At 71.3% G+C, this 43,708-nt stretch carries 35 protein-coding genes and 2 pseudogenes; 23 read left to right on the forward strand and 14 right to left on the reverse strand.

Going from position 1 to position 43,708, the window contains the following annotated elements; translation table 11 throughout:
* Positions 1–391: 391 nt before the first annotated feature.
* Positions 392–1,663: a L,D-transpeptidase gene (locus K7862_RS31785; protein ID WP_222968375.1), complete on the forward strand. Its 1,272-nt coding sequence runs from the start codon at positions 392–394 to the stop codon at positions 1,661–1,663.
* Between the two features lie 190 nt (positions 1,664–1,853).
* Here K7862_RS31785 and K7862_RS31790 read toward each other — a convergent pair whose 3' ends face one another.
* From K7862_RS31790 to K7862_RS31800, 3 genes are all read right to left on the reverse strand, one after another.
* Complete coding sequence (locus K7862_RS31790) at positions 1,854–2,597, reverse strand: glucose 1-dehydrogenase (RefSeq protein WP_222968377.1); 744 nt, start codon at positions 2,595–2,597, stop codon at positions 1,854–1,856.
* Between the two features lie 181 nt (positions 2,598–2,778).
* Positions 2,779–3,051 carry a GlsB/YeaQ/YmgE family stress response membrane protein gene (locus K7862_RS31795; RefSeq protein ID WP_222968379.1) on the reverse strand — a complete coding sequence of 91 codons (273 nt, stop codon included), beginning with the start codon at positions 3,049–3,051 and terminating at the stop codon, positions 2,779–2,781.
* Between the two features lie 177 nt (positions 3,052–3,228).
* Positions 3,229–6,717: a phosphodiester glycosidase family protein gene (locus tag K7862_RS31800; RefSeq protein ID WP_222968380.1), complete on the reverse strand. Its 3,489-nt coding sequence runs from the start codon at positions 6,715–6,717 to the stop codon at positions 3,229–3,231.
* A gap of 290 nt (positions 6,718–7,007) precedes the next feature.
* Here K7862_RS31800 and K7862_RS31805 point away from each other — a divergent pair, with 290 nt between their 5' ends.
* From K7862_RS31805 to K7862_RS31815, 3 genes are all read left to right on the forward strand, one after another.
* Positions 7,008–7,973 (forward strand): hypothetical protein, encoded by a 966-nt coding sequence (locus K7862_RS31805; RefSeq protein WP_222968381.1) that lies wholly within the window; start codon positions 7,008–7,010, stop codon positions 7,971–7,973.
* Between the two features lie 85 nt (positions 7,974–8,058).
* The gene (locus K7862_RS31810) at positions 8,059–8,787 is read left to right on the forward strand and encodes an MBL fold metallo-hydrolase (RefSeq protein ID WP_222968382.1); all 729 of its coding nucleotides are present in this window, start codon (positions 8,059–8,061) and stop codon (positions 8,785–8,787) included.
* Between the two features lie 355 nt (positions 8,788–9,142).
* Positions 9,143–9,625 carry an iron chaperone gene (locus K7862_RS31815; RefSeq protein ID WP_222968383.1) on the forward strand — a complete coding sequence of 161 codons (483 nt, stop codon included), beginning with the start codon at positions 9,143–9,145 and terminating at the stop codon, positions 9,623–9,625.
* A gap of 13 nt (positions 9,626–9,638) precedes the next feature.
* Here K7862_RS31815 and K7862_RS31820 read toward each other — a convergent pair whose 3' ends face one another.
* Positions 9,639–10,394: a DUF4097 family beta strand repeat-containing protein gene (locus tag K7862_RS31820; protein WP_222968384.1), complete on the reverse strand. Its 756-nt coding sequence runs from the start codon at positions 10,392–10,394 to the stop codon at positions 9,639–9,641.
* Positions 10,395–10,930: 536 nt separating this feature from the next.
* On the opposite strand from K7862_RS31820, the gene K7862_RS31825 reads away from it, so the two are divergent.
* The 3 genes and pseudogenes from K7862_RS31825 to K7862_RS31835 all read left to right on the forward strand — a co-directional run bounded on the left by K7862_RS31825 (position 10,931) and on the right by K7862_RS31835 (position 13,363).
* A complete protein-coding gene (locus K7862_RS31825) occupies positions 10,931–11,194 on the forward strand; it encodes a GlsB/YeaQ/YmgE family stress response membrane protein (protein WP_222968385.1) in 264 nt (87 codons plus the stop codon).
* A 217-nt stretch (positions 11,195–11,411) separates the two neighbouring features.
* Positions 11,412–12,233: pseudogene (locus K7862_RS31830) on the forward strand (MOSC domain-containing protein); the annotation flags it as partial.
* Positions 12,234–12,406: 173 nt separating this feature from the next.
* Positions 12,407–13,363 carry an MOSC domain-containing protein gene (locus K7862_RS31835; RefSeq protein ID WP_308012301.1) on the forward strand — a complete coding sequence of 319 codons (957 nt, stop codon included), beginning with the start codon at positions 12,407–12,409 and terminating at the stop codon, positions 13,361–13,363.
* A 65-nt stretch (positions 13,364–13,428) separates the two neighbouring features.
* On the opposite strand, the gene K7862_RS31840 is transcribed toward K7862_RS31835, so the two are convergent.
* The 3 genes from K7862_RS31840 to K7862_RS31850 all read right to left on the reverse strand — a co-directional run bounded on the left by K7862_RS31840 (position 13,429) and on the right by K7862_RS31850 (position 18,237).
* Entirely contained in the window at positions 13,429–14,622 is a 1,194-nt protein-coding gene (locus tag K7862_RS31840; protein ID WP_222968387.1) for a PP2C family protein-serine/threonine phosphatase, read from the reverse strand.
* A gap of 328 nt (positions 14,623–14,950) precedes the next feature.
* Entirely contained in the window at positions 14,951–16,342 is a 1,392-nt protein-coding gene (locus K7862_RS31845) for a hypothetical protein (RefSeq protein ID WP_262414137.1), read from the reverse strand.
* A gap of 224 nt (positions 16,343–16,566) precedes the next feature.
* A complete protein-coding gene (locus K7862_RS31850) occupies positions 16,567–18,237 on the reverse strand; it encodes an esterase-like activity of phytase family protein (protein ID WP_222968389.1) in 1,671 nt (556 codons plus the stop codon).
* Between the two features lie 366 nt (positions 18,238–18,603).
* Here K7862_RS31850 and K7862_RS31855 point away from each other — a divergent pair, with 366 nt between their 5' ends.
* Entirely contained in the window at positions 18,604–20,976 is a 2,373-nt protein-coding gene (locus K7862_RS31855) for a pectate lyase-like domain-containing protein (protein ID WP_262414138.1), read from the forward strand.
* Between the two features lie 125 nt (positions 20,977–21,101).
* On the opposite strand, the gene K7862_RS31860 is transcribed toward K7862_RS31855, so the two are convergent.
* Positions 21,102–21,422: a GYD domain-containing protein gene (locus K7862_RS31860; RefSeq protein ID WP_222968391.1), complete on the reverse strand. Its 321-nt coding sequence runs from the start codon at positions 21,420–21,422 to the stop codon at positions 21,102–21,104.
* 348 nt (positions 21,423–21,770) lie between these two features.
* Here K7862_RS31860 and K7862_RS31865 point away from each other — a divergent pair, with 348 nt between their 5' ends.
* The 4 genes from K7862_RS31865 (at position 21,771) to bla (ending at position 25,772) form a co-directional block, all read left to right on the forward strand.
* Positions 21,771–22,979, forward strand: a complete 1,209-nt coding sequence (locus tag K7862_RS31865; protein WP_308012302.1) for a hypothetical protein — start codon at positions 21,771–21,773, stop codon at positions 22,977–22,979.
* 108 nt (positions 22,980–23,087) lie between these two features.
* On the forward strand, positions 23,088–23,537 hold the full coding sequence (locus tag K7862_RS31870; RefSeq protein ID WP_372461708.1) for a DUF7144 family membrane protein: 450 nt from the start codon (positions 23,088–23,090) through the stop codon (positions 23,535–23,537).
* A 110-nt stretch (positions 23,538–23,647) separates the two neighbouring features.
* Positions 23,648–24,622, forward strand: a complete 975-nt coding sequence (locus tag K7862_RS31875) for a YhjD/YihY/BrkB family envelope integrity protein (RefSeq protein ID WP_222968393.1) — start codon at positions 23,648–23,650, stop codon at positions 24,620–24,622.
* A 226-nt stretch (positions 24,623–24,848) separates the two neighbouring features.
* Positions 24,849–25,772, forward strand: a complete 924-nt coding sequence (gene bla, locus K7862_RS31880) for a class A beta-lactamase (protein ID WP_308012303.1) — start codon at positions 24,849–24,851, stop codon at positions 25,770–25,772.
* Between the two features lie 75 nt (positions 25,773–25,847).
* On the opposite strand, the gene K7862_RS31885 is transcribed toward bla, so the two are convergent.
* The 3 genes from K7862_RS31885 to K7862_RS31895 all read right to left on the reverse strand — a co-directional run bounded on the left by K7862_RS31885 (position 25,848) and on the right by K7862_RS31895 (position 28,648).
* On the reverse strand, positions 25,848–26,573 hold the full coding sequence (locus tag K7862_RS31885; protein ID WP_222968395.1) for a hypothetical protein: 726 nt from the start codon (positions 26,571–26,573) through the stop codon (positions 25,848–25,850).
* A gap of 117 nt (positions 26,574–26,690) precedes the next feature.
* Positions 26,691–27,584, reverse strand: coding sequence for a hypothetical protein (locus K7862_RS31890; RefSeq protein ID WP_222968396.1), 894 nt, complete (start codon positions 27,582–27,584; stop codon positions 26,691–26,693).
* Between the two features lie 458 nt (positions 27,585–28,042).
* Entirely contained in the window at positions 28,043–28,648 is a 606-nt protein-coding gene (locus K7862_RS31895; RefSeq protein ID WP_222968397.1) for a DUF998 domain-containing protein, read from the reverse strand.
* Positions 28,649–28,820: 172 nt separating this feature from the next.
* Between K7862_RS31895 and K7862_RS31900 the strand changes: the two genes are divergently transcribed.
* Together K7862_RS31900 and K7862_RS31905 are read left to right on the forward strand one after the other, a co-directional pair.
* On the forward strand, positions 28,821–29,297 hold the full coding sequence (locus tag K7862_RS31900; protein WP_222968398.1) for a SigE family RNA polymerase sigma factor: 477 nt from the start codon (positions 28,821–28,823) through the stop codon (positions 29,295–29,297).
* A 5-nt stretch (positions 29,298–29,302) separates the two neighbouring features.
* Positions 29,303–30,112, forward strand: a complete 810-nt coding sequence (locus K7862_RS31905; RefSeq protein WP_222968399.1) for a hypothetical protein — start codon at positions 29,303–29,305, stop codon at positions 30,110–30,112.
* A gap of 96 nt (positions 30,113–30,208) precedes the next feature.
* On the opposite strand, the gene K7862_RS31910 is transcribed toward K7862_RS31905, so the two are convergent.
* Positions 30,209–31,498 carry a YhgE/Pip domain-containing protein gene (locus K7862_RS31910; protein WP_222968400.1) on the reverse strand — a complete coding sequence of 430 codons (1,290 nt, stop codon included), beginning with the start codon at positions 31,496–31,498 and terminating at the stop codon, positions 30,209–30,211.
* Positions 31,499–32,026: 528 nt separating this feature from the next.
* Here K7862_RS31910 and K7862_RS31915 point away from each other — a divergent pair.
* Complete coding sequence (locus tag K7862_RS31915) at positions 32,027–32,905, forward strand: helix-turn-helix domain-containing protein (protein ID WP_222968401.1); 879 nt, start codon at positions 32,027–32,029, stop codon at positions 32,903–32,905.
* 90 nt (positions 32,906–32,995) lie between these two features.
* Here K7862_RS31915 and K7862_RS31920 read toward each other — a convergent pair whose 3' ends face one another.
* Positions 32,996–34,615, reverse strand: a complete 1,620-nt coding sequence (locus tag K7862_RS31920) for an FG-GAP repeat domain-containing protein (protein WP_222968403.1) — start codon at positions 34,613–34,615, stop codon at positions 32,996–32,998.
* 177 nt (positions 34,616–34,792) lie between these two features.
* Entirely contained in the window at positions 34,793–35,137 is a 345-nt protein-coding gene (locus K7862_RS31925) for an SEL1-like repeat protein (protein WP_222968405.1), read from the reverse strand.
* A gap of 153 nt (positions 35,138–35,290) precedes the next feature.
* Here K7862_RS31925 and K7862_RS31930 point away from each other — a divergent pair, with 153 nt between their 5' ends.
* From K7862_RS31930 to K7862_RS31960, 8 genes and pseudogenes are all read left to right on the forward strand, one after another.
* Positions 35,291–35,647, forward strand: a complete 357-nt coding sequence (locus K7862_RS31930) for a PadR family transcriptional regulator (protein WP_222968407.1) — start codon at positions 35,291–35,293, stop codon at positions 35,645–35,647.
* On the forward strand, positions 35,644–36,126 hold the full coding sequence (locus K7862_RS31935; protein WP_222968408.1) for an HAAS signaling domain-containing protein: 483 nt from the start codon (positions 35,644–35,646) through the stop codon (positions 36,124–36,126). The genes K7862_RS31930 and K7862_RS31935 overlap by 4 nt, the downstream gene beginning before the upstream one ends.
* Positions 36,127–36,318: 192 nt before the next feature.
* A complete protein-coding gene (locus K7862_RS37970) occupies positions 36,319–37,359 on the forward strand; it encodes a DUF6928 family protein (RefSeq protein ID WP_262414139.1) in 1,041 nt (346 codons plus the stop codon).
* A gap of 65 nt (positions 37,360–37,424) precedes the next feature.
* On the forward strand, positions 37,425–37,667 hold the full coding sequence (locus K7862_RS31945; RefSeq protein ID WP_222968409.1) for a hypothetical protein: 243 nt from the start codon (positions 37,425–37,427) through the stop codon (positions 37,665–37,667).
* A 246-nt stretch (positions 37,668–37,913) separates the two neighbouring features.
* Positions 37,914–38,349, forward strand: a pseudogene (locus K7862_RS37975) (site-specific integrase); the annotation flags it as partial.
* Between the two features lie 693 nt (positions 38,350–39,042).
* The gene (locus K7862_RS31950) at positions 39,043–41,109 is read left to right on the forward strand and encodes a GNAT family N-acetyltransferase (protein WP_222968410.1); all 2,067 of its coding nucleotides are present in this window, start codon (positions 39,043–39,045) and stop codon (positions 41,107–41,109) included.
* A complete protein-coding gene (locus K7862_RS31955; protein WP_308012304.1) occupies positions 41,106–41,585 on the forward strand; it encodes an ASCH domain-containing protein in 480 nt (159 codons plus the stop codon). The genes K7862_RS31950 and K7862_RS31955 overlap by 4 nt, the downstream gene beginning before the upstream one ends.
* 335 nt (positions 41,586–41,920) lie before the next feature.
* The gene (locus K7862_RS31960; protein ID WP_222968411.1) at positions 41,921–43,324 is read left to right on the forward strand and encodes a hypothetical protein; all 1,404 of its coding nucleotides are present in this window, start codon (positions 41,921–41,923) and stop codon (positions 43,322–43,324) included.
* Positions 43,325–43,708 lie beyond the last annotated feature (384 nt).

The raw sequence follows: 43,708 nt of genomic DNA on the forward strand, positions 1-43,708 counted from the left end.
GCACCCCCGACCCCGCCCACCATGACCTGCCAGCCCACCTGACCCACACCCCCCAACACCCGCAACACCCGCGATATCCGTCCCAGTAAACCCACCTGAACCACCCGCACGGTCGGCGGCGTCCCTCGGTCCCGAGGGACGCCGCCGGCGCGTCGTAGCATGATTTCCGTGACAGCGGGCGGCGCTCGCGACCCGTCTGGTGGTCCGCGGCAGCACCGATCCGCCGTCCCTGTGAGTTCTGCAACAGGGGCCCGCGTGCGACCCGATCTCATGTGTGATGTATCAAGCTCGAAACAGGTGCAACCGGCGGCGTGGGTGAGCAGTCTCATTGCACGACATCCGGGATGGGGAGACTCGATTGATCACCGTACGGTCGGCGGATTCCGTCGCAATGAAGACTCTGGACGGCGCACTGGACACCGCCCCTGAGGGGGCCGCCTCGCGTCGCGGCCGGCGCACCGCCAAGGGGCTGCTCGCGCTAGCCCTCGGTGCGGTCCTGCTGGGGGCCACCGCCTGCGGAGGGAGCGCCGGGGCGTCCGACAAGAACCACGCCGACGGCAAGGGCGGCAGCGTCCCGGGCGGCGCGTCCGCGTCGCCCACCTCGAAGGCGTCGCTGAACATCGCACCGAAGAACGGCGCCACCGGCGTCGACACCACGGGCGCCCTCAAGGTGTCCGCGGCCCAGGGCAAGCTGACCAAGGTCACCGTGACCGGTCCCGACGGGGCCGTCGACGGCGCCATATCGGCCGACGGCACGAGCTGGACGCCCGCGGGCGTGCTGCACACCGGCACGCACTACGCGGTCTCGGCCACCGCCGTCGACGCCGACGGGCGCAGCACCGCCCAGCAGTCGACGTTCACCACCCTGACGCCCAAGTCGGTGAACTTCGGCAACTTCAACATCAACGCGGGCTCGACCTACGGCGTGGGCATGGAGGTGTCGATCCACTTCAACAAGCCGGTCGTGAACCAGGCCGAGACCCACAGGGGGATCACCGTCACCGCCAGCAACGGCGTGGACGTGGCCGGGCACTGGTTCGGCAACCAGCGGATCGACTTCCGGCCCGAGGAGTACTGGGCGCCGGGCACCAAGGTGACCCTGCACCTGCGGCTGAACGGCGTGCAGATGTCGCCGGGCGTCTACGGGCAGCAGTCGAAGGACGTGTCCTTCACCATCGGCCGCTCACAGACCTCGATCGTCGACAACCACACCAAGATCCTCAAGATCTACCGCGACGGGAAGCTGTACAAGTCGTACCCGGCGAGCCTGGGCGACCCGCAGCACACCACGTACAACGGCAAGATGGTGATCGAGGAGAAGTCCCTGGTCGTCGACATGGACTCGCAGACGGTCGGCCTCGGCAACGCGTACCACATCAAGGACGTCCCGCACGGCATGCGGCTGTCGGACTCCGGCACCTTCGCGCACGGCAACTACTGGCGGCCGCTGTCGGTGTTCGGCCACGAGAACACCAGCCACGGCTGCGTGGGTCTGCACGACGTCAAGGGCGGCGGCGACCCGAACACCCCGGCGGCCTGGTTCTACGAGCACTCGCTCATCGGTGACGTGGTCCAGGTCGTCAACTCCCCGGACAAGGTCATCGACCCGAGCAACGGCCTCAACGGCTGGAACATGAGCTGGGCGGCCTGGAAGGCCAACTGACCCCGCCCGGTGTGGGGGAAGGGCCCGCTGACCACGGCCCACCGAACGACCGACCGGACCTGTCCGACCGTACGGACCAGGTGAACCCGCGGCGGCCCCGGAGCTTCGTGCTCCGGGGCCGTCGGCGTTCCGGCGTTCCGGCGCTTCGGTCGTCGGGACGGGCGGCCGGGACGGGCGCCGGGGCGGACGTTCAGCCGAGACCGCCGGTGGCGCGGAGGTTCTGGCCGGTGAGCCACCGGCTGTCCGGCCCGGCGAGGAACGCGACGACGTCCGCGATGTCGGCGGGCAGCCCGAGCCGGCCGAGCGGCGTGATGGCGATCACCGGCCCGAAGTCCGCGCCGGGGTTGGCCTCGTGGAGCAGGTCGGTCTCGGTGGCGCCGGGCGAGACGGTGTTCACGGTGATCCCGCGGGCCCCCAGCTCCCGCGCGGCGACCCGGGTGAGCTGTTCGAGCGCGCCCTTGCTGGCCGCGTACGGCGTGATGCCGGGCGCGGGCCGCACGGTGTTGAGCGTGGAGATGTTGACGATGCGGCCGCCCTCCCGCATGGTCCGGGCGGCGTGCCGCATGGTCAGGAACGCGGACCGGGCGTTGACCGTCATCACCCGGTCGAAGAGTGCCTCGTCCGTCTCGGCGAGCGGCGAAGGGGTGAAAGCCGTCGCCGCGTTGTTGACGAGGATGTCCAGGCCGCCCAGCCGGTTCTCCGCCTCGGCCATCATCCGCTCGGCGCCGCCCGGTTCGGCGAGGTCGATCCGCAGGTTCTCGGCTTTGCCGCCCGCCTCCTCGACGCCGCGCGTCACCTCCGCGGCCGCGTCGGCGTCGCGCGCGTAGGTGAACACCACGCGGGCGCCGTCCCGGGCCAGCCGTTCGACGATGGCCCGGCCGATCCCCCGCGACCCGCCCGTCACGATCGCGGTCCTTCCCGCCAGCACGCCCATGCCGTCCTCCCCTCGCCCACCGGCTGTTTCAGCCCCTCACGGGAACCTGTGCCCAGGTTCGCGGGGAACGTGCGGTGCGTCGGGACGTGAAGGGGAGGTGGCCCGGGAGCCGGGACCGGATCGGGGCGGGGCGGGAGTGCGGCGAGGGGAACGGGACGGGCGGACGCCCGGGCGCCAGGGGTCAGCGGCGGGAGCGGGAGTCGCCGAAGAAAATGCGGTAGCCGATCAGCAGGACGAGCGCGCCGCCGATGGCCGCGATCCAAGTCTTCGGGTCGTAGAAGTGGTGGGCGACGGGCCGGTGCAGGAAGTGCGAGGAGATCCAGCCGCCGAGGAAAGCGCCGGCGATGCCGATCAGGGTCGTGCCGACCAGACCGCCGGGGTCCCGCCCCGGCAGCAGGATCTTGGCTATCGCCCCGGCCAGCAGCCCGAGGATGATCCAGCCGATGATGCCCATGAGACCGTTCCGCCTTCCGCGCCTGTGTGACCCTCCTGGTCACCAGGACGCATCTACCCCGCCCGGCAGTTCCTGATCCTCTTCCGGGCCCGGGTTGGGAGCGCGCCGCTGGGCGGTGGCCGGGACGGCGGAGGCGGCGGCCCGACCGGGACCGCCGCCTCCGCCCGGGCCGGCCGGTCAGCCGAGCGTGACGTCCGCCGACGCGGTCAGCCCGCCGGAGGCCACGGTCAGCGTCACCGTCCCCCGGCGCAGGGCCGTCAGCGTGCCCGACGTCACGTCGAACACCGCCAGGGTGTGCGAGGACCGCCGGGCCGCGCTCACCTCCGCCGCCGTGGCCGCGACGACCAGTCCCGCGCTGCCGGTCCAGGTGACGCTGGCAGGGAAGCGCAGCGGGAACCTGAGGCCGAACTCGCTGGTGATGCCGGTCGCGGCCGGCTGCGCCGACGCGCCGACCGCGTGCTGCCCGGGCGCCGACAGGTCGATCCCGTCGATCAGCGGCCGGCTCTCGGCCTGCAGCCAGTCACGGGTCTCCGGGCTGGGCTGCCCGGCACGGATCCGGGCCGGCCGCGGGTCGACCGCGACGTGCATCCAGCCGAAGAACCCGCCCTGGTCGGGGGAGCTGTAGGGGGTCTTGCCGACGGCCGGGGTGGTCACCTCCAGCACGCCGTCGGACCGGGTCACCGACGCGGTGTGGGCGTGGCCGGTGAACAGCGCGACCGGCTTGCCCGACGTCTCACGGAAGTCCGCCAGCCAGCGGTGCAGCAGCCCGGCCTCCAACTGGTCGGCGAGCTGCGACGCGCCGGCGCCCGACGGGTCCTGCAGCGGGTGGTGGAACGACACCAGCACGCCGGTCACCGAGCGGTCGCTCGCCGCCTTCGCCAACTCGGCCTGCAGCAGCGGCACCTGGTCCCAGTCGGAGGTCCGCATGTCACCGGTGTGCGAGTCCAGCAGGATGAAGCGGGTGCCCTTGTGGTCGAAGACCTGGCGGTTCGGCCGCCCGGTGACCGACAGGAACGCGTCCAGCCCGCCGGTCGCCGACAGGCCCGCCTCGTGGTTGCCGGGCGTCCAGTACACGGGCAGGCCGTCCGGCACGTGGTCGCGCAGCAGGCCGAGCGCGAGCTCGAAGTCCGCCGGGTTGTTGTTGTCGACGAAGTCGCCGTTGATCAGCAGGAACTCCGGTTCGGTCGCCACCGCCTGGGCCAGCGCGGTCGCGGCCTGCCGCCCGGAGAACGAGTCGAGCCCGGCCGCGGCGCTGACGTGCAGGTCGGAGAGGACCGCGAACGTCCACCGGCGGTCCGGCAGGCCGCCCTGCTCGACCACGTAGGGGTCCGGCATCGGCGGCAGCGAGGTGTCGGGCTGCTGGCCGACCTGCGCGGCGAGCCCGTCGAAGAGCAGCTGCCCGGCGTTCTTGTTGGTCTGCGAGGTCTCCGCGATGTAGACGCGCAGCAGCGTGACGGGCTCCGAGTAGCCGGCCGGGATGTCGCCGACGACCCGGCGCCAGCCCGTCCAGTCCACGGTGAGGGCGAAGGTGAAGGGCAGGTTGGTGGTGCCCTGCGAGTACATCATCGCGCGCAGCCAGTGGTTGTTGCCGTCGCCGTTGACCCACAGCGCGAGCCGCTTGGTGCCGGTCGGCAGGGTGATCGGGCCTGCCCCCGCCACCGCGTACGCGGCCGAGGTGCTGGGCTGCCCGGTGAAGTCGTAGGTGAGCCGCAGCGCGTGGTTGTCCGCCGTGGCGCCGGGCCGGTCCGGCGCCGCGACGAACGCCACCGACGCGCTGCCGCGCGCGGCCAGGGCGGTCCAGTTCTCGGTGGGCTCGAACTCGGCGAGGGACACGTCGATCAGGCCGACCGTGACCGGCAGCCGCGCCGTGACGCCCTGCGCGGTCGCGGTCAGGGTGGCTGCCTTGCCTCCCGCGTCCGCCGCCCCCGTGATCGTGAGGCTGCCGTCGGCGGCGGGCGCCACGGAGAGCACCGCCTTGTCGTAGTCCAGCGTCGCGTCACGCGGGGCCACAGGGGCGTCGAATCCGTCGGCGTCGAAACCGGTGAGCCGGACGCTCGCCGTCGCGCCGGGCTCGATGGTGACCGCGCGCTCGGTGAACGCCAGCCGGTGCAGGTCGCCGAGGACCCGCAGCGGGTGCTCGCCCGCCACCTCGCCGCTGTGCGCGCGCACCGCCCCCGCGCCGGGGCGCTCGGCGTGGAAGACACCGTTGTCCGTCCGGCCGAGGGACCCGGGCTCCGCCGTCCAGCGGACCGCGTGGTGGCCGTCGACCGCGACCGGCGCCCACGTCTCGTCGTAACCGGCGACCGCGAGGTCCACGGTCAGTCCTGGCACCACCCGGTCCGCCTGCGGCCGCACGTCCAGGCCGCGCAGATGGCCGGAGCCGGGACGGGCGAACAGGCCGACGCCGTCCGGGACCGGGCGCTCGCTGCCGTCCGAGGGGGTGTTGACGACGTCCGCGGCGGTGTCGCCGGGGTGCCGGGCGACGATCTCGGTGGAGCCGCCGCCGTCGAGCATGAACGCCTCGGTCGCGCCCAGGCGCACCAGCAGCTTCGCGGTGTCGTCGAAGCTCAGCCCGGCGGAGAAGTTGGCGGAGCCGTCGATCGCGACGAGCAGCAGGCGGTGCCCGCCGTCCCGCCAGGCGATGGCGGTGCGCGGCTTGGGCGCGTCGTTGCCGGTGCTCGGCGGGAAGTCGACCGCGGTGCCGTCCTTGACCAGCACCGCGCCGCTGCCCAGGGCCGTCTTCAGCGCGACGGGGGCGTCGGAGTGCGGCGCGAACGCCACGCCGACCGCGTCGCCCGGCTTGGCGGCGGCGAGTTGGGCAGCCGCGGCGCCGCGGCCGAGGACGATCAGGCCGCCGGCGGGCACCGGCGTGTTCGTGAGGGCGCCGCCCACCGAGGCCACGGTGCCGCCGGACACGACGAGTTCGGTGTACGGGCCGGCGTCCTGGATCAGGGTGCGGTTGCCCCCGCCCCACTCGGGCGTGTACACCGCGATGCCGTCGGCCGGCACCGAGGGCGAGTTGAGGGCGGCCATCGGCCGCTGGGTGCCGGCGACCGTGACAGTGCCGGTGAGCACCAGGTCGGCCAGCCGCGCCACCCGGTCGGCGCCGATCGCGGCCACGGTCGTCGGTGTCGTGGTGCCCTTGCGGAGCTGCCCGTTCTTGATCTCCGGGCCCTCGGCGGCGTACGTCTCGGTGATGTCGAAGTAGTCGCCGTTGACGGCCGCGACAGCGCCCTGCGCGGCCGCGGCCTGCGCCAGCGGCCGGGCGTCGCTGACCGTGCCGGCGACCAGGTCCACATCGACGGAGGCGTTCCCGAGGTCGGCGTTGAGGACGTGGACGCGGGTCCAGCCGGTGCGGCCGAAGGTGTCGAACGACGTGAGGACGATGCCGGGGGCCACGGGGACGTCGACGCGGCCGGCCTCGACGGACTCCCCGGGGACGGTCAGCTGGTAGTCCGGGACGGGGAAGCCGGGGAAACCGGATCTCCCGGCGGCGGTGCCGGCCTGGGCGGGGTCCTGCGGTCCTTGCGGTTCCTGCCCGGGGGCAGCCGCGACCGCGATGCCTCCGTTGGCCGCGAGGCCGGCGGCGACGGCTCCGACGAGGAGGCCGCGGCGGGATATGCCCGGCTGGGTGGGGGTGTCTGGGTGAGTGCTGCTGCTTTCCATGGGCGGCAACGTATTGCTCGGGGCCTTCTTGTCGGGGGGAGTTGGGGAACGTCCGGGTGAACGCGGCACCCTGCCCCTCTCGGGACCGCGCCTTCCCCCGGCCCCCTACCGCCCGCCCGGCCTGGGCCACCCCGGAAGCGGTGCGGGTGAAGGGCCAGGTGCGGCCCTTTACGGACAGGGCGTACGGATTACGGCCAACCACCCACCACCCCCTTCACATCCGCCTCACCCATGCCTTGTCATGAGCATGAATTACCCCGCACCCCACTCCCAGAGAGGACCGCATCAGCGTGATACGTCCCCGATCCACCGCGGCCGTCTTCGCCGCCACCGCCGCCCTGGTCCTGGGCACCTCGTTGGGCGCCGCCGCCGCGACTCCCCGGCAGGCGGCGGCCGTCGGCGTCTGCAGCTCCACGGCCGTGTCCGGCCAGACCGTCAAGGGCGCCCTGCCGCAGGCCGAGGTCCAGCGGCAACTGTCCTCGCTCACCGCACAGCACCGCGCGCAGTACGGGATCGCGGCCAAGGGTCCGCTCGGCAAGGGCTCGGGCGCGGAGACCGGCGCCGGACAGACCAGCCCCTCCGCCGTCCGCCCGCTGGTGAGCATCCACCCCGCGCAGGGCACCGCCTTCAAGGCCCTGTCCGGGGCCGACGGCTCGTGCGCGACGCAGTCGGTGTCCACGCAGCTCACCGTGCGCGACAGCTACACCACCATCTACACCCCGACGATGTACCCGCCGGGCGGCTCCTGCGTCGAACTGGTCACCGTGTACACGAACTCCACGCGATCGGTGTCCGCGTGGGACTGGTGCAAGAGCGTCAACTTCGCGGCCTCGGTCACGATCAACAGCTCGTTCCTGAGCACGTACACCAACGGCTCGGGCGCCTACACGGGACGGGTGATCAGGACGTCCACGGCGTCCAACACCTGGGCCGCGGCGCTGTACAACTACACCACGGGACGCTGGGACACCCTGTTCACGCAGTCCGGCACCAACCAGTCCGGCCGCACGGACGGTTGGGACATCGAGGAGCTCTACTCGACCGTCCAGTCGTCCGGCAGGGCGTACTCCTGCGACGACATGGCCGGCGTCACCTTCGAGTCCAGCGGGATCTCCGTGCGCAACAACGGGACGTGGTCGACCGCGACCTCGGCCAACGCGGACACCCACTACGACCAGCCGAACAGCGCGTTCTACTGCCCGACGCGCAGCTACCAGATGATCAGCACCTACGACCACTGGAAGGACGTCGGCTGATCCGTCTCCCGGTTCATCCGGTCCCGCGGCCCGCCCCCCACTCGCCGGCCGCGGGGCCGCCGCGGAGGCGTGGAAGTATGCGCGTATGCGGCAGTTGGGAGTGCTGGGGTCCTGCGGTGGATGGGTCGAGGCCGGGCGGGCGGCCGCCGGGTTCGTGCTGGAGGCCGACGGGTTCCGGGTCGTGCTGGACCTGGGGTACGCGACGGTGCCGCGCCTGCTGGAGCGGTGCGCGGCCCGCGAGGTCGACGCGGTCGTCATCACCCACGCCCACCCGGACCACTGCGCGGACCTCAGCGTGCTGTCCCGGGCGCTGCTGTTCGGTGAACGCCCCGATGTCCGGGTCCCGTTGTACTGCCCTCCCGGCGTGCTCGACCGGGTCCAGGCGATGGAGCCCACCGAGGACCTGCGCGAGGTCTTCGACCCGCACCCGCTGCCGGGCACGTACGAGGTCGGCCCCTTCCGGCTGGACGCGCTGCCACTGCCGCACCATGTGCCGCACGCCGGCGTCCGGTTGACCGCACCGGACCTGACCGTCGCCTACAGCGGCGACGCCGGCCCCGACCCGGCTCTTGGCGAACTCGCCCATGATGCGGACCTGTTGATCGCCGGAACCACGCTGCTCGGCGCGGAGGACGACCCGTTGCTGCTCAGTGCCGCCCAGGCCGGCGTCTGGGCGGCCCGCGCGGGCGCGCGGCGGCTGCTGCTCGGCCACTTCTGGCCCGGCGCCGACCGGGCGCGCCACCCCGCGGAGGCGGCCGCCGCGTACCCGGGGGAGATCCTGGTCGCGGACGAGGGCATGACCGTGCGGCTGTGACGCGCGTGCCACGTACGTCAACGCCCCGGAACGCGGGCGCCCTTGCCGGACCGGACCGGGCCACGGCCCCGACCCCGCAAGGACGGTTCGGCCGCCCGCGGGCGACGGCGGGGAGGCCTGCGCCCCCGTGGAGGCGAGGCCGAGCCCGAGGACGACGGTCGCGGCGAGCGTCGACGCGCGGGCGAGGATCTTGGTGCGCACGTCGCTCACAACTCCTTCCCGGCAGGGGGAAGCGCCTGGTGAACGGGCAGGGCGGCGGACGGGCGGCGGACGGTCAGTTTCGGAGAAGCGGCGGCCGAGGCGCCGTTCCTAGCATGGGCAGCACCCACCCCGCCGGTACGAGAGGAACCCCGCCATGAAGGGCACCCAGGCCACGAGCACCGCACGCGCCGAGGAGACGGTCGACGCCGGTTACGAGGGCTTCACCGAGGAGGAGCGCGGCGCCATGAAGGACCGCGCCAAGGAACTGAAGGCCGCCACGCGCCGCGGCCCCCGCGCCAAGGCGGACGCCGAGGGCGAGGTGCTGGCGAAGATCGCCGAGATGCCGGAGGCGGACCGCGCCCTGGCCGAACGGGTGCACGCCCTGGTCAAGGCCCACGCCCCGGAGCTCGCGCCCAAGACCTGGTACGGCATGCCCGCCTACGCCAGGGACGGCAAGGTCGTCTGCTTCTTCCAGAGCGCCCACAAATTCAAGTCCCGCTACGCCATGCTCGGCTTCAGCGACCAGGCCCGCCTCGACGAGGGCACGATGTGGCCGACGTACTTCGCCCTGCTGCCCGAACTGTCCGACGCCGACGACGCCCGGATCGCCGCGCTCATCCGGCAGGCGGCCGGCTGAGGCGGTTCGGCCCTCAGGCGTTCTGGACGGACAGCGAGCCGGACGTGACGGTGAGGGCCACCCGGTGCCCCGCCGTCGGATCGCGCGGCACCTGCACCTGCACGCTCGCGGACGCCGCCGCCGTCGTCACCGCGTAACCGCCGTCGATCTGCGGCAGCCGCACGGCCACGGAGGCCGACGACGCGTGCAGGTCGAGATCGGCGGGCGCCGCGCCGAAGCCGAGGTCCGCGCTGCCCGACACCACCCGCACCTCGGCGTGCGGGGAGCGCAGGTCCCGGGTGGTGAGCTGGAGGGACGAGGCGTCGAGGCTGAGGTCCCCACCGAGCCCGTCGAGCACGGTCTCCCCGGACGTCTGCCGCATCCGCAGGCCGGTGTGCCCGGGCACGGTCAGCACGAGGTCGCCCGCGCACGCTTCCTGGTGGCCGTCGTCGTCCTCGCAGCGCACGGTGAGCGTGTGGCCGTCGCCCGACGCCGGGTCGTCGCCCGTGGTGCCGTGGAGTACGGCGGAGTGGCCGTCGGAGCGGTGGAAACTGCCGGTGACCGTGTGCGCGTGCGGATCGGCCGTCACCTGGATGCGGCCCGACACACCGTCGAGCACGACCGTGTCGGCGTCGGCGGCCCGGAAGGGGGACGTGCCGTCGACCCGCAGGCCGGGCATGCCGCCCACGGCGCCGTCGTCACCGCCGTGGGCGTGGTGGCCGGTGGCGTTGCCCGTGACCACCACGGCCAGCACCACACCGAGCGCGACGATCAGGACACCGGCCAGCACCGCAGGCCGCGCCGTCGCCTTTCCCGGCCCGCGGCCCCGGGCATCTCCCCGCGCAGCTCCCCTGGCCGTCGCCCCGCCGGCCGCCGCCGCACCGGCCGGACCCGAGTCCGGACCCCAGCCGGGACGGCCGGCTGAGCCCCTGCGCGTGGCGTCACCCGGACCCGCGTCCGGACCCGCGTCCGGACCCGCGCCCGGGTCCTGACCGCCGGACGGTTCCGCGCCGCGGTCCTGACCGCCGGACAGTCCCGCGCCTGACCCCGCATCCGCTCCCGCACCCGGCCCGGCTTCACCGTTCGCCCTCGGCGGCACGCCTTCTTCTGCGTCCATGCCGGGCGTTTTCCCCTGCCGCCCACCGGCACTCCTGGCCGCGACGGCCCGCGCGGTCCGGCAACCGCGGTCCGGCAGCCGCGTTCCGGCAACGGATTCGCGGCAGGGGAAATCCGCCGGACATGCGGTGCGTGACTCGGGGCAACCGACCCGATGAGCGCCCGAGTTGCCGGGCCGCCGCAGAGACCCGACGAAGGAAGAGGGCCAAGATGACTATTCTCTGGGCGATCATCGCAGGTCTGATCATCGGCCTGCTCGCCAAGCTGGTGCTGCCGGGACGGCAGCCGATCCCCCTGTGGGCCACGATCCTGATCGGCATCGTCGGAGGCCTGGTGGGCAACGCCCTCGCCGGAGCCTTCGGCGTCGCGCACACCAGCGGTGTCGACTGGACCCGCCACGCGCTCCAGGTGGGCGCCGCGGCGCTGCTCATCGCGATCGTCACGCCGTTCTGGGCGGGCCGGCGCAGAGTCTGACCCCCCATACCGGCCGACGCGGGCCTGGCGGAATCCCTTTGACGGGCCGCCAGGCCCGCGTAGTACGTTCCCCGGCGGACGCCGTGCGCCGTCCTGCCTACGGAAGGGGAACCGACGTGTCCCAGCAGACCTGGACGGCGGGGGGCGGGCACGCCGACGCCGTGCCCGCCGTGACGGACCGCGCCCCGGGCCCCGCCGCCGCGGTCCGGGTCTGACCATGGCCCGCGTGGTCGAGCTGGTCACCTACCCGGTCAAAGGATGCGCCGGGATGCCGGTGCGCGATACCGCCGTGACGTCGGCCGGGCTCGCGCACGACCGCGGCTTCATGGTCGTCGACGAGGACGGCCGCTACCGGACGCAGCGCCGGAACCCGCTCCTGGCCACGATCCGGCCCGTCGTGGGCGACGACGGCCGGCTGCTCACCCTCGACGCGCCCGGTGCCGGGACGCTGGCGGTGCCCGTCGACACCGAGGGCGTCCGCCGCCCGGTGGTCCTGTTCGGCGCCGCCTACCGGGGCATCGACCAGGGCGACACGGTCGCCGCCTGGCTGTCCGGCGTGCTGCGCGCACCCAGCCGTCTCGTCCGCGTGCCGCCCGAGCACGATCGGGTCACCGACGGCAGGACGCCCGGCACCTCCGGCTACGCCGACAGTTGCGCCCTGCACCTGCTGTCCCGCGCGAGCCTGGAACTGCTCGACCGGAAGCTGGCCGAGCGCGGCGCCGCACCGCTCCCGGTGGGCCGCTTCCGTCCGAACGTCCTGGTCGACGGCTGGGACGAGCCGCACACCGAGGACCGCGCGCACCTCCTCACCTTCGGCACGGCCGAACTCGCCTACGCCAAGCTCGCCATCCGCTGCGCCGTCACCATGGTCCGCCAGGAGACCGGCGAGCGGGCCGGCCCGGAACCGCTGCGGACCCTCGCGAGCTACCGGCGGGCGGCCGAGGGCGGTGTCGCGTTCGGGACCAAGCTGGCGGTGCAGCGGCCTGGGCGGGTCGCGGTCGGCGACGAGGTGACGGTCACGGTGTGGGGGCGCTCGGAGCTGGGGGTGCGTCCCGGCCGCGGCCCGGGAGGGGCGCCGGGTTCCAGTCGTGACACCCGCACCGACGTCACCGACACGGCCACCGACACGGCCACCGACACGGGCGCCGCCACCGGTCCCGGGCCGGCCCCGGGCGCACGGACGGCCGACGGCCCGGGAAGGACGCTGACGCCGTGACCCGCACGATGCCGACGGTGACGGAGATCCATCGCTATCCGGTGAAGTCCATGCTCGGGGAGGACCTGGCGTCGGTGCGGGTCACCGCGAACGGGCTGGCCGGCGACCGGACGCACGCCGTGCTCGACGCCACGGGTGCGGTGGGCAGCGCCAAGCACCCCCGCAAGTGGGGGGCGCTGCTGCGCTGCCGGAGCCGGCTGACCGCCGCGGGCATCCCCGAGGTCGAACTGCCCGACGGCAGCCGCTTCCCGGCGGGGGATCCGGGGCTCGACGACCGCCTGACCGGACTGCTGGGCCGCGAGGTGGCGGTCGCGGGGGTGGGTGACGAGGCCGGTGACGAGGCCGGTGCTGGGATCCGTGCTGGGTTCCGTGCCGGGGTCGTGCGCGGGGAGCCCGGGCGGCTTGAGCGCGTCGTGCCCGAGTACGAGGGCGGTGTGCCGGACAAGGTGCGGGCGACGGCCTCTCGCGATGCGGGCGGCGACCTGGTCACCCTGAGCTCGGTCGCCCCCGGCACCTTCTTCGACTTCGGGCGGGTCCACCTCGTGACCGGCTCCGCGCTGGCCCATCTGCGTACGGTCCATCCCGCCGGGGACTTCGACGCCCGCCGCTTCCGGCCGAACCTGGTGGTCGGCGGCGGCGAGGGGACCGGCACCGGCGAGGGGCCCGCGTTCCCCGAGGACGACTGGGCGGGCGCGGTGCTGCGCGTGGGCGAGGCGCTGTTCCGCGTCACGCTCCCGACGCCCCGGTGCGTCGTGCCCACGCTGGCCCACGGCGCGCTCCCGCCGGACCCGGGCATCATGCGGGCGGTCGCCCGCACCCACCGGGTCCCGGTCCTCGACCTGGGCCGGCTGGCGTGCTTCGGGGTCTACCTGGACGTTCTCGAACCGGGCACGGTGCGGGTCGGCGACCCGGTCGGCGTCGAGGGCGGGGCGGGCCGGGCGGGCCGGGCGTAGGGGCTTCCCGGGCGCCCGGGCGGGGTCGTGCGGCAACGCGGCGCCGGCGTGGCGGCCGGCCTCGTTCAGCCTCGCTCGTTCGGCAGTGCGGTGGCCGGCGCGGGGCGCGGGGCCGGGGGGGCCGCCCGGTGGGGCGCGGGGATGCTCGGGTCCGGGGATTCGTCGCGGCGCAGGGCCACCACGGCCATGTCGTCGTCGAGGCCCGCCACGGCGTGCCGCCGCAGGTCCGCGGTCACGGTGTCGACGAGCCGGGCCGGGCCGAGGTCGCCCCAGCCGGCGGCCCGTTCCAGCAGCGGGTAGAAGACGCCCCGCCCGTCGCGGGCCTCGGTGACCCCGTCGGTGTACAGCAGCAGCCGGTCGCCGGGCGCGAAGGCGAAGGTGGACGCGGCGTAGCCGCCCTCGGCGAGCATGCCGAGGCCCAGCGGCGGTGCGGGGTCCGGGGTGTCCAGCGAGGTGACGGCGCCGTCGTGGAAGCGCAGCGGCGGCAGGTGTCCGCAGCTCACCACGTGGACGTACGGCTCGTCGTCCGGGATCTCGACGATCGCCGCAGTGACGAACCGCTCGCGCACGTCGGCGCCCGGGCCGTCACCACCGGGTTCGTTCAGGCCCCAGCAGACGCTGCCCTCCAGCGAGGCGACCAGTTCGGGCAGCGGCATCGGGCGGTGGGCCGTGGCGCGGAAGGCGCCGAGGACGATCTCGGTGTCGCCGATCGAGCCCAGGCCCTTGCCGCGGACGTCGCCGATGAGCAGGCGGGTGGCGCCCTTGGTGCGCGCCACCGCGTAGAGGTCGCCGCCCACGGGGGTGTCGACGTCGGCCGCGCGGTAGGCGGAGGCGATGGAGACCGGGCCGGCCCGGGGCGGCAGCGGCCTGAGCACCGCCTCCGAGACGTGGCGCAGACCGGCCAGCTCGTGGCCGCGTCTCTCCAGCAGGCGGCTGACCAGCAGAAGCAGCACCGACAGCAGGGTGAGGGAGCCGAGTTCCACCAGCACGCTCTCGGAGCTGAGGGACATGCGTTCCACGGCCGCGACGACCAGGGCGAGGATGGCGATCCCCGCGATCGTCGCGGTGCGGCGCGGGCCGAAGAACACGGCGGTCAGGGCGACGGGGAGGACCAGGGCGTGGGCGATGTGGACGCTCGGGGGGAGGAAGACGTCCGCGATCGGGACGAGGGCGATGAAGACGGCGGCGGCCGCCATCCACCCCCTGCTGAGACTGCCCGTCGGGTTCCACGACGGCTTCTGTCCGCGCCGGGCGTGCATGGGCCCTCCTCGCGGCGCCTGGTGCAGGCCGACCGCGCCCCTCGTCCGGCGCCGCGGATGCGAGGGGCGCTCCTGTTCCGCCGCACTTCCGGGGCCTGTCCTGCGTGGTGCCGGCTCCGGCAGCGGCTGGCCGAAGACAACCGGGCATTCCGCCCGGATATTCCCATACACTCCGCAACCGCTTGTAAAGCCGCGATAAGCGTCCACGGGCTGGGACACGCGCAGTCCGCGGGCCTCGACGTCCTCGGGCTCCCGGCGCCCGGCGTCCGCACGGGGACGGCCGGCGCCGCGACTGCGGGCACCGGCCGTCCTGGGCTTCGCCGGAGCCTCAGTTCACGGTGAAGTAGTAGTCGTAGGCCGTCAGCTGGATGCCGTCCTTGGTCGTGGCGTAGACGTCGAGGTCGTGGAAGCCGTCGTTCGCGGGCGTCCACGTGATGTGCGCGGTACGGCCCGCCTCCGCCTTGACGGTGACCGGGGTGCCCCAGTCGAAGGAGTAGGTGTAGCTCACGACGTTCTTCACCTTCGGGGTGAACGTGAAGGCCCCCGGGACGCCCACACCGCCGCCGGACGCGTTCTCGGCGTAGACGTCGGAACCGACCGTGGGCGTGGTGTCGAAGACGACGTTCCACCACTGCTCGGCGCTGACCCAGCCGTTCGCGCTCGTACTGCTCACCTGGACCCACTCGCCGTCGGCCCCGTCCAGGGTGAGCTTGGCCGTGGCGCTTCCGTCGGCCGAGGCCGGCACCTGGACCGTACGGTCGTTCTGGCCGCCCGTGGTCTTCACGCTGTAGCTCACGACGGGGCTCTTGGCCTGCAGTACGGGGTCGGGCGTGAGGTCGAAGGTCGTGGGCCGGTCGAACTGCGGCTTCTCGACGGGGGTCACCGTAGGCGCGTGGGAGGCGAGGAAGAAGCTGTAGCTCGTCTCGTCGATGGACCGGTCGAGCGCGCGGTCCAGGCTGATCACGTAGAGCGTCGCCGGTCCCGAGCCGGACGGGGGGATCAGGTTCACCGTGGCCGAGCCGCCCAGGGAGTCGGCTCGCACGAAGTACCTGGTGTCGGCGTACGGGTCGATCGGCTGCGGGATCCCGTGGTCGCCGATGTTCGCGCCCCCGGCGACGGGAAGCGGGTTCATCCAGCCGAACTCGAACCCGCCGACGTCGCTCACGCCGTTGGCGCCGAAGGTGAACTGGACGGGCTCGCCGCCCTGGTTGGTCTGGTTCTCGGCGTAGTTGGCGGAGGTGACGGTCGGAGGCACCGACGGCCGGGTGTTGTCGACGGTGAAGTAGCAGGGTGCCGACCAGTCGGAGGCGTCGGTGCCGGCGAGCGTCTGAGCCTGCCAGGCGTACGTCTGCCCGTCGGTCAGTGCCGAGGCGGGTGCCGTGGCCCACGCCTCGAACCCCGCGGTGGCGTACTGGTCGCTCAGGCTGGTGACCTGCGTGGGGTCGGCCACCGGCCAGAGCTTGAACTGCTCGCTGAGCCGCGGCGTCGCGTCCGGGTCGGTGTATCCCGGGACGCCCTCGAGATCGACGCCCGAGCCCGCCCACACGTACACGGGCGCGTCGGGATCGTGCGAGCAGGTGGAATAGGCGTTGAAGAGGTCCGTGGGCGTGGTCGGCGTGCCCGTCGCCGCGTCGGCGCGCGGCGTCGCCAGGAGTGCCAGGCAGAGCGCCCCCGTGGCTCCGAGGGCGACACGCGTTCGTGCCCGCCAGGACATGGTCATGATGATGTTCCCTCCCCTTGTGCCCGTATGCGGCGGTTCCGTCGCACTGCGTCACGGGCACGACCAGGCAATGGTAGGAAGAACCGTCCGGAGGCGCTGGGAATATCCGGCGGCCCTCGGCGAGGCTCCCGCCGAGGCCGGACGGCGCATCCCGGCCGGTCCGGAGCCGGCGCCCGGCCGGGCCGCCCGCTTGGCTGGGGCGGGCCCGGCGATGGGGCGGGGCGTCAGTGGACGTGGATCGTCACGGTGACGGTCTTGAGGACGGCCGGCAGCTTCGTCGTGTCGACCTTCAGGATCTCGCCGCTGTCGCTCCGGCCGGTGGGCGGCAGCACCTTCTGGTGGACGGTCCACTTCCCGTCGGGGTCGACGGCGATGGTGTCGATGCCGAAGTCGTCGTCGTTGGACAGGTACAGCGTCCGCCCGGCGTCCGCGGTGGCGACGCCCTCGACCTTGTCGTGCGCGAAGAACGCGCCGCTCGGGTCGAGCTGGCTCACCAGCGTGCCGACGTTCAGGTACGGCTGCTTCTGCGCGACGTTGACGCCGGCGCCGGTCAGCGCCGTCAGCGCGGCGTTCGTACCGTCCTTCCCGACGAACGCCTCGGGGGACTTGCCCCCGATCGTCAGGCCGCTGACGTCCGTCGCGCCGTTGACGTCGACCTCGTAGAGGGACTTGCGGGCGAACGGCTCGTAGTTCCCGTCCCGTTCGTCGACCAGGAACTTCGTGTCGGACACCGCGGTGATCTCGCTGTTCGCGTCGCCGGTGTCGTTCGGGTCGTCCAGCAGGTACAGGTACTGCCTGGTGCGGAACGTCCGCAGGTCGACCGTGACGATGCGGGTGGCCGCCACGTTGCCGGCCTTGGTGCTGCCGAGGTCGGGCTGCTGCAGCGCGGACTGCATGACGCCGACGAGCGTCGAGCCGTCGGGCGTGACCGTCAGGCCCTCCATGCCCTTGTTCTTGGCGCGGTAGGCGAGTTCGGACGGCAGGTGGCCGAGGATCTTGTGCGACGCGTTGTCCGGGCTGTCCTTGTAGGGCGTCAGCCGGCCGAGCTCGTAGCCGTTCGCGTCGAAGTGCGTGATGTACGGGCCGTACTCGTCGGAGACCCAGAACGTGCCGTCGGGCAGCGCCACCAGGCCCTCGGAGTCGTAGCCGTACGGGTCCTTGGCGACCGGCGTGGGCGTGCCGTCGGCGTTCGTCGCCGCGACGTCGTCGATGACCTCGCTGGTGTCGTGCGGCGGGCGGCCGCTGTACGGGACCCCGCCGAGGCTCTTCGGCCCCTTCAGGGTGACCTTCCCGACCAGTTCGGCCTTGCCGCCGGTCAGCTTGAACTCGCCGATCTGCGGCGTGAAGTCCAGCAGCATCTCGGACTTGTTGCCGTCGGGGGCGTCCGCGTTCGGACCGCGGTCGGTGAGGCCGTAGAAGAGGCCGGACCGGCCCGGCACCGGGGTGAGCGACGAGCCGTAGCCCTCGCCGGAGATGTCGGTGGTGGTGCCGTTCGGGCCGGCGACCTTCGCGAGCGGCGCCAGCGGCGCGCCGTTCGCCTGGGTGTCCTTGAACAGCTCCACGGCGTCGGTCGTGGTGTACGTGAAGGTGTCCGTGCCCGTGAAGCCGGCCTTCGGGGTGTACGTGAACGAGCCGTCCGCGCCGACCGTCACCGAGCCGTCGGCCGGGGCGGTGTGCCGTACGACCGCGGTCGCGCCGTGGTCGTTGTGCAGGACGTTGCCGGTCACCGTGCCGTGGCCGGAGTAGGAGTCGGCGACCGCGCCGAAGTCGTGCGACGGGGCCGACAGCCAGCCGCCGGCCTGGGCCGCGGCGGTGCCCGCGCCCACCACGGCGAAGGCGACACCGATCGCCACCGCGATCCGGACGCGCTTGCGGGAGAAGGGTCTCGAAGACATGGTCCGAACCTGTCGGGCCATGGTGAACCGCGAGGGGCCCGCGGGTGAATGCCGGGTTCACAACGCCCCGGAGTTCCACCGCACTTCGCGCTCCCACGTGCGACGGCGCCGACGATCCGTACCGCGCGCGCGACCCACCTCAAGCAATCCCGTCCGACTTCTTGACGGTCGGCCGGGGCCCCCTGACACTGCCTTACGGATCCGCTGCCCCTTGATCCGTAAATTGAGAGCGTTCTCTGGAAGGGAATCGCAGGCAGAAACAGAAAGTCTCCGGCGGAGTTCAAGGAGAAGTGCGCGATCTGCCCCCACAATCCGCGCCGACTCGGCGTTCACCTCGTGAACTCGGGTGAAAGGACCCCCCACTTGATGTCCACATCCCTCAGCGACACCCCCACCGGTCACGCCGGGCGGACCAGACGCCGTGCCGTCGCCGCGCTCGGCGCCCTGGCCCTGCTGCTGGCCGGGCTGCTGGGCCTGTCCGAGACGGTCGGGACCGCCTCCGCGGACTCCTCGGACTACACCCAGAGCGTCAGCCAGACCAGCAGCACCCAGGCCCAGGTCACCTTCACGCCGACCAGCACCTCGGCCTACGTGATCATCCACTACCTGGTGAACAACACGAACCAGCAGAACGTGCAGATGACGGCGGCCGGTTCGGCCTGGAACTACACCGTCGGCGGTCTGGCCGGCGGCTCGGTGCTGTCGTACTCCTTCACGTACACCAAGAACGGCCCGCAGTACGACTCCCCGTGGTTCTCGTACACCCAGGGCGGCGGCACCACCACGCCCCCGCCGGGGACCGTGGCCACGCCCACCTTCAGCCCGGGTGGCGGCAGTTACACCTCCGCCCAGTCGGTGACGATCTCCGACGCCACCTCCGGCGCGACGATCCACTACACCACCAACGGCTCCACGCCGACGGCCTCCTCCGCGACCTACGGCGGCGCGATCAACGTCGCCGCGACCACCACGCTCAAGGCGATCGCGGTGAAGTCCGGCTCCACCGACTCGGCGGTGGCCAGCGCCACCTACACCATCGGCGGCACCCCGGCGTCGTGCCCGGCGCAGTCCGACACCCCCGACTTCGGCTCGAACGTGCACGTCTTCGACCCGTCCATGGGCAACGCTGCCATCCAGTCCCAACTGGACGCCCAGTTCAACCAGATGAAGGACACCCAGACCGCCCAGTTCAGCGAGAACCGGGTGGCGGACCTGTTCAAGCCCGGCACCTACGGCGTCGAGGACAACGTCGGCTTCTACACCTCCGTGGCCGGCCTCGGGCAGAACCCGGACGACGTCACGATCAACGGTGACGTCACCGTCGACGCGTTCAACGCCTCCGACGCGGGCAACGCCACCCAGAACTTCTGGCGTTCGGCCGAGAACCTCGCCATCAACCCCTCCAGCGGCACCGACCGCTGGGCCGTCGCCCAGGCGGCGCCCTTCCGCCGCATCGACGTGCACGGCAACCTGGCCCTCTACCCGGCCAGTTACGGCTACGCCAGCGGCGGCTACATCGCCGACACCAAGGTCACCGGCCAGGCGTCGTCGGTCTCCCAGCAGCAGTGGTACACGCGCGACAGCAACCTGGGAAGCTGGGCCGGCGGCGTGTGGAACATGGTCTTCTCGGGCGTGAACGGCGCCCCCGCCACCACCTTCCCGAACCCGCCGGAGACCACCCTGGGCACCACCCCGGTCTCCCGCGACGTCCCGTACCTCTACATCGACAGCTCCGGCAAGTACCACGTGTTCCTGCCGAGCCTGCGCACCAACGCCTCCGGCCCGAGCTGGGCGAGCGGCAGCACCCCGGGCTCCTCGCTGCCGATGAGCCAGTTCTACGTGGTCAAGGCCGGTGACACCGCGGCGACCATCAACAACGCGCTCGCCGCGGGCTGCAACCTGTTCGTCACGCCGGGCGTGTACCACCTCAACCAGACGCTCAACGTGACCAAGGCCAACACCGTCATCCTGGGCATCGGTTACCCGACCTTCGTCCCGGACAACGGCGTCAACGCGATGCAGGTCGCCGACGTCGACGGTGTCCGCGTCAAGGGGCTGCTGTTCGACGCGGGCACCACCAACTCCCAGGCGCTGCTGACCGTCGGGCCGTCCGGCTCGTCGGCGAGCCACGCGTCCAACCCGACCACGATCCAGGACGTGTTCTTCCGGATCGGCGGGGAGATCGCGGGCAAGGCCACGCAGAGCCTGGTGGTCAACAGCAGCAACACGATCATCGACCACATCTGGGCCTGGCGGGCCGACCACGGCAACTCCGGCACGGTCGGCTGGACCACCAACACCGCCGACACCGGCCTGACCGTCAACGGCGCGAACGTGCTGGCCGACGGCCTGTTCGTCGAGCACTACCAGAAGTACGAGGTGGTCTGGAACGGCCAGGGCGGCAAGACGATCTTCTTCCAGAACGAGAACCCGTACGACCCGCCCAACCAGGCGGCCTGGATGAACCCGTCGGGCGTCAACGGCTACGCGGCGTACAAGGTCGGCGCCAACGTCACCAGTCACGAGGCGTGGGGGCTGGGCAGCTACTGCTACTTCAACGTCAACCCGTCGGTGAACAACTACCACGCGTTCGAGGTGCCCAACACCGCGGGCGTGAAGTTCCACGACGTGCTGACCGTCTCGCTCGGTGGCGTGGGCACCATCAGCCACGTCATCAACGACACCGGGGCGGTGACGGCGTCCAACACGACGCCGAGCAACGTCGTCTCGTTCCCGTGAGCGGATTCCGCTGACGCCCCAGGGCCCCGCCGGTGATCCGGCGGGGCCCTTCGGGGGTCTTCGGGAGTCTCCGGGGCCCTCGGGGTCCTTCGCGGTCCTCGGGGGTCCTTCGCGGTCCGGCCCGGCTAGGCCTTCGGCGGGTGGAAGGTGACCTGCCTGCGGGTCGCCTCGTCGATCTCCTCGATGGTCAGCAGAGGGGTCGCCATGGTCCGCATGGCGCCGCTCGCCTTGACCATCATGCTCACCGCGGCCATGGAGACCGTGTCGGGCAGATCGATGATCATCACGGCGTCGTGCTCCCCGTAGGCGTAGTACATCGCCTCGACGGTGCCGCCCATGCCGCCCACCGTCTCGTCGACGGCTCTCCGGCGCCCGGTGCCGCCCTCCTTCAGCAGGCCCTGCGCGCCCTCGGCGGTGTAGCTGGCCTGGATCAGGTACTTGGCCATGCGGTGCAGCTCCTTCCCTCCTCGATCCACCCCCGCGATCCACCCCCGCGATCCACCCCCGCCGACGACCCCCGCCCATCACCTTCGGCCGCCCAGCGGCTCCGGGCCATCCGCCGGAGCCCGAACGGGTGAGGGCCGTTCCGGCGTGACGTGCGGATCAGGGCCGTCCGGGGGGAGTGCCCGCACCCGGATGGGGGTGCCCCGCCGCCCGACGCACCGGCCGCGGGCGCTCAATGGGAGGAGAACCGTCGTCGGGCTCCGGGAGCGGGCATGAGCACCCAAGTGCCTCCGGCCGATCCCGGGCCGCCGGAACGGTCGCCGGCAAGGACCGCGGGACGGGTGGCCCGCGTGACGGCGTCTGGGGTGCTCGCCGTCCTCGCGTGCGTACTGGTGCCGCTGGCGCTGATCGCGGTCTGGGTGCACGACATCGCCCTGGACACCGACCGCTATGTCGCGACCATGGCCCCGCTGGCCAGGAACCGGGCCATCCAGGACGCCGCCGTGGTCCGCATCGCCAGGGCCGTGGACGTGCGGGTCAACGGGCCGGCGGCCACCGCCCAGCTCGCCGCCTGGCTGCGCTCGCACGGCCTGCCGCCCCAGGCCGCCCAGGCGGTGCAGAACCTCGGCCCGCAACTGGACACCGCGGTGGACGACGCGGTCCGCAAGGCCGCCACCCGCGTCGTCCGCAGCGACCGTTTCCCACGGGTGTGGGACCAGGCCAACCGCCGGGCCCACACCGCGATCGTGCAGGTCCTCACCGGGCAGGGCCGCGGCGCGGTGGACGTCAGGGACGGCACGGTCGTCCTCGAGGTCGGCACGGCGGTGGACACCCTCAAGAAGCAGCTGGAGGACGAGGGGCTCGCCCCGGCCAAGGCCATCCCCTCCACCGACAAGGAGCTGGTGCTGTTCAGCTCCGACCAGCTCGGCAAGATCCGCACGTTCGCGCACGTCCTCGACGTGGTCGGGAACTGGATCATCCCCGCCGTCGTCGTGATCGCCGCGGCCGGCGTGCTGCTGGCCCGGCGCCGCAGACGGGCCCTGGCCCGCGTCGCACTCGGCGCCGCGGTGGCCTGCCTGATCGTGGCGATCCTGCTGTCCGTCGCCCGCGGCTACTACCTGGACCACCTGCCCGCGCAGGTCCAGTCCCGGGACGCCGCCGCGGCCGTCTTCGACACCCTGGTCCGCTTCCTGCGGCAGGCCCTGCGCACCGCGATCGCGCTGGGCGTCGTCCTCGCCCTGGGCGCGTACCTGGTCGGCCCCGGCCGGCTGCCCGTCGCCGTGCGCGGCGGCTGCGAGCACGCGGCCGACTCCGTCGCGCGCTGGGCCGACCGCCACCAGGTCCGCACCGGCCGGGCCGGCACCTGGACCCTGCACCACCGCAGGTGGCTCACCCTCGGTGCGGTCATCGCCGTCGCGATCGGCTTCGCGGCCTGGAACACCCCCACCGCCCTGGTCATCCTCGGCCTGGTCCTGATCCTCCTCGCCCTCCTCACCGTCATCGCCCTGCTGGCCGCGGGCGGCCGCGTCACGGACGCCGCCGACCGGCCGGCGGCGTGACCGGAACGGGCAGGCGGGAGGGGGTCTGCCCGGTCTGACATGCCGTCCGTCCACTCCGATGGCACGCTGGAACGGCCGGCACCTGTTCGCCCATGTGGAGGAGCCGAGATGACAACCATCCACGGCCAGCGGGACGACATCGGCCACGCCCACGGCGGGGGTCACCACACCAGCAGCGGCTGGCGGTCCGGCTGGGTGATCTTCGCCGCGGTCATGCTGCTGTTCAACGGCGCGATGTCGATCCTCGAAGGCATCACCGCGATCCTCAAGGACGACGTCATCGTCGTCACCCGCAACTACGCGTACGCCTTCGACCTCACGACCTGGGGCTGGCTCCATCTCGCGCTCGGGATCGTGCTGGTCCTGGCCGGGGCGGCCCTGTTCAACGGCGCCCTGTGGGCGCGCGTCGTCGCCGTCATCGGCGCCGGCGTCTCGATGGTCCTGCAGTTCCTGTGGCTGCCGCACTACCCGCTGTGGGCCCTGGTGGTCATCGCCCTCGACATCTTCGTCATCTGGGCCGTCTGCACGATGGACCGGCCGCGGACCGCACCCCGGTAGCGGGCCGGAGGTCCCGCGCGCGGTGTGTTTTGCGGCGCTTGCCCCGTGTCGCCCGGGCTGAGACCCGCGGTCTCCCCTAGGCTGATGCGCCCCGACAGGAACCGCAGGGCATGGAGGGCAGGACGGCCGGCATCAACCGTGAACGCCTGTTCAGACAGCTGACGTTCTGGCTGCGTCCGCCCTTCGTGCTGCGCGTCGTCAACCGCTTCCAGAAGGTCGCGGGCTTCGACCGTTCGATGGCACTGGCCTCCAGCGCGCTCACCGGGCTCGCCCCGCTGCTGATCCTCAGCAGCGCCGTGCTCGGCGGGGACGTCGCCGACCAGGTCATCAAGCGCTACCGGCTGACCGGGGGAGGCGCCGACGCGGTGCGGGCGGTGTTCTCCGGCGAGGGCACCAGCGCGGGGGTGAACGCCTTCAGTGTGATCTTCCTGGCCATCTCGACGCTGAGCTTCGCCCGGGCCACCCAGCGGCTGTTCGAGCAGACCTGGGAGCTCAAGCCGCTGAGCGTCCGCAACACCCGGAACGCCCTCGGGTGGATCGTCACCCTCGCCGTCTACACCGCGGTCACCGGCCTGCTCTACGGGACCCTCGGCGGCGGTGGCCACTTCGGCCTGAAGGCCGCAGTGTGCGAGGCCCCGATCACCGGAGTCTTCCTCCTCTGGAGCGGCTGGATCCTGTCCGCGCGGCGGCTCACCTGGCGCGCGCTGCTTCCCTTCGCGGCCACCGCCGGCGTCCTGACCGCCGCCTACTCGGTGGCCGCGACCGTCTACCTCCCCGCCCTGTTCAACTCCCAGGCGTCCCGCTACGGCGCGGCCGGCGCGGTCTTCGGAACGGTGTCGGCGCTCTTCGGCGCCATGCTCGTCCTCGTCCTCTCCGCCGCGCTGGGCCGGGAGGTCCGCGACGAACTCGACCGCATCAGCCGGGGGGACCGACCTTCCGAGGACGAGGTCCGCCGGCAGTGGGACCGCGTCGTCGAGCAGACCCGCTCGCGCTGGCACAGCGCCCGCAGACGGAACGCGAACACGAACACGAATACGAACTCGGACGCGGACTCGGATTCAGGCTCCGACTCCGCGGAGGCGTGAGGGGGCCGCTCGTGCGGGGTCCGGTGTCGCGGACGCCGCTGCTTCGGCGAGGTGCGGTGCGTGCCGCGCCGCGTGGCGTGGGTCTTTGACAGGGCCGGAGCCGGCGGCGAGGCTGCCGGGCATGGTCCGTTCCGCACGCCGAACCGGTTCGACGCGCCGGCCGATCCGAGTCCGCGCCCGTGCCGGGTCACGGGGGCACGCCGGTGCCGTTCCGGCGGCGGCCGCCGTGCTGGCCCTGGGGCTGCTCAGCGGGTGCGGGGGCGGCGCGGCGTCCTCCCGGGCAGCACCCGCGGCCGGCAAGGGAACGGCGACCGGGTCCGCGTCCGCCTCCGCGGGCCCGTCCGACGGCGCGGCCCCGTCCGCCGACGCGTCCTTCCAGGACCTCGAACACCGCTTCCACGCCCGCCTCGGGCTGTTCCTCCTCGACACCGGCACGGGCCGCACCGTCACGTACCAGGCCGACCGCCGGTTCGCGACCTGTTCGACCGTCAAGGCGCTGGCCGCCGCGGCCCTGCTCCGGAAGGACGACGACGCCGACCTCGCCCGCACGATCCGCTACAGCCGGTCCGACCTCCTCGACTACGCCCCTGTCACCTCCCGGCACGTCGCCGACGGCATGCCCCTGAGCGACGTGATCGCCGCGGCCCTCCAGTACAGCGACAACACCGCCGAGAACCTGATGCTGCGCGAACTCGGCGGTCCCGCCGGTCTGCAGCGGGCGGTCAGGGAGTTCGGCGACACCACGACGCACGTCGACCGCACCGAACCGAGCCTCAACGAGGCGGCACCCGGCGACGTCCGCGACACCAGCACGGCGCGGGCCCTCGGCACCGACCTGCGCGCCCTCCTCCTCGGCCCGGCCCTGCCCGCCGCCCGCCGCGCCCGGCTCACGGACCGGATGCTGCACAACACCACCGGAGGCCCGTACATCAGGGCCGCGCTGCCCCAGGGGTGGAAGGCGGCGGACAAGACAGGCAGCGGCGGCCACGGCACCCGCAACGACATCGGCGTCGTCTGGCCGGCCTCCGGCTCCCCGATCGTCGTCGGGGTCCTGAGCGACCGCGACCGGCAGGACGCCCCCTCCGACGACGCGCTCGTCGCCGACGCCGTCCGCACCGGACTGACCGCGCTGCGCGGACCGGCCTCCTGACCCGCCGCCCCCGCCGCCCCCGCCGCGGGGACCTCCGTGCCGTGGGGTCTCCGTGTCGTGGGGACCCGCACCCCGTCATCCCCAGGCGGCGGCGTTGTCCGCGGGCCAGTACGTGACGTCGAACCCGCCCTGGTCGTCCGCCGCGAGCCCGGGGGGCCCGGGGAGGGGGGACAGGCAGTGGCAGCACAGCTTGTAGCCGCCTCCGTGGCGGGGGTCGGTCTGCCAGCTCACCCACTCGGCGGCCTCGTCCGCCGTCAGCACCTGCATCCCCGCCGCCCACGTGGTGCTGCACACGCCGTGGTGGGCGAAGGCGGGCAGCCCGGCCTGGCACCACGGCGAGCCCACCGGCTCCGCCCGGCCCACGTACCGGGCCACCCGCGGGCAGACGCTCCGATGCAGCGTGGTCTTCCCCGCCGCGTACGGATAGCGGTCCGGGTCCGCCAGACGCATCTTGTGCACGAACGACTCGGTGGCGATCGCGTCGAACTCGGCCCGGGCGCCGAGGCACACCGGGCAGCCGTGCGGGCAGTCGTACCCGAGGATCTCCGTCTCGCCCTCGGCGTCCTCCGGTTCCGGCGGGCCGACCCGCAGGGCGAGGGTGTCCAGCGCCTCGGCGACCTGCTGCCCGCTGATGTACCCCTGCGCGACCATGCCGATCATCTCCTTGACCGCGGAGACCTCGACCACCGTGAGCAGGCCGCCCGGGGCGTAGGGGGTGCGGGCGGAGTGCACGCCCCAGACGAACCAGTCGTCCGTGCGCGGTCCTTCGAACACCACCTGGTCGTTCACTTCGAGGAGCACACGAACCTCCCGTAATGGCTGTGCAGGCCGCAGGGCCGTCTCGTTCCGGCGCCGGTGCCGGCTGTCCCCCGGTGCCGGCGGTCGCCGCCGGGGCTCAGCCGCGCCTGGTGGCCGGCGTCAGTGCTTGCGTCGGCGCCGGCGTGGGACCTTCGGCTCGCTGGGGCGGATGAGGGTGATCTGGCGGGACAGGAGGAGGAAGCCGGCCAGGGCGGAGAACGGTGGCAGGCCGGCGGTGGCGCTCGCCGTGATCGTCCGCGGTGCGTCGGCGACGCACAGGGCCATGGCGATCGCCGAGAAGAGGACCACCGCGACCCACCCGGTCCTGGCCGGCCGCCGGTGGGCGGTGGCGTGCAGGACGGTCAGGCAGCCGGCCAGCCACGGACCGTAGACCAGCAGGGGCCACAGGTCGTCCAGACCGTGGGCGGTCGGCGAGGCCAGCGTGCGCAGGGGCCCGTACGAGACCATCGCGCCGAGCACGCTGATGGTGCCGGCGACCCCGCCCGTGACGACCGCGATCGAGACGCCGAGGCTCAGCGCCCGCCGCAGCCGCACGAGCCGGGGGCGTTTGCGGCGGTGGCTGAGGCGGCTGAGCCGGTCGACCGGGGGTGTCGCGAGGACCACCGGGGGCGCGGTGGGCGGGCCCGCCGGGGGCGCCGGGGGCGCCGGGGGTGCCGGGGGAGGGACCACCTGGGGGGCCACGGGCGGGACGACGTGGGCCGTGGCGTAGAGGTTCTGCGGCGGGACCGGCTCCGCCTCCACGATCACCGGCTTGAACAGGTGCTGGAACTCGGCGTCGAGGTCCCACTGCGTCGTGGTGTCGTCCGGCCGGGGTTCCGGGAAGAGGTCGGCGAGGCCGCCGGTGGGGAAGTCGTGGAGGCCGCCGGGGCGGGAGTCGGCGAGGCCGCCCGGGGGGACGGCGGCGAACCCGCCGGGGTGGATGTCTGCGGGTCCCCCGTCGTACGGGAAGAACTCGTCGGTCCCCACCGTCTGGTGGAGGTCGTACTCATACACGTCGAGGCCGTCCGTGGTGCGAGTCGTGCGGGTGCGCGGGGTCCGGGTCCCCGGGGGGTGCGGGGGCCGCGAGGGGGGCGGGGTCCGGGTCCGCGAGGGGTGCGGGGTTCGGGTCCGCGAGGGGCGCCGGTTCCGCGGACCGGGCGGGATCCGGCGGGGTGCGTCCCGCGAGGGAGAGCAGGCCGCCGAGCAGGGCGCTGTACGGCAGGGGCAGGTCCGGGGCCGGCGCGGCGTCGGACCCCGCACCGCGTGCCGTCTCCCGGCCGTTCTCGGGAGTGAACGCCTGCGCAGGCGTGGTGCGGCCGCCGGGGACCCGGCCCGGATCCCCGGAAGTCAGTTGGCCAGAGGGCGTGTTCACACCCGATCAACGAGTGCGGGGGTGGGACGAGGACGGCGCAATCGGGTGAAGTAGCGTGACGCGCGGTTAGACCGTTTGCCACGGGGGTTCCCCGGCCCGGTCAGATACGCCGCGGGTGGAGCAGGCAGGACACGACCACGACGGCGGGCCACAGCGACTGCAGGGCGGTCAGCACGCGCTCGGCGATGCCGGCCGGGCCGTTGAGCTCCAGCTCGACCAGGAACCACGCGGCCCCGACCACTATCACCGCCGTCGCCGTGATGGACGGCACGGGACGCAGCGCCCAGGGCACACTCGTGCCGCGTGCGGCACCCGCGCCGCGGAAGCAGGCCAGGACCGGCCACACGGCCAGGAGCGAGAACCCGACCGTGACCACGGAACCGTGCGGGAACGAGCCGCCGCTCTTCGGCGCCGGGAACAGCGCCAGCACGATCGCGGCCACCCCGCCGGCGCCGAGCGCCACCCGCCCCAGGGGAGCGGCCGCGCGCAGCCCGAAGGCGGTCGTCAGGTAACACATGCCGAGCACGACCAGCATCGTGGTGAGCGCCCAGTACTCGGACCTGCCGCCGGCCGCCAGCACGCTGATCGTCTCGGTGACGGGGTCGTACGTGGGCCCCTGCAGTGCTGCCGCCGTCATCGACCCGCCGACCAGCACGGCGGGAGCGCACGCGGACGACAACACGGCCCACCAGGTCACCCGTCCCATGAACCCACGGTAAATCGCCCCGGGCCCTCCCCTTCCGCATACACGCGGACATATCCCCACCCCCGCCTCCCGAAAGGCACTCGCCCGCGGCCCGCGCATCCCGGCACCCACGGCTGCAACGCGGGCGCCTCACCGACTCGTCTGATGGGTGGTGTCCGGGAGGAGGGGCTGCGTGGAATTCGAGGAGTTCGCCCGCGCGGAGTGGGCGGCGTTGCGGCGTACGGCGTTCTGGCTGTCGGGGAACTGGCACACCGCCGAGGACCTGGCGCAGGCCACGCTGATCAAGGTGTACGCCCGCTGGTGGACGCTGCGCCGCCCGGCGAGGGCCGCGGCCTTCGCGCGTTCGACTCTCGCCCGCACGTGGATCGACTGGCAGCGCAAGCGCTCGACGGGGGAGGTCCCCGCCGAGTACGTGGCCGACCGGGCCGCCGAGGAGAGCGACGTACCGCTGCGGCACGCCCTGCTGACCGCGCTGGAGTCGCTGCCCGCGGTCCAGCGCGCGGTGGTGGTGCTGCGGTACTGGGAGGACCTTCCCGTGGACGAGGTGGCACGACTCCTCGGCCGCAAGCCGGCGACCGTGCGTTCGGACGCGGCACGGGGCCTGGCCGCGTTGCGGGAGACGCTCGAAGAGAGAGGCGCCCTCAGGTGACGGACATGACGGACATGACGAACATGACGGACCCGGCGAGCGCGGACGAGGTGAAGGACGCCATGACGCGTGCTCTCCGGGGCGAGGCGGGGGGCGCACCGGACCTGGCCGCGATCCTCGTAGGCGGCAGGCGGCGCCGTCGCGCCTTCCTGGGGAAGGCCGTGCTGGGTGCGGCCGTACTGGCTGTCGCCGGCCTCGGCGTGGGGTACGGCGTGACGCACGGCCGGACGGGCGCGCAGCAGCCGGACGTCGCGCCCGCCCCGGCAGGTCAGGCCAGGACGCCGTCGCCGCCGCCTCACGACAACAGCCACGCCAACCTCGACCGGACGCACGCCGCCGTGCGCGCGGCGCTGGCCGGCCGTCTGCCCGCGGGGATGACGCTGGAGGACGGTGACGGTCCGGCCGTCTTCCGGCTGGTGCGATCCGATGGGACGGTGACGTCCCTGGGCGCGGAGGTCGGGTATCAGAACCTGGCCGGCATGCCGAATCCCTGCACGGGTTCCCGGTACAACACCGACTGCCGGCCCGTCTCCCTGGCGGACGGCTCCCGGGGGTGGGCCTGGGAGACCGACGCCGCGCTCGCGGAGGGACACGCCGTTTCCGTGGCCGTGTACACCCAGGACGGCCAGGCCTGGGGACTGGAGGACAGCGCCACGGAGGTGGACCCCGCGACGTCCAAGCTGGAGAAGGGCAGGCCCCTCACCGAGGACCAGTTGATCTCCCTCGTCTCCGACCCGCAGGTGATGGCCGCCCTGAAGCAGGTCCCCACGGACCAGCTCACCTCCACCCAGACGGGCCGCCCCTACCACCTGTGAAGGTCACGACGGGAACCCCGTCCAGCGCGGGCCGCCACCGGATGTGTCAGCCCGCCCCAGTCCGGTCGGTGCCGGGAGGCGCGAGCCGGAACCGCGCTACCCGGCCTCGGTGAAGACCATGCGCCGCAGCCCCTTGCGGTCGTAGTAGGTGGTCATGGCGAAGCCGAAGGCCAGGGCGAGGGCGAAGCCGATGGCGATCATGGTCCAGCCGCGGCTGAGGCCGGCGTCGGCGCGGGCGTCGAAGTAGAGGACGGCGCGCACGCCCCCTGCCACCTGGCGGAAGGGCTCGAAGAGGGCGAGGAAGCGGTAGAAGCCGGGGACCGCCTGGAGGGGGACCGTCGCGCCCGACGAGGGCAGGGCCAGGGCGACGAAGACGAACATCGAGACGATCTGGCCGATCCCGCCGAAGGCCGCGTTGATGGCCTGCACGCCCAGCCCCACCGCCAGGCTCGCGCAGTAGGAGAAGATCCACAGCAGCGGGATGTGCGACGCGTCCATGCCCAGGACCGCGATGGTGGCGACCATCGTCAGGCTGGTGGTGAGCACGGCGATGGCCGCCGACATGATCATCTTCAGCAGGAGCGTCTGCGTGCGGCTGATCGGCACCGTCGGGCGGCGCGAGTGCCACGGCCCGATCTCGTTGTCGGTGTAGCCCAGCCCCGCGTCGACGCCGTTGTTGATGATGTTGCCCCCGACGAACGCCGCGAGCACCAGGAGCAGGGTGTAGTAGAAGGCGGTCAGGCCCAGACCACTGTGCCGGCCGATCGGATGCCCGGGCCGGACGGTGACCGTGACCGGGTCGGCCAGCAGGGCGCGCAGGGTCGCCTCCGCGCCCTTGGCGCTCGCCTGTGCCGACAGTTGCCGCCCGATGACCAGCGAGCTCTGGTGCGCGGCGGTCTGCGAGATCTGGCTGGCCAGGGACGAACCGAGGCTGCCCAGTCCGGGGTTGGTGAGCACCGTGAGGGTGGGCCGCGCCGTGGCCCGGGGAGTGGTCAGCGCGCCGACCGACGTCGTGAAGCCGGCCGGGATGACCAGCGCGCCGTAGATCCTGGCGGACGCCAACTGGTCCTGCATCTGCGCCTGGCTCAGTCGGCGCCACTCCACCGCTGTCGACGGCGTCGACGTGACGACCGCGCGGCTCAACTGCGCGCCCAGCGGCTGTTGCTGCCCCGGCAGCGGTGGGCCCTGATCCGAGTCGACCAGGGCGATCGGCAGCCGGCGCAGGCTGTCGTTCGGATCGACGATGCCGCCCATGTAGAGCAGCGAGAGGAACAGCGCCACCAGCGAGGACAGGACCGTCGGCACGATCCACAGCCGGCCGTGCCGGGCCACGGCGAGAGCGCGCGCCGACGGCGGCTGCTGCTGCCCGGAACCCGCTGCGGTCATGGCACTCCGTCCGGCTGCCGGCCCGGCGCTGCCCCGGCCGTGTCACGGACGATAGCCGCCGTGCCGCCCGCCGCCGGAACACGACACGATCGCGAGCGCGCGGCGCCTTCCGGTCACGCGTGCGTGGGTGCCGCCGACCGGTCGTCCCCCACATGCGACTCCACGTTCCCGCAGGTAGCGTGGATGTCGCCCATTCGGCGTAAGGGACGGCGCCGGGCCTCGGGCGGCCCTCGAAGCGCCCGACGTCCGGAGCGAGCACGTCCCGCGACACGTGCGCGGAGGCCGGGGCCGAAACCCGCCCTCTCCCGCCAGGAGGAACGGCATGCAAGGGCTCCACCACGACGTGGCGCGGCTGCGGCAATGCGTCCGGGAGACGGGTGGGTGATCACGGGTGGCGGGGGCCACCTGACGAAGTCCACCTGACGGGGACGGGACGGCGGGGGTCCCAGGCGTGGCCCTGCCGAGGCTGGTACCGGCAGGGCCACCCACGGCCCCGGACACCGCACCCGCGAGAGCCACACTGGAGCCATGGACAGCCGAAACGAGCTCGCCGATTTCCTGCGCACCCGGCGTAGCCGTCTCACCCCTGACCAGGCAGGACTGCCCGAGGACGGCCGCACCCGCCGGGTTCCCGGACTGCGCCGTGACGAGGTCGCCCGGCTCGCCGGCGTCAGCACCGAGTACTACACACGGCTCGAACAGGGGCGGTCCCGCAACCCCTCACCGGAGGTCCTCGACGCCCTGAGCCGGGCCCTCCACCTGGACGCGTCCGAGGCGGAGCACCTGCGGGACCTGCTGACCCGGCCGAAAGCCGCCACGCACCGCACTCCCACCGGCCCGCAGCGCGTCCGCTCGGGCCTGCACCTGATGCTGCAGACCCTGCAGCACGTCCCGGCGTACGTCCTCGGCCGCCGGACCGATGTCCTGGCGTCCAACCGGCCGGCCCGGGCCATCCTCACCGACTTCGAGGCGTTGCCCGTGCCGGCCCGCAACCTGGCGCGCTACTACCTGCTGGACCCGTCCGCCCGGGAGACCGTCGGCGACTGGGAACGGATCGCCGCCGAGACCGTGGCGATCCTCCGCCTGGAGGCCGGACGCCGCCCCAACGACCGGCAGCTCGCCGACCTGGTGGGCGAACTCATGCTGCGGTCACCGGAGTTCACCACCTGGTGGAACGACCACCGGGTGCTGCGGTGCACGCACGGCGCGAAGATCCATCACCACCCCGTCGTCGGCGACCTGCACTTCGACTTCGAGTCCTTCCCGGTGCCCGGGGACGCGGAACAGACGCTGTACGTCTACAACGTAGAACCGGGGTCGGCGACCGAGGAGGCGCTGCGCCTGCTCGAGTCGTGGAACAGTCCCGCGCCCGACCGCGCGTCCCCCGAGCTTCGGCCCTCAGTCTGACGCCGCCAGCGAGACCACGGCCCAGGCCCAGCCAGGTTCAGGCCCAGGCCCAGGCCCTTGACCCGGCTCGCGTCGGTTCGGTGCAGCTGGTCAGTCCGCGGCGACGACCGTCGTCCAGTCGAGCCCGCCGTGGGCGCCGACCGCGGGTGCGAAGCCGCCGCCGGGCAGCCCGGCGAAGAACTTCAGGCCTCCGTGCCGGGTGGCGGCGTAGAGGTCGGGTATCCCGTCGCCGTTGGCGTCACCCGCGCTGAGAACCCGCGGGTAGCGGGCGGCGGTGAAGCCCGTCCCCACCGTCGTCCGGTCGGCGGGCGCGGCGAGCGTCCCGGCGGCGTCGGCCGCGGCCAGAGTGAGCGTGCCGGTGGCGTCGTCACGGATGAGGACGTCCGGTATGCCGTCGCCGGTCATGTCACCGGGGGTGATCACCGTGCTGTGCTCGAGACCGGTGGCCAGGACGGTGGAGCTCATCCCGTCGAAGCCACCCGCCCAGTGCAGCAGTTGGCCGTTCTCCACGGTGAGGATGTCCTGGAAGCGCGTGGACGTGCCCAGGCTGCCTGACGTGCCGTGGAGGATCTGCGTGGCCGCCGTCCAGCTCGTGCCGTCGGCTCGGCTCCAGGGACCCGTGCTCGACCCGTGCGTGCCGAAGTCCCCGAGACCGTTGTTCGGGACCCCGGTGACGTAGCCGGTGGCGCTGATGCGCAGCAGGTCCTGGTAGCCGTCACCGTTGACGTCACCGTCGCGGAGCACACCGCCCTGGTCCCAGCCGTCGCCGGTGTCGGCGTAGGTGACCGCCTTCTTGAGCGTGCCGTCGCCCTTGCCGTACAGCACGTAGAGCTTGCCGTCGGCGCCGGTGGCCAGCAGGTCGGCCTGCCCGTCACCGTTGAGGTCCCCGGCCCGGTCCATCGTCGGGGCGGAGGCCACGAGGAAGCTGTACCGGACGGTTCCCGAGACGTTCCCCGCCCGGTCCACGGTCTGGACGTTCAGGTAGTTGGTCCCCCACTGCGTGGGCGTCAGCTTCACCCTCGCGGTGCCGTCGGAGCCGACCGGGACGGAGGCGTTGCCCCCGACGGCGAGTTGCCGGTCCAGCGCGTACTCGAAGCGGACGGTGTCCTGCGCGCCCGGCCCGGACACCTTGAACGTGAAGGTGCCGGTGGTGCGGACCGGCGGCGCCGGCGCGGTGGAACCGGTCGGCGGGAACACCTTGGACGTGATCACCGGGGTGGCCGGCGGGGTCAGGTCGACGGTGAAATGGCAGTCGCCTGACCAGGCCGACGCCGCCCCCGCCTGGTCGACGTCACGGGTGCGCCAGGTGTACGTGACGCCGTCCGCGAAGTCCGCCGAAGGCGGCGTCAGTTGCCGCGCGGAGCCGCCGTAGCCGGATCTCGTGTAGTCGTACGGCGCGGATCCGTCGCCCGGCTCGACGAGGAACTCCGTGTCGTACCAGACGGACGGGGTCCCGTTCGACGTCGCCGAGAAGGTGATCCCGGTGGCCCTCCCGATGTACCCGTAAGGCGCGTTCGCCCCGCAGCCGTCGCTGTCCGCCCCGCCCACCGGGGTGGGACTGACAGCGAGCCCGCTCGGCGCGGGCGTCGCGCCGTCGGCCGCCTGGGCCGCCGCCGGGAGCGCCGCGAAGGCGGAGCCGACGAGCAGGGTGGCCGCCGCGCCGACGGCCCACCGTCTGAAGCCGTGCCTGCCTGACCTTCTCACTGTCATTCATCCCCCCACATGACCGGCGCGGAGCATGACTCCCACTGGTGTCCGATCGGCGACCGTCGGTGACGACGCCGTTGATCAATGTATGCGGGGGGTCTGACAACGCCAACGGGATTTCGCCCGCTCATGGGGGAGCGGGGAGCCGGACAGGGGGAGAGAGACGGGGGCGGCGACCGATCACCAGCCGCGTTCGGTGGCCATGGCGACGAAGGTCTCGGCCTCGGAGGGGCGGCCCGCCAGTTCGCCGGCGGCGCGGATCTGCTCGGGCGTCATACCGCCGCGCTGCAGCAGTTCGATGGTCTCGTGGATGCCGTCGCCGTTGCCGTGGTCGAGCATGGCCAGGAACCAGCGGACGGCCTGGACCGGGTCCGGCGCCGTCCCCAGACCGTCGCGGTACCAGCAGCCGGCGGCGAACATCGAGCCGACGTGACCGCGCTCGGCGGCGTGCAAATACCAGCTCAGCGCCTCGGCGTCCTCATCGATCGCGGCGAGCCGATCGCCGAGGACGGCGGCGCGGCCCACTGCGCGGAGTGCGGCGCGGCCTTCAGCGTTGAGGAGGCGGTCGTCGCTCGATGGGGATCGTGAGCGCGACCGGTCTCCCATGTCACGTGAGTAACGCAGAGGCGCCGTAGGAGGAGTTGCCCGTGGCGCGCGTCGCCAGGTACCTTGCACAACATGGTAGCTCCTGAGGAACCACGTTCAGGGATCAGCCAACTCAGAAGGGGAGTCCTGCAGTTCTGCGTCCTGGCCCAGCTGCGGGACCGCGAGAAGTACGCCTACGAACTGGTGCGGGAACTGTGCGACACGCACGGGCTGGTGACCAGCGAAGGCACGATCTACCCCCTGCTGTCCCGGCTTCGAAAGGACGCGTGGGTCAGCTCCTTCCTGCGCGAGTCCGAGGTCGGGCCGGCGCGCCGCTACTACTCGCTGACGTCCGCGGGACGCGATGCGCTGGAGAAGTTCACCGGCGACTGGGCGCAGTTCCGCACGGCCGTCGACAAACTGCTGGACAACGAGGAGGACCACCGATGACGTCTGTGCGCCAACAACTCGTCGAGGAGTACCTGCGGCGCCTGGACAGCGCCTCCGCCGTTCTCGAGCCGCAGCGCCGCGCGGAGCTCAGGGCAGAGATTCGTGAGCACATCGAGGCGGCCACGGACGAAGTGGAGGTCCTGGACGCGACCGCGGTGCGGGCCATTCTGGAGCGACTGGGTTCTCCGGAGGAGATCGTCTCGGCCGAGCAGGGGCCGACGCCCACGGAATCCGCAACGCCCACGGAATCCGCAACGCCCACGGAATCCGCAACGCCCACGGCACACCCGGCGCCACCGGACTCCGCACCCGCGGTGGCGTCGACGACCGGGCGGTCCAACAGGAAGGTCGTCGTCCTCGGCGTGGCAGCGGCGCTCCTCGGCTGTTTTCTGGCCCTGGCCTGGTGGGCCCTGCAGTCGTCCCAGCCGAACGACGCCATGCATCAGCCCAGCGGGCCGGCGGCGACGAGCACTCCTTGACGGCGACACACTCAGCCGTCGGAAAAGTGCTCTGCGTGAACAAGGGGCCTCTTCCCGTTACCCGCAGGCCTGATCACGGCGGTGGGAGTCCTGCAAGGGCCGTTGTCAGCGCCTGGCCCTAGCATCCCGAACGTTGGGCCTGGGGCAAGCACATGCTGGGTCCGATGTTCGTTGCCTGTGGGGGGAGAGACCGTGGGAGCCAAGACCGGCCTGCTGGTGTACGCGGACGCAGATGTGCCGGAGCTGCTGCACCGGGTGGAGTCCGAAGCGCCGGACCTGGAACGGACGCTCGCCCTGATGCGACGTCTCTATCCGGAGTGGGAGATCGCAGAGGGAGACGTCTCGAACCTATCGGACGCCGTCTATCCACCCGACGGGACGGCGTACGCCGCGAGTTGGCCGGGAGTGGAGGTCGTCTGCGACCGGCGGGTGATGGTCGATGAGCCGTCGCAGCTTGCCGAGCCTCTGGTGGGCGCGAGCCGTGGGCGGCGGCTGGTCCTGCACGCCATGCACAGTGTGGTCGACTGGCTGGCGTTCGCCGTCTGGGAGGACGGTCGCCTCGTTCGGTCGCTGAGCGTGTCACCCGACAGCGGCATCATCGAGAACGTCGGCGATCCGCTTCCTTTCGAACTGCCCTACTGGGCCGGGGAACGGCCGGCAGAGGTCATCCCATGGCCGGGTGAGGAGGACGATCCCTATCCGCTGCCCTTCCACCCACTCGACTTCGGCGAGGACGCACTCCGTGCACTCTGCGGGTTCATCATCGAAGGCCGTCCCGAGCCCGGCGACGTCGACGCGGACTCCATAGCCCTCCATGGCTTCGCCGTGCACGACCCGAGCGGGCCGAGCCGGTCCGAGAAGGAAGAGGCACTGAAGCAGGCCGTCGCAGCCATGGGCCCGGGACGCTTCTACTCGATGGGACCCGACGGAAGGCTGGTCGAGCGGAGCCGGCCGAAGCCCATGTGCGGTCGCTGCCACGTGTGCGACGAGATGTGCTGGTGTGGCCATCCAGCCTGTGGCGTGTGGACAATCTGGTGCGGCCGGTGCGACCGCCGTTGGGCGGCACGTGGGCGCGATGCTTGGAGTTCACCGTCGTTGAGCAGGTCCCTCCATGGCTGGTCGCCGGTCCGCACGGGTACGCCGTCGAATGGGTGGTTGCCGCGGCGCGCACTCTCACGCCCGAGCAGGTGGGTACGCTCAGCCGGCTGTCGGACGCCGGCGAAGAGGCCCTGACGCAGCAACTCTGGGCTCGCTGGGCTCAGGGGCGAGCCAGGAACGGCTCCCCCGTGGGATGGAGCTTGTCGACGCTGCACTCGGCAGTGGCGGAGGCTGCCCGACAGGTAGGGCCCGAGCTGTTCGGCCCTGACGAGGACGAGGACGGCACCGAAGTGCTCATCGATCCTGCCTGGCAGCGGGCTTTCAAGGCGGCGTACTCGGCCGCCCTCGCGCTCGGCGCCCCCGAACTCCTCGCTCCCGAGGGGAACGAAATCCTTGCCCGCCGTTGGACCACCGTGTTCGGCACGCCCGACGAGCCCGGGTGACCTCGGATCGGGAGGAGGCGGAGCGGAGACGGCGGGCGGCCTTCAGCTTCAGGGCCTGAGCCGGTTTTTCTGAGGGTCGAAGCAGACCAGACCCATGGAGGCCGCCAAGGTTGCCGCATAGGCGGAGGCTTCCTCGGTCATGCTCCATCGCATCGGGAAGTAGACGAGCGGGCCGCTTGCCTCTCCGATCAACGGCCCTGTCGACCAAGGCGACGTGTCCTCCTCGTCCTCGGTCAGGTCGCACCACCTGGCGCTACCCAGTCCGACGCCGGCCGTCGCTTTCTCGCGCTGTCGGAATTCATGCGGAGGGACCTCGTGCGCCACCTCGCCTGGTACGCGGAGAAGAAACCGAACGGATTGCTGTTCGTGGGGGAGAAGGGTGCTCCTTTTCGACGCTCGTCCTTCGGACGTAAATGGCGTAGGGCCCGCGCGAAAGTGGGGCTTCCGGAGAACTTCCGCTTCTACGATCTGCGGCACACCGGGCACACCCTGTCGACGCAGCCGGCGCCACACTCATGGACGCCAGGGTCCGCGCCGGCCAGTGCTCCGAGCGGGCGGCGCTGATCTGATCTACCAACACTCGCCGCTGGCTCGGCAGAAGGAGATCGCTGCCGCACTGGATGCGCGTGCCCGATCCGAGCGGGCAAAGCCTTCTCGTTCGGATCTGGTGCGCGATGCATAAAGAGGTCTGGACAACACAAAAGGCCCGGGTCTTCGACCCGAGCCTTTTTCTTTGGAGCGGATGACGGGAATCGAACCCGCGCTCTGAGCTTGGGAATCACGGGGCCCAGGAGGCTGCGTCTACTCGCTGACCTGCACCTATGACGGTTCTCGGAGGCTGCAGGACGGCCCGCCGTTGACCGCGTTTCGCCGGGATGCACCCCTCGGACGGGCATGCATCGGGCACGTCCCGATGAGCTTCGGGACGGCGTCGCAGCCATCAGGTGAGAGGATCGCCGGCAGGTCCGTAGACGTTGATGTACTGCCGCCAGACGGGGTTCCGGGCGTCGAGGTAGAAGCCGCGGAGACGTTCAACAGGAACTGGCCGGAGTGTGGTCCCTCGACCAGACCGTCCAGGCAGGATCGCGCACGGAGCTCGTCGACAGTGGCAACCCCCTCTGGTCGCCAGGGACTAACGGAATCCACCGCTGCTGATGTCCGGTGCTCAACGGCATCCATCGTCTTGGCTGGTCATGGCCCTACTCGTGTACACAGACTACGCATCGACCGTGAGTCGGCACGGGCTCCCCAGCAGTTGCACCACTGTGCGCCCTCTGTGCCATCTTGAGCGATGGCCTTGGTTGAGGTCGGATTTCCCTGTATGCACTGACAGGGGAATTCAGGCTGGCTTGCCAGCCCTTCTGGAGGGGGAGCGATGGCGATCGAGGTGCTGTGGGTGTCTGCCACTCACGACGAGCTGATCGACAAGGCCGTAGCGTTGGGGAATCGGCACACCAGGACACTCGGCCTGATGACGCCGCCTGCATACCGCAAGATGGCAGATGATGGGGGGCTCGTGGCCGCCGTCGAAGCGGATGAGCTGGTTGGGTACGCGCTGTTCGGGCTTCCGAAGAGAAGTCCCCACATACGTCTTGCGCACCTGTGTGTGTCCGAAGACCACCGCGGCAAAGGCATCGCACGACGCCTCGTTGAGGCAATCAGCAAGCAGTATCCGCAACGGCTCGGCATCAAAGCGAAGTGCCGACGAGACTACGAGCTCAGCGGTATGTGGACGAGTCTGGGCTTTGTACCACGGGGAGAGGTCCGAGGGCGGGGTCGTGGCGGTGAAATCCTCGATGGATGGTGGCTGGACCTCGGACATCCGGACTTGTTTGCGGATGTGGAGAGTGATGCGCAGTTGACGGTGGCTGTCGATCACGGCGTCTTCGCCGACCTGCGCGGGCTTGCCGAGAGGAGTGACCCGGAGGAGTCCCGTGCGATGGAAGCGGGGTGGATGACGGATCTCGTCGAACTTGTCCACACGCCCCAACTGGTCCACCAAATTCGAGATGTCACTGATACAGCGGAGCGGCAGCACCAGCGGTCGGCACTCAATGGTCTGCGCCAGCTAACTCCTGATCCCAGCGCTGTGGCGGAGCGTAGGAGCGAACTGGTCCGGGCGGTCGCTCGATCCTCTGGACATCTGACCGTCGACGCGGAACTTCATCGCTGCCTGCAATACATCGCCGAGACTTCGTGCGCCGGTCTGCAAGTTCTCGCGACCCGCGACTCGCAACTGTCTCGTTTGGCCGACATCGCGTGGGAAGTTGCTAGGGTTCGCGTCGTTTCACCTGCAACCGTGACCCTCCATGTGGATGAACTTCGACAGGCTCAGGTGTACCGCCCAGCGGATTTGATGGGCACTGAGTTTAGGTCTAGCGCGGTGGCGGCCGGCGGAGAGGGCGAACTGATCGCGTTCTTTCGGCAGTCAGGCCACGACGATGGTTCCGCCTTCGCTGAGAGGCTGCGGTCGCTAAGCGAGGGAACGATCGCATGGCGCCGCGAGTTGCTGCGTGACGGTGAAGGCCGCCCCGTCGCACTGTACGCGTGGGCACTCGACGGGCGCACCTTGATCGTCCCGGTTCTTCGAACGGCCCGCCATCGCCTGGAACAAACTCTGGCGCGGCAACTTCTCTTCCTGCTTAAGCGCCTCGGTCGGGACTGCGGCGCTGAGATCGTCCGCATTACCGATCCGCATCCCTCTGATGTCGCCAAGGAAGCGGCGCGGGACGACGGGTTCTTCGAGCATGGCGGCAGACTCATCGCTCTTCTCGTTAACGTGTGCGGGACGGCTGCTGGAGTGGAAGCGGTGGCTGGCGGCCTCGCCCGTGAGGTGACCGTAGAGACAACCTCCCTCCAGGCTGGGATGCCAGCCGAGGTCGCTGCGCTGGTAGAGCGAGCCTGGTGGCCGGCGAAGGTCATCGACTCGGAGCTGCCGTCTTTCCTGGTGCCTATCAAGCCTCGATGGTCCACCGAACTGTTCAACGTTCCCGCCATGCTGATTCCGCGGAGCGACGTCCTGGGCATCAGTAGGGAGCACGTCTACTACCGCTCCTCTGGCCGCCGAGGGGTGAGCGTGCCGGCTCGCCTCCTCTGGTACGTCAGCGAGGGCAAGTCTCCCGTGGAAGGCCAGATGGTGATGGGGAGTTCGCGACTCGACGAGGTGTTCATCGACACACCCGACAGCCTGTTCTCGAAATTCGAACACCTGGGCGTATATGGTCGTGCTGAGGTTCAAGAGGCTGCTGACGCTTCCGGCCGCGCCATGGCGCTGAGGTTCTCAGACACCGAGATCTTCCCCAAGCCGGTGACCCTGCGGCGATTGACCTCGCTGGCCAGGGAGCTAGGACTAGCGTGGTCGCCGAGCTCGCTGATCTCATTGTCGAAGATCAAGAACGAGCTGTTCCAGGCGATCTATCAAGAGGGGCACCGAACGACGTGAACGATCCGGAGCGCGCGATGCTGCTGTCCGTCCACCCCCGTTTCGCGACTGCGATCCTGGATGGCAGCAAGACGGTGGAAGTCCGCCGCCAGCGCGTCGCCGCACCTCCCGGTACCCCGGTTCTGCTGTACGCGACCGCGCCCACCATGGCCTTGGTGGGCCTGGCGCGGATTGCCGCCGTCCATACCGCCTCCCCGAGGGAGGTGTGGTCCGTCTACCGCTCTCAGACGGGGATCACCCAGCGCGAGTACGACGCCTACATGAGCGGCGCGACGCAAGCCAGCGGCCTAACGTTGGAGGACACCTTCGCCTTCGACGAGCCGGTGACGCTCGGAGCGCTGCGTGCCGCAGGGACCTTCCACCCGCCCCAGAGCTACCGCTACCTGAAAGGCGATGACCTGCGTCAAGTCGCCGCGACTGGCTCTGTTGTGGGCGCGGCCCTTCGACAAGCACTGGGAGATCTGGTTCCTGCATAGCGCCCGCTGGCCGAATCGATGCAGACAACGCGGTGACGAAGTGTCCCGTCCCAGAGCGGCTTGCGAGCTTGGATCCTGCAACGGTGCCAGGGGCGACGGACCCCCGTACCGCGCTGTAGCTCCGCCGGCGCTGCGCAGAAATGAGAGGCTGCGGTGACCGCGCCCAGACGCTTAGGCTGCGGCTTCGCCGGGGTCCTCGTCGTCCGGGCTCCAGCCAAAGCTTGAACGCGCCGAACGCAGGCTGATCGCCCTTCCTCGCTCGCGCTGGCCGAGAGGCGACGATATGCGTAGATCTTGTCAAGTGAGTAGCGGCGTGTCTGTAGGCGTGGGAGGGTGTGGAAATGCTTCGTAGAGTTTCCAAAAGATCACAAGTCACATCGCACCCCGAAAACCCGATCCAACTTCTAACCGACAAGTTGCCAGCTACTTATCAACCCATCGTGAAGCCGCTAATTCGCCAACAGTCAGAGCTTTTTGGAGTGCCCGAGTCCGCTTTTGAGGGACGAGGTGCCGAGACATTCGCCCGTTCTCCATATGGCAGCGATAGCGATACTCTAGACTCCGAGATATACACGCACGGTAGCGTTCTTATTGTCATCTCGGTGCATGAGAGTGTGCGGATTTTGAATCGCCGAAATGACGAAGGTGATATCGTCGCCTTCGAAGATAAGACCAGCATTGTGCGGGTTACCTACGCCATCCCGTCGGTCAATCCTGTAGATCTTAGTGAATTTGAGCGCTTTGTCGGCGAAGTATGGGAAGGGATAGAGCTCCAGGAAGTTATTACAAGTCCGCGAAGAATCCGCGAGATTGCCGCCGGAAAGCCCAATACGACGAACGCGCCAACGCCGGAAGAACTCGGCGCTGCTGAGGCGCTCTCGGACAAGGCCGTTCGGATGTTGGCGATCGCCATTAAGTCTTCAAGCGGACTTCTCTTGGGGGACGCGCCGAAGCAGATTCCTCCTAGGGAACGCGGACGGGTGGACGAGATTGTCCAAATCTTGATCGCGCAGAAGCTCGTTGAAACCGAAGTGGTCATCGTTTGCGCGAAGACCTCCGCGCAGGTAAACCGGGTACCTTCGGTGGATGTCCTTGCCGATCTCGATAAATACGGAATGCGCTGCGCCTGCGGTAGACCACTCTCCGCAGAAAAGAATGAGAAAGCGCTAAGTATTACTGATTTCGGTCGATCGCTGCTTGACGGCAGTGCGTGGCTTTCTTTTCTCGTGCTTCAGTATCTGCTTGACTTCGGCGTTCCGTCTAGGAATATTCGAATGGAGCAGGAGTATTCCGGGGAAGAGATAGACTGCCTTGCGGAAATTTATGGCAGGCTTGTGCTGTTCGAACTCAAAGACAAAGAGTTCAATCTAGGGAACGCGTATTCTTTTGGTGCGAAGGTTGGCATTTTCCGACCTGATGTTCCAGTGATTGTCACGACGGAGCGGGTCGGCGCTGATGCGCGGGACCACTTTGTGCGTTCTGCTAATGTCGGGAAAACCTCCCGAAGGTTCTCTGAAGAATCATCGACTGGTGATTCAATGATTTTTATTGAAGGCTTGGAAAACTTGAGAAGTGGGCTCGAAGGTGTGGTTACTGAGATAGCAAGTGCCGCTCTGGCTCCGCCTCTAAGGACGGCGTTCGCATTTGCTAGTGCCAACCCGACTGCACTTCTTTCGGCATGGTCGGGTATTGATTGGTCCTCGAAATCGGTAAGGCCTCGGAAAAGGCAGGGCAGTTAGATCCCGATGGGACTCATTCGAGGTCGGTGCAGCGGGTTTGGGCGGGAGCTGCCATGGGGCGAGAGATCGGGGCCCGTAAGCTTGCCGCGACTCGGGCAGGCTGTGGACCTGCCCGCAATAGCCCGAAGTGGGCCCCGATCTTCGAGGCTCGCCCCATGGTGGCTGCCTAAAGCCGCGGAGCCGACCGCCCCAGCCACGGCCAGCCTTGTCTGAACCCCTGGTCATGTGGCTCGCTGCTGGCGCGCGACCGGCGGAGCCGGGGACGGAGCGGGGCGAAGACATGAGCGGCGTCCCCGGCGGTGAGCCGGGGAGCGCGCGGCGAGCGTCAGCGAGCCGCCTTGAACCCGTAGAGAAGGTTGTTACTCAGTCCAGGGCCGGGGACAT

The organism is Actinacidiphila acidipaludis (genome assembly GCF_019890725.1).
Classification (GTDB): Bacteria; Actinomycetota; Actinomycetes; order Streptomycetales; family Streptomycetaceae; genus Actinacidiphila; species Actinacidiphila acidipaludis.

Bases quoted from the DNA above. Each gene is read 5' to 3' on its own strand.
- K7862_RS31785 (WP_222968375.1), top strand. From the start codon at position 392: ATGAAGACTCTGGACGGCGCACTGGACACCGCCCCTGAGGGGGCCGCC.
- K7862_RS31790 (WP_222968377.1), bottom strand. From the start codon at position 2,597: ATGGGCGTGCTGGCGGGAAGGACCGCGATCGTGACGGGCGGGTCGCGG.
- K7862_RS31795 (WP_222968379.1), bottom strand. From the start codon at position 3,051: ATGGGCATCATCGGCTGGATCATCCTCGGGCTGCTGGCCGGGGCGATA.
- K7862_RS31800 (WP_222968380.1), bottom strand. From the start codon at position 6,717: ATGGAAAGCAGCAGCACTCACCCAGACACCCCCACCCAGCCGGGCATA.
- K7862_RS31810 (WP_222968382.1), top strand. From the start codon at position 8,059: ATGCGGCAGTTGGGAGTGCTGGGGTCCTGCGGTGGATGGGTCGAGGCC.
- K7862_RS31815 (WP_222968383.1), top strand. From the start codon at position 9,143: ATGAAGGGCACCCAGGCCACGAGCACCGCACGCGCCGAGGAGACGGTC.
- K7862_RS31825 (WP_222968385.1), top strand. From the start codon at position 10,931: ATGACTATTCTCTGGGCGATCATCGCAGGTCTGATCATCGGCCTGCTC.
- K7862_RS31840 (WP_222968387.1), bottom strand. From the start codon at position 14,622: ATGCACGCCCGGCGCGGACAGAAGCCGTCGTGGAACCCGACGGGCAGT.
- K7862_RS31845 (WP_262414137.1), bottom strand. From the start codon at position 16,342: ATGACCATGTCCTGGCGGGCACGAACGCGTGTCGCCCTCGGAGCCACG.
- K7862_RS31850 (WP_222968389.1), bottom strand. From the start codon at position 18,237: ATGTCTTCGAGACCCTTCTCCCGCAAGCGCGTCCGGATCGCGGTGGCG.
- K7862_RS31855 (WP_262414138.1), top strand. From the start codon at position 18,604: ATGTCCACATCCCTCAGCGACACCCCCACCGGTCACGCCGGGCGGACC.
- K7862_RS31860 (WP_222968391.1), bottom strand. From the start codon at position 21,422: ATGGCCAAGTACCTGATCCAGGCCAGCTACACCGCCGAGGGCGCGCAG.
- K7862_RS31870 (WP_372461708.1), top strand. From the start codon at position 23,088: ATGACAACCATCCACGGCCAGCGGGACGACATCGGCCACGCCCACGGC.
- K7862_RS31875 (WP_222968393.1), top strand. From the start codon at position 23,648: ATGGAGGGCAGGACGGCCGGCATCAACCGTGAACGCCTGTTCAGACAG.
- K7862_RS31895 (WP_222968397.1), bottom strand. From the start codon at position 28,648: ATGGGACGGGTGACCTGGTGGGCCGTGTTGTCGTCCGCGTGCGCTCCC.
- K7862_RS31905 (WP_222968399.1), top strand. From the start codon at position 29,303: ATGACGGACATGACGAACATGACGGACCCGGCGAGCGCGGACGAGGTG.
- K7862_RS31910 (WP_222968400.1), bottom strand. From the start codon at position 31,498: ATGACCGCAGCGGGTTCCGGGCAGCAGCAGCCGCCGTCGGCGCGCGCT.
- K7862_RS31915 (WP_222968401.1), top strand. From the start codon at position 32,027: ATGGACAGCCGAAACGAGCTCGCCGATTTCCTGCGCACCCGGCGTAGC.
- K7862_RS31920 (WP_222968403.1), bottom strand. From the start codon at position 34,615: ATGACAGTGAGAAGGTCAGGCAGGCACGGCTTCAGACGGTGGGCCGTC.
- K7862_RS31930 (WP_222968407.1), top strand. From the start codon at position 35,291: ATGGTAGCTCCTGAGGAACCACGTTCAGGGATCAGCCAACTCAGAAGG.
- K7862_RS31935 (WP_222968408.1), top strand. From the start codon at position 35,644: ATGACGTCTGTGCGCCAACAACTCGTCGAGGAGTACCTGCGGCGCCTG.
- K7862_RS31950 (WP_222968410.1), top strand. From the start codon at position 39,043: ATGGCGATCGAGGTGCTGTGGGTGTCTGCCACTCACGACGAGCTGATC.